The sequence below is a fragment of the Streptomyces cavernae genome, assembly GCF_004023625.1.
Lineage (GTDB): Bacteria > Actinomycetota > Actinomycetes > Streptomycetales > Streptomycetaceae > Streptomyces > Streptomyces cavernae.
The window spans coordinates 56,234-104,882 of record NZ_RPDJ01000041.1 but is presented as its reverse complement, the minus strand read 5'-3'; the positions used below and the strand labels follow the sequence as shown (position 1 = coordinate 104,882).

Here is a 48,649-nt window from a genome sequence, read left to right as displayed (position 1 = left end):
CCGTTACCGGCGACGCACGCGGACCTGGGGACTGACCTTGGACACCGGCCAGAGAGCTGCCCTCTCATATCTCTGCGGAGCAGCCCCACTTAAACGGTGCGACTTCGCGTCGCACCCACACGTACCGGGCATGCGCGCAGTGCAGCAGCATCTGCCGCTCCTGCTCGCTCGTCGGGTACATCCGAAACCGTGCCACGGCGCGAACCTAGACCACACCTTCCCCCGCCGCGCACACCATCGATCACCATCACCCGGGCGAGTGACCACGCCCGGCCGGCACCAGCCACCGACCCAGGCCCCTCAACTCCCCCTCACCACCACCTGCCTGTGGCCACCTCTCGGCATCACGGCGTCCACGCCGAATCGCCCTGACGGCGATTCGGCTTGCCCTGCCCCGCTCCGCGGGAGCGGGCATTCACCCCGGCCCTGAAGGACCGGGCACCCTGCCCGAAAGCAAGGTGGCAGCCGCCGCGGCGTTGGCTCCGGCGCTGGCCGCGGCCCCGGCCGCCTCTCCCGCCGCCTCCGCGGCGATACCGGCCTGCTCGGCCGCCTTGGCCGCCTTCCGCGCGCCCTGAGCGGCTGCGTTCGCGTTCTGCGCGGCGATGCGGGCGTCCTTCGCCCGCTGGGCGTCGGCGGCCGTCGCCGCAGCGGCGGAGCGGGCCGTGGACGCCGCGCTGCCCGCCCGGCCGGCCGCATACGCCGCCTGTGCGGCAGCCGTGGCGGCCACCCGCGCCGCCTTGTTGGCCGCCGCGGCCGACGACACCGCGGTACGAGCCGCCTGAGCCGCCCGGTCGGCGGCGGACGCGGCACGCGACGCGGCAGCCGCAGCCCGGCTGGCCGACGACTTCGCCTCCTCGGCCTCCTTCGCCGCGACCTGCGCCGCCTCCTTGGCCCGTAGTGTCGCCTTCGCCGCCTTGGCCGCCTCCTCCTTGGCCTCCTCGGTCAGCCGGGTCGCCTGCTTCTGCGCCTTGTCGGCGAGCACGGCCAACTGGGCGACGGTCAGGGTCTCCTGGTCCCGCGCGGCGGCGACCTGCCAGCCCTCGTCGAGGAATTCCTGTACGTCCTCAGGCGTGCCGTCCAGGACCTGGTTGGCGACCTTCTTCACATTCGGGCCGCCCGCCGCCATCAGCTGGGCGACCTGAACCCGGTTGTCCTCCTCCCGCGCCTTGTGCTGGCCCTGGTCGATGAACTTCTTCCAGTCGTCGGCGGAACCGTTGAGCGCCTTGTTCGCGGCTTCCTTGACGCCTGGTCCGCCCGCGGCCATGATCTGCGCGACCTGGACCCGCAGGTCGTCGTCGTAGGGCTGGACGATTCCCTCGTCCAGGAACTTCCGAAGCTCCTCGGCCCCACCGTCGAGCGCGGTGTTGGCGGCCTCCCGCACACCGGGGCCGCCGGTGGCCAGGATCTGCGCCACCTGAACGCGCAGATCCTCCTCCAGGAGGTCCGGCAGATCCTCGTTCATGAACGTGTCGACGTCCTGACCAGGGCTGAGCAGGACGGCCTCGGCGGCACGCCGAACACCCGGGCCGCCGTACTGCCATTCCCAGAGGATGTCGGATCTGTCGTACGCGGGCACCTCGTCGTCCGCGGCGGCGGCACTCAGGTCCGCCCCGCGACCAGCACCAGAGCCATCAGCGACGCCACGCCGGCCCGGCGAACCTCTGAATGTCCTCACCGATTCCCTCTTCTTCGGTTTCAACGACACGTCAGTTCTCGACACAGTTGCTGTCCCGCCACGGCACAAACCGCTCCGGCGCATTGGTGATGAGCCCGTCGACGCCCCACGAAGCCGCTGTCTTCCACTGGCTTTCGCTGTCGACCGTCCAGACGAACACATCGACCCCGGCCGCCCTCAACTGGTCCACCACGGCGGGACGGGCGGAGAGGCCGGTGAATTTCACCGCGTACGTGCTGAGCTTGAACGCGCGGGCCGTGGCCACCGGATCGGCGTCGAGTGTGGAGCGCAGCAGCGCGACTTCGGTCTTGTACGGGGAGGCCGCCGCGTCCCGGACGATGTTCTCGTCGAATGACTGCAGCAGCGTGCGCTCGGTCATCCCGGCCTCGGAGACGAGCCGGAGAGCGGTGTCGACGGCCGCGGTCGTCTGCGGGCCCTTGATCTCCAGCAGGAGACGGGAAGGCTTGACCTTCAGCGCGGACAGCGCCTGTTCCAGGGTCGGGACGCGTCCACCGCCGTCCACGGTGAGCTGGGCGATCTGCTCTGCGGTGAGTTCGTCGACGCGGCCCGTGCCGTTGGTCGTCCGGTCGACGGTCGCGTCGTGCATCAGGACCGGCTTGCCGTCCTTGGTGAACTGCACATCGGTCTCGACCCACTCCGCACCGGCGTCCGCCGCCGCCTCCAGCGCCGGGAGGGTGTTCTCCGGGGCGATGGCGGGTGCGCCGCGATGTCCGACCGCGTCCGTGCCCGCGCAGCCCATCACCACGGCCTGGTCCCAGACGCGGACGTTGTCGATGGTTCCGGCGAAGTTCTCCTGGAAGGCTCCCTTGTAGGCGAGCCGGCCGATCTGCAGTCCACCCGCGGCACGCCACGGAGTGGTGAAGGCGGCCGCCGTTTGCGGTGTGCCGTTGACGAACAGCTGGACCGTCTTGGCGGACGCGTCATACACACCTGTCAACTGAGTCCACACGCCGACCTGTGCCAGGCCCGAACTGAGTGACCGTACGATCGCCGTGTCGTCGGTGTCCGTGGTGTGCCGGTTGAAGACCCACTTGTCGTAGGCCTTGGAGTAATACAGCTGGAACCCGCTGTTGCGGTCCCCCGCCTGCGACAGGAACGTGTAGTTCTTGTCCTTGTCGTCGAGCTTCACCCACGCCGAGACCGAGAACGACTTCATGGTGTCCACCACCGGACCGGCCGTCGCCGCGTACGCCGTCGTCCCGTTGAGCTTCAGGCCGGTGCCCGTCTTGCCCGCGGCACCAAGTTGGGCACCGCCGCCGGCCACCGTCGCGACCGGACCAGCGCCCATGCCGCCGCTGACCCGCGCCGCGCCCGCGGCCTCGTCCATCGGGAACGACGCCAGCTCCTGGAGATGCGCGGGCAGCGTGCCACCGCCGATCGCCGTGGCATCGGCCTGCGTCACCGCCGACTGCACGAGCCGCACGTCATCGAGCAGTCCGGCCGTGTACTCGTGGTAGCCGCCCTTGTAGTGGAGCCGGCCGATCTGGAGTCCGCCCGAAGCACGCCATGGGGTGGCGGTGAAGGAGGCGGCCGTCTGTGCCTTGCCGTTGACGAAGAGCTGGACCGTCTTCGCCGTCGCGTCGTACACACCTGTGAGGTGGGTCCACACTCCGGTCTGTGCGGTGTCCGTGCTCAGGGACCGCACCAGCGCCGTGTCGTCGGCGTCCTTGGTGTGCCGGTTGAAAACCCACTTGTCATAGGTTGATGAGTAGTAGAGCTGGAAACCGCTCGCCCGCGTTCCCGCCTGCGACAGGAACGTGTGGTTGACGTTCTTGTTGTCCAGCTTCACCCAGGCCGACACCGAGAACGACTTCGTGGTGTCAACGACCGGGCCGGTCGTGGCCGCGTACGCCGTCGTCCCGTTGAGCTTCAGCGCTGTGCCGGTCCTGCCCGCCGCGCCGAGTTGGGCGCCGCCGACCAGACCCGCCGTGAACTCCTGGGGCGCGCCGCCCAGTACGCGCCGCGAACCGGCACCCTCGTCGAGACCGAAGGCGGCGTCCTCCGTGACGGAGGCTGCCCGGCCAGGTGCGGCCTGTGCCTCGGTCGACGTCAGGAGCAGGGAAGTTGACGCCGCCGCCGACATGATCGTCGCCACTGCGGTAGTACGCAGTAATGACCGCGGAATTCCGCGATGTGCATGCATGTGTGATCCAGGTTCGTCAAACAGATGGGGAGCAAGGGAATATGCATCCCGTGCAGGTGAAATCGGTGCCCGCTGCGGCACGTTGCGCGGATCCCGCCGAACGTGTGCGGGCCCCGATGAAGAAACGGAGTTCAGCGTCGGTCAGCCGACCCGGATCCCGTCGTTGAATATCTCGTCGACTCCCACGGCCCGGTCCCAGACACGGACGTTGTCGACGGTTCCGGCGAAGTTCTCCTGGAATCCGCCCTTGTAACCGAGCCGGCGGCTCTGCAGACCGCCGGCAGCCCGCCACGGAGTGGTGAAGTCGGCCGCCGTCTGCGCCTTGCCGTTGACGAACAACTGGATCTTCTTCGTCGACGCGTTAAAACACACATTGCCGCTGTCACGGCTGTTGATCCGCACCAGCTCACTGCCGCCGGCCGCACACTCGGCCAGTGTGATGTTGCCGTCACCGGAGATGAGCTTCAGGCCCTTCTCGGCCAGCAGCTTGTCCCGGTCCGGGTAAGCGAAATCCTCGACCAGGGAGTCCAGTCCCTCACCGGGAGCCGCCTGCGCGAGACCGAGCATCGGCCCCGTACTCCAGGCTGTCGCCGCCACGAGCGATGCCAGGGCCACGGTTCCCATGCGCCCGGGCATGCTTCGCCGTCTCATATACGAAATTCCCCCTGCGTGAACATCAACGATCAGGCATGCCACGTCGCCTGAGGACTCGGGCATGCTGTGCATCGGTGCGGTTCATGGCTGACTCAGCCGACTCCGGGCACCGGGGTCACGCGCCCCGGTCAAAGGCCCGGCGTGACCAACCCGAGGATCCTTACGCGAAGCTCACGGTTTTCACAGGCGAATCACAGCCAACATCGATCACCACTGGCTCATTCAGATCGTTTGGCATCACGTTCTGGTCACTTATGACCGAAGGTGTCGGCGTTCCGGCGTCCTGATCGTGACCTTCGGCCAACCCGTCCTGGTGCATGTGTCATTGCTCCTGGGACGCGGCGACCGACACCATCACGGCCATTCGCCAACGCAGCGAACTCGCCACCCGCCACGCGAAGTCAGCGCCGTCGCTGTGAGCGCCACACGAGGTAGACCGCCGAGAGCGCCGCCGCGCCGCGGATCACCCACGGCCATGTCTCCGCGATCGCGTCGCCCATGTGCCCCTGCGTGATCGGCTCACCCCACCGCTCGGTGGACCGCCCCCACAGCCATGCCATCCCCGCCGCCAGCGCCAGCCCCGGCAGCACCACCACGGCCCACTTGGACTCCGCTGGAGTCAGCCGGCGCGAGGCCCAGGCGATGATCCAGCCGAGGGCCAGCGGCAGCAGATTGCCCATCACGGCCCCACCGACCAGGAGCGCCGCGGCGAGCAGGAGCAGCGGGTTGCTCCAGCCACCGGCTCCGGAAGGGCCCAGCAGACGACGGCGTTTCTCCGGCGCCGCGGCAACCCCTTCCACCACGGGAACGGGCTCCGCCCCGGCCCCGCCCTTCCCCTTTTTCGTCTTCTCCTTCTTCGTCTTCTCTTTCGCCTTGGCCGTCCCCTTCCCGGCCGCCGCATCCGTCTTCTGCGTACCCGCACCGGCATCCGTCTCCGCCTCCGTGGCGGGCGGTGGCTCGAGGAGCTCGGGAATCTCCACGCCCCCGACGAAGCCGGGCACACCGTCCATGGGGCCGAAGGGTCCGCCCTCCACCCGCCACCAGTCGGGCCGCCCGCCCGACCCCAGTTCCTCGGTGCTCGCCAGATGGGGCGGCGACGGTTCCCTGGGAGCGGGGGGCGCGTCCGCGGCCTCCGCAGTACGGGGCCGCGGGAGCATCCGGCGCAGGCCCTTCGGCGGGTCCACGGGCTCACGCACGCGCGGGGCGGGAACGGAGGCGGGCGCCTCGGCGGGCACATCACCGGAAGCGGCCGGAGCCGGACGGCCCGAATCGGTACCACTCGCCGCCGCACCACCGGTCCCCGCACCACCGGTCTCCGCACCACTCGCCGCGGCACCCCTCGCCGCCGCCCCGGACACCACGTCCTCCGGCGTCCCCAGCCGCGCCAGAATGCGGCGCACCGCGGCCGGGCTGTCGGCCTTGGCGCGCCGCCGGTCGATCTCCCCGCGCAACTCGGTCACGAGCCGCATCCGGGCCCCGGAGGGCAGCTGGCGCTGCTGGGCCAGATCGCCGACCCGGCTCAGATAGTCCAAGACCAGCTTGTCGCTCTCGATGCCCACGAAGTCCCCTCCGCCAACGGCGTTTCGGCGGTCCTCACCGACCGTACCGCGCCGGCGGCGGCCCACCTACCACGCAGAGCCGCCCCGGTGGCGCACATGGTCGGCCCCGGCTCCCCGTAACCACCACCCGCTACCGTGGGGCGGATGAGCACCCAGGAGCCCGGCGTCCGGGAGCCCGGTACGGGCCGCACGGACGGTGAGAGGGATCAGGAGACGGACACGCGGTCCGCCTCCCCGGCGGAACCGCGCTCGCTCGCGGAGGACCTCCGCGGCCGCGACGACGCGTCCCTGTCCGCCCTGCTGCGCAGCCGCCCCGACCTGATCACGCCGGTTCCCACGGATCTGACGCAGCTGGCGACCCGGGCGGGCACCCGCGCCTCCGTCGTACGGGCCCTGGAGCGGCTCGACCGGTTCGCGCTGCAGACGGCCGAGGCGCTGGCGGTGGCCCCGGACCCGGCGTCTTACGGGGCACTGCTCGGGCTGATGGCGGGCGACGCCGGCGACCCGGCCGTCGCCGAGGCACTCCCGCGGGCCCTGGCGACCCTGCGCGAACAGGCTCTGGTGTGGGGCACCCAGGACCGGCTGCGGCTGGTGCGCACCGCACGCGAACTGCTCGCCCCCTCGCCCCAGCACCCCTCGCCGACCGGTCTCGGGCCGACGGTCGCCGAGGCGGCGGCGGGCATGTCGCCCGGACGGATCCAGGAGATCGTGGCGGCGGCGGGGCTGCCCTCCACGCACGACTCGGTCTCCGCGGTCGCGTCGCTGACCGAGCTGTTCACCGACCGGACGCGGATGACGGCCCTGCTCGGCGAGGCTCCCGCGGACTCGCTGGAGATCCTGGCGCGGCTGGTGTGGGGGCCACCGTACGGACAGGTCACACCGAATCCCGCGCCCCGGCTGCGCTGGCTGCTCGACCGCGGACTGCTGCTGCCGACCGCGCCCGGCACGGTGGTGCTGCCGCGCGAAGTGGCGGTGCATCTGCGGGCTGGGCGCGCGCACCACACACCGGAGCCGGTGCCGCCCGCGCTGGAGACGTCCGGTGAACCCCGCCCCCAGATCGTGGACGCGACGGCGGCCGCCCAGGCGTACGGCGCGCTGGCGACCGTCGAGGAGCTACTGAAGGACTGGGACGAGGGCGGGCCGCTGGTACTGCGGGCCGGTGGGCTGAGCGTGCGGGACCTTAAGCGGACGGCCGTGGCACTGGACGTGCCGGAGCCGGTCGCCGCGTTCTGGGTGGAACTCGCCTACGCCGCCGGGCTGCTGGCCTCCGACGGCGAGGAGGACGAGCGGTACGCGGCGACACCGGCGTACGACGAGTGGCTCCAGCTGCCCGCCGCCGAGCGCTGGACCCGGCTCGCCACGGCCTGGCTGGCCGCCACCCGCACACCGGGCCTGGTCGGCGGCCGGGACGCCAAGGACCGGACGCTCTCCGCGCTGGGCCCCGGGCTGGACCGCTCCGCCGCGCCCGAGGTGCGCCACCGCGTCCTCTCCCTCCTGGCCGGTCTGCCCGAAGGGCTGGCCCCGTCCGCCGACTCCGTCCTCGCCCGGCTCCGCTGGGAGCGCCCCCTGCGCGGCCCGCAACAGGCCGACCGCCGGGAGGACCGCAAGGACGACGACCTGCGGACACGCCTCGCCCAATGGACCCTGACCGAGGCGGAGTTGCTGGGGGTCACCGGCCGGGGCGCCCTGTCCGCGCACGGGCGGGCGCTGCTGGGGCTGCCGGCCGCACCGGCCAAGTCCGCCCGGCCCTCCGGCGGGCCCGGCGACAAGCTGCCCGTCCACCACAGGCAGCACCCGCCCACCGCGGCCACCGCGCCAGGGTCCGCCACACCCACCGCGCCGGAATCCACCGCGCCCTCCGTGCCGGAATCCACCGCGCCTTCCGCCAAATCCCCCGCCGAGGAGGCCGTCCGTTCCGCCGCCGCGGCCCGTCTCCTCGCCCCGTTGCTCCCCGAGCCCCTCGACCATGTCCTCCTCCAGGCCGACCTGACCGCCGTGGCCCCCGGCCCTCTGCAACGGCCGCTCGCCGACATGCTGGGCGTGCTCGCGGACGTGGAGTCGAAGGGCGGCGCGACCGTCTACCGCTTCACCCCGGGTTCGGTGCGCCGCGCGCTGGACGCCGGCCGCTCCGCCTCGGACCTGCACGCCTTCCTCGCCGCCCACTCCCGCACCCCGATCCCGCAGCCGCTCGCCTATCTGATCGACGACGTGGCCCGCAAACACGGTCATCTGCGGGTCGGCGCGGCCTCCGCGTACGTACGGTGCGACGACGATGCCCTGCTGAACGAGATCCTCGCCGACCGGCGTGCCGCGGCCCTCGGGCTGCGCCGCCTCGCGCCCACCGTGCTGGCCGCCCGGACGGACCCGGCGACACTCCTCGACGGACTGCGTTCCCTGGGCTTCGCACCCGCGGCGGAGTCCGCGGAGGGCGATGTCGTCATCACCCGCGCCCTGGCCCACCGCACCCCGCCCCGGACCCCTCCCGCCCCCGTGCCGGAGGGTCCGCCGGCCCCCGACACCACCTTGCTGACGGCCGCGCTGCGCGCGATCCGGGCGGGCGACCTGGCCTCCACCGCCCCGCGCAAGCCCGCCCCGCAGCGCAGCGGCACCGACCTGCCCCGCACCAGCTCGGCCGAGACCCTCGCCACCATGCAGGCCGCGGTCCTCAGCGGCGAGGCGCTGTGGATCGGCTACGTCAACGCCGAGGGCTCCGCCAGCCAGCGTGTGATCGCCCCGGTGCGCGTGGAGGGCGGCTTCGTGACGGCGTACGACCACACCGCGGACGAGGTCCGCACCTTTCCGCTGCACCGGATCACCGGCGTCGCGGAACTCGCCGACGACCCGGCCTGACGCCTCCCCCCTTCCCCCGCGTGCCTCACTCCTTCGGGCGTACGCGGGGGTTCATGCACGCCATGCCGGAGGTTTCCCACGCTTGAGGGACCTTGCCGAGCGTCCCGCATCGCATCGCGCGCCCCCGGGCAGCCAACGGGTGTCCTGACCCGGCCCGCCGGCGAAGCCGACAACGGGCTCCGGGTCGAACAAGAGCAACAGAGAGGGTAGTTCCATGCGCGCTGCTCGTCGTATCGCCACCGTACTGACCGCGACCGCCGCGATGGTCGGAGCGTTGGCCACCCAGGCCGCGGCGATCGGCATCGATCTCGGCGGGGGCCTGACGCTCTGACCCCCGCCCGTCCAGGGGCCGGTCTCGGCGTACCGGGGCCGGCCCGCCCCTCCCAGCCGTCAGCGCGAATCCCCGAAAGGTCCGTCGCACCCGATGCGTTCCAGGCACACCAAGTACTCCGGGCGCTCCGAACGTTCCGAGCGTCCCGAGCTCCCCGTCGTCACGGCCGATAAAGCCCCCAGCACCGGCAAGCGCACCGACACCAATGCCGGCAAGCGCACCGACACCAGCACCGGCACCCGCACCCGCTCCGCCGTCATCGCCTCCGCCACCGCCGTCCTCTCGGCCGCCGCCCTCCTCGGTGCGCTCGCTCCCCAGGCCACGGCGGCTCCGGGCGCCCTGCCGCTGCCCCTGCCGGCCGCCGGGTTGCCCGTGGTCGGCGAACCCCTGGTCACCGAGGGCGTCACCGTGGAGGGGCCACTGCTCAACAACGTCACTCTGCCCATGCTGAAGTAGCGCGGCGCGTCCGGTAGCTGTCCCCTTCGAGCCGGACGATCTCGGCGTGGTGCACAAGACGGTCGACCATCGCGGCCGCGGCCGAACCGCCGAAGACGTCGTCCCAGCGGCCGAGCGGACGATCGCTGGTCACGATCAGCGAGCCCCGCTCGTAGCGGTGGGCGACCAGCCGGAAGAAGAGCCGGGCGGTGTCCGCGTCGAAGGAGAGGTAGCCGACCTCGTCGACGATCAGCACCGGATAGTCGTCGAGAGCGGCCAGTTCCTCGCCCAGCCGGCCCTCCGCGCGTGCGGCGGCCAGCCGGTCGGCCCACTCACCGGCGGTCGCGAACAGCACCCTGTGCCCGGCCTGGCAGGCGCGAACGCCGAGGCCGATGGCGAGATGCGTCTTGCCGGTACCGGGGCCGCCGACGAACACCACGTTCCGCCGGGCACCGACGAACTCCAGCTTGCCCAGCCGGGCCAGCGCCTCCCTGTCGAAGGAGCGGGGGTGGTCCTCGTCGAATTCCTCCAGCAGCTTCCGGAAGGGAAACCTCGCGGCGCGCATCCGGGCCTCGGCACCCGTCTCGGGAAGGTCACGGGCAGGCGCCCGGTTTCCCGCGTGCGCGCCATGACCGTCGGCGGGGCGGCTCCGCAGAACGTGGGTCTCGTATGCGGGACCGGCCGCCTCGGACCCGATCCTGTGCGATCCGGGCTCATCCTCGTAACCGCGCCGGCCCGGATCGTCGTCGTAACCGCGCGAGCCCGGATCGTCCTCGTACCGGCGCGAACCCGGATCGTCCTCGCGACCGCGCCGGCCCGGATCGTCCGCGTACTCGCGCGAGGCGGCCGACTGGGTCGGCAGGCCGATCCTGGCCAGCACGGCCGGTGACACCCGGCCCGAAGCGGCGGCCCCGCCGGACGGGCGCACCTCGCGCCCGCCGTACGTGCCGTGCGCCCCGCCCGCGCCGTGCACGCCGCCCCCGCCGTGCACTTCGTGCTCGCCGTCATCCCCGGCGCCCTCGTCCCTGTGCACCCCGTGCACCCCGTCGTCCGGGAGTTCCCTGCGCTCCCGGTGCCCGTGGTCGGTCCGCCCCACCATCGGTCCGGACATGTACGCCAGGATCGCCGCGGACGCGATGAAGGCCATGTGGATCACCGTCCCCCACAGCAGTGCGTGGCGTGCGGTGTGGTGCACGTCCACGAACATCTGCAGCAGGTGCACCGAGGAGATGCCGACGATGGCGGTGGCGAGTTTGACCTTCAGCACGTTGGAGTTGACGTGCGAGAGCCATTCGGGCTGGTCGCGGTGGCCCTGTAGACCGATGCGGGAGACGAACGTCTCGTAACCCCCGACGATCACCATGATCAGCAGATTGGCGATCATGACGACGTCGACCAGCTTGAGCACGGCGAGCATGACGTACGTCTCGGTCGCCTGCCCGGTCACGCACCGCAGGATTAAATTCCACAGCTCGTTGAAGAACTTGTAGACGTAGACGCCCTGCGCGGCCACCAGCCCGAAGTACAGCGGGGCCTGGAGCCAGCGGGTGGCGAACAGGGCGTACCCGAGCGTCGTGGACGGCGGCGACGGGGCGGACCCCAGGGCCGGGCTGTGAGAGGGCATCGGACTCCACTCCAAGGACCGGCGGACCGGATCACGCCCGGCGCGCCACGGACAAGGCACGGCCGCCACTGGCCCCACGAACAGGAACTCACCTGCGGACAGGACCGGAACCGACCCGCACGATCGGCCATTCTGGGGACCCGATGCCGTCCATCTGAAATGCACGCCACTCATTGGAATGAATAGACATCCAGTAGGACGGGACGTCGACACCATCGACCGGCCCCGGTCCGTCCCGGCCCGCCCGGACGATCAGGCACACTGGACGTTTGGCCGCGGACATCGCTCCGCGCGGAAGGGATGGATGCCTACGTGAACGGTCCCCTCATCGTCCAGTCCGACAAAACCCTGCTCCTGGAAGTCGACCACGAACAGGCCGGCGACTGCCGTCGGGCCATCGCGCCCTTCGCCGAGCTGGAGCGCGCGCCCGAGCACATCCACACCTACCGGGTCACCCCGCTCGGGCTGTGGAACGCGCGCGCCGCCGGGCACGACGCCGAGCAGGTCGTGGACGCGCTGGTGCAGTACAGCCGGTATCCGGTGCCGCACGCGCTGCTCGTCGACATCGCCGAGACGATGGACCGCTACGGCAGGCTCTCCCTCACCAAGCACCCCGCGCACGGCCTCGTCCTGACCACCACCGACCGGCCGGTGCTGGAGGAGATCCTGCGTTCCAAGCGGATCGCGCCGCTCGTCGGCGCCCGGATCGACCCGGACACCGTGGCCGTGCATCCCTCGGAGCGCGGGCAGATCAAGCAGGTGCTGCTGAAGCTGGGCTGGCCGGCCGAGGACCTCGCCGGCTACGTGGACGGCGAGGCGCACCCCATCGAGTTGCACGAGGACGGCTGGGCGCTGCGCCCGTACCAGAAGCAGGCGGTGGAGAACTTCTGGCACGGCGGCAGCGGGGTCGTCGTGCTGCCGTGCGGCGCGGGCAAGACACTGGTCGGCGCCGGTTCCATGGCCCAGGCCAAGGCGACCACGCTGATCCTCGTCACCAACACCGTCTCGGCCCGGCAGTGGAAGCACGAGCTGGTGAAGCGGACCTCGCTCACCGAGGACGAGATCGGCGAGTACAGCGGCACGCGCAAGGAGATCCGTCCGGTCACCATCGCCACGTACCAGGTGCTGACGACCAAGCGGAAGGGCATCTACCCGCACCTGGAGCTGTTCGACTCCCGGGACTGGGGGCTGATCGTCTACGACGAGGTGCATCTGCTGCCCGCGCCGGTCTTCAAGTTCACCGCCGACCTGCAGGCCCGCCGCCGCCTGGGGCTCACCGCGACGCTGGTACGGGAGGACGGCCGCGAGTCGGACGTGTTCTCGCTCATCGGCCCGAAGCGGTTCGACGCGCCGTGGAAGGAGATCGAGGCACAGGGTTACATCGCGCCCGCGGACTGCGTCGAGGTTCGGGTGAACCTGACCGACTCCGAACGGCTCGCTTACGCGACGGCCGAGACGGAGGAGAAGTACCGCTTCTGCGCGACGACGGACACCAAGCGGAGGGTGACGGAGGCGCTGGTGCGCAAGCACCAGGGGCAGCAGACCCTCGTCATCGGCCAGTACATCGACCAGCTCGACGAGTTGGGCGAGCACCTGGACGCGCCGGTGATCAAGGGTGAGACGAGCAACGCGCAGCGGGAGAAGCTCTTCGACGCGTTCCGGGAGGGCGAGATCAGCGTCCTCGTGGTGTCCAAGGTCGCGAACTTCTCCATCGACCTGCCGGAGGCGACGGTCGCGATCCAGGTGTCGGGCACGTTCGGGTCACGGCAGGAGGAGGCCCAGCGGCTGGGCCGCGTACTACGCCCGAAGGCGGACGGTCACCAGGCGATCTTCTACTCGGTCGTGGCCCGCGACACCATCGACCAGGACTTCGCGGCCCATCGCCAGCGTTTCCTGGCGGAGCAGGGCTATGCGTACCGGATCGTGGACTCGGACGAACTGCTGGCGGGCGAGGAGGCCTGACCGGCGGGCGACGCGGCCTGACCCGGCGGGCGGGTGGCCGGGGCGGTGGAGCCTGGACGGGTGGAGCCGGGGCGTGCGTTGGCTCACCGACGGCGGACGCCCGCCTCCTCCGCGTACTCGCCGAGGACGACCACTCGGAACAGGGCGTCCGCGAACACCTTCACAGCACGCAGGGCGTTGGCGAGGCGGTGGGGGTGCGGGACTCCGGTCGCGGCGGAGGCGCCGCTCGGGGGGCCGGTATGGGCTGGGGTAAATGTCGCTGCACTCATACCTCCATGATGGGATCCGGTCGTTCCAGATTCATCGGCCCACGGATGTAAGCCGCGCACCGGGCATCTCCCTCTCATGGCGGACGCCGTCCCCTAGGGATCCTCCTGCATGGCTACGGGACCCGGGATGGGACTGGTGGCGCTGCCGGGGGGCGGCTGGGGCGGCCGGACGGCGGGGCAGCCGGGGCAGCCAGGGCAGCCGGGGCGACCGGACGGCGGGGGCTACCGGACAGCAGGACAGCCGCACGGCGGGGGCTACCGGACAGCAGGACAGCCGCACGGCGGGGGCTACCGGACAGCAGGACAGCCGCACGGCGGGGGCTACCGGACAGCAGGACAGCCGCACGGCGGGACAGCCGGAGCGGCAGGGGCGAAAAATCATTTGGCAACCCCACCCCCGCTCCGTAAACTCTCGGCCCTTGCCCGCCTCCCTCGCGGAGTGCCGCCGCCCGGACGGAAACCGGGGGCTCCTCACCGCACACAGCGAACCCACTCCCGGAGGCACCCGTGTCACCCGCGTCCCTCGTGTCCAGCGCGCCCGGAGCGCCCGACGACACCCCTCTCTCCCGCGAACGCGCCCACCTGGGCGCATCCCGCGCCGCCCTGCGCGCCATGCGCGAGGACGTGGAGAACCTCGACATCCGGGACGTCACCGCGAACTGGGTCAACGCCGAAGTCCTCGCCCACCAGATCGACGAGCGCATCAAGGCCCTCGCCGACCTCGCCCACACCCCGCTCTTCTTCGGCCGCCTCGACTACCTCCATTCCCCCGGCGCCGACCAGGCGGAAGGCGCGGAGGGGGAACGCTTCTACATCGGCCGCCGGCACGTGCACGACGCCGACGGCGACCCGATGGTCATCGACTGGCGCGCCCCGGTGTCCCAGCCGTTCTACCGGGCGTCGAAGAACGACCCGATGGACATCTCCCTGCGCCGTCGCTTCGGTTACACCGGCGGCGACCTCACGGCGTACGAGGACGAGCACCTCTCCGACCCGACGGAGGCGGCCGCCACCAGCAAGCTCCTCCAGCAGGAGATCGAACGCCCGCGTGTGGGCCCGATGCGCGACATCGTGGCGACCATCCAGCCGGAGCAGGACGAGATCGTCCGCAGCGACCTGTCCGGCACGCTGTGCGTCCAGGGCGGCCCGGGCACGGGGAAGACGGCCGTGGGCCTGCACCGGGTCGCGTACCTCCTCTACGCCCACCGCGAGCGGCTCGCCCGCACCGGCACCCTGGTCATCGGCCCGAACCGGTCCTTCCTCCACTACATCGAGCAGGTCCTCCCGGCGCTGGGCGAGTTGGAGGTGAAGCAGGCGACGGTCGACGACCTCGTGGCCCATGTAGAGGTACGCGGCACGGACGACGCGGACGCGGCCGTCGTCAAGGGCGACGCCCGCATGGCCGAGATCCTGCGCCGCGCCCTCCGCTCCCATGTCTCCCTCCCCACCGAGCCGGTCGTGGTGGTCCGCGGCTCGCGTCGCTGGCGGGTGCCCGCGTACGAACTCGAGGCGATCGTGCGGGAGTTGCTGGACCGCGACATCCGCTACGGGGCCGCTCGCGATGCCCTGCCGCAGCGCATCGCGCACGCCGTCCTCGTCCAGATGGAGCGTTCCGGCGAGGCCCCGGACGACCGGGTGCAGGACGCGGTGGCCCGCAACGCCGCGGTGAAGGCGGCGGTCAAGGCGATCTGGCCGCCGGTCGACCCCGCGAAGCTTGTGCTGCGGCTGCTCGCCGACGCCGACTTCCTCGCCGAACACGCCGACGGGCTCCTCACCGAGGAGGAACAGAAGAAGATCCTCTGGGCCAGGCCGGCGCGCGCGGTGAAGTCCGCCAAGTGGTCGGCGGCGGACGCGGTGCTGATCGACGAGGCGACGGACCTGGTGCAGCGTACCCACTCCCTCGGGCACGTCGTCCTCGACGAGGCGCAGGACCTGTCGCCGATGCAGTACCGGGCGGTGGGCCGGCGCTGCACGACGGGGTCGGCGACGGTGCTCGGCGACCTGGCCCAGGGCACGACCCCGTGGGCGACGCGCAGTTGGGGCGAGGCTTTGACGCACCTCGGCAAGCCGGAGGCGGCGGTCGAGGAGCTGACGGCCGGTTTCCGTGTCCCGACCGACGTCATCGCCTACGCCTCCCGGCTGCTGCCGCACATCGCGCCGGGCCTGGCGCCGGTGGCGTCGGTCCGTGAGAACCCGGGCGTCTTCGAGGTCCGGGCCACCACCGCCGACTCCGAAGTGGTGGCCGCCTGCGAGGAGTTGCTGCGCAACGAGGGCTCGACCGGGCTCATCGCCGCCGACGCCCGCGTCCCCGCCCTGGCCGAGGCGCTGACGGCGGCCGGGATCGGCTACCTCGGGCCCGGCGAGGAGACCACGCACGACACCCGCCTCACCCTCGTACCGGCCTCACTGGCGAAGGGCCTGGAGTACGACTACGTGGTCCTCGACGAGCCGCAGGCTGTGGTCGACGCGGAACCCGACGAACGCACCGGCCTGCGCCGTCTGTACGTATCCCTCACCCGAGCGGTCTCGGGCCTGATCGTCACCCACAAGTCCCCGCTGCCACCCCAGCTCTCCTGACCGCCCGGAACCTTCCTGACCAGTCCGGAGCGCTCCTGACCGCCCTTGACCAGCTGGAGCGCTCCTGACCGTCCGTCGGTGTCAGACGTCCAGGGCGGTCCGCCACTTCAGGACCGCTTCGGCTGAGACCGGTGAGTTCCAGCCGTCGAGGCGGGCCGCGCCACCGATGTGGAAGGCGTCGATGCCGGCCGCCCGCAGCTGCGGTACCTGTTCGATGCGCAGCCCGCCGCCCACCATCAGCCGTGGCTCGTAGCCGGGCTCGCCGCGCCGGGCGGCCTCGGCGAGCAGGGTCGGCATGCCGTCGTCCACCCCGGCCGCCGACCCGGCCGTGAGATAGGTGTCAAGGCCCGGCAGGTCCGCGAGTTGCTTGCGCAGGGCGTCACGGTCCGCGGCGCGGTCGATGGCACGGTGGAAGGTCCAGCGGCAACCGTCCAGTTCGGCGAGGAGTGCCTCGACGGTCGGCAGATCCGCGTTGCCCGACTCGTCCAGGAATCCCAGGACGAACTCGTCCGCGCCGGCCTGCCGCAACTCCCGCGCGATCCGCGCGAGCGCGGCCACATCCCCGGCGGCACCGGCCGCGAAGCCGTCGGCCAGGCGCAGCATCACGCGCAGCGGGATGTCCACGGCGGCACGGATCCCGGAGAACGTCTCCACCGGAGGGGTGAGTCCGTCGGCCGCCATGTCGGCGACGAGTTCGAGGCGGTCCGCGCCTCCGGCCGCGGCGGCGATCGCGTCCTCCCGATCGAGGGCGATCACCTCCAGGACTGCACGTTTGCTCATGGGACCTCATTCCTGAATTCCGGAGTGACAACGATGCCTGTGTTGCTGGATGTCCAGAGAGGTCTAGTCCACTACAGGTCTAGTCCATTCGCAAGCGCGGGTTTGTGCCGTGCCACGACCGGCCAGGACCTTGGCGAGGAGGGCGGTGGTGGTGTACGCGGCGGTGGAGCGGCTCATGGGCTCATGACGGTCGCGCCGGCCGCGCGGCGCCGACAGCCTCGATTCGGCTTGCGGGGGCGCTGACCCGGGCGAGGCGGCGTCGGCGATTGCGGCAGGTTCCATCAATTGCGGGGAAGTTTCAATTCGGTGGTCCACTCCTCGGCCACCTGCCCCCCAACGCTGCCGAGAACACCCGAGTAAACCCCAGTCAAGGTCAGCGTTTCGCCGGCAGCGGTGGACTGGAGGATGTCGCAGATCTGTGCCATTGATTTCACCGGCTCATCCCTTACGGTCGTAATGACATCCCCTCCCGAGAGTTTGGCCTTGGCTGCAGGAGAGTCCGCCCTCACATAGAGGGCCATCACCCCCTCGATTCCTCGGCTCTGGAAGTCTTTGAACGCCGCCGCGTCCTCAGGGCTGTCGATCTCCTCGAACACACTGGGGAGAATTGGATCCGTCAGATCAAGGAGGAGCCATCCAGGATCATTCTTCTTCTCGCCCGCCGCCAATGCGGCCAGTTTGGGCTCCGCATGATCACTGGCGATTGCGTAGAACTGTCCCTCAGCACCCGCGTAGCCCAATACGTTCAGGCCCACCACTTTCCCCTCGCTATTCAGCAGTGGCCCTCCCGAATTGCCTGGATTCAGCGTGGCGGAATGCTGGATCAACGCGGGATAGCGCGGCAGGGACGGGAAAGGATCCGCGGATACAGCCCGCGACTGCACAGCTCCTGAGGTGAAGGCGGCGTTCTGGGTCGACGAACCTCCCTCCACCGACTCCGGATAACCGAGTGCCGTGACTGCGTCTGCCGTCTCGACCTTACCGCTGTCACCGAATTCCAGTTCCTTCAGATCTTTCTGGGGAGATGCAAACTTGAGTACGGCAAGGTCCTCACAGGGGTCGATTCCAACCACTCGCACAGGAGCCGGCTGCCTGTTTTCCACGACGGCTTTCAGCGCGGCTTCTCCTTGCACGACATGGGCGTTGGTAACGGTGAGTCCCTTTTCGGAGTCGTAGATGAATCCGGTGCCCGAGCCGTTCGACCCAATGACGTGGACAGTGCCAGGCGCGGCTTTTTCATAGATCTCTTTTGGCGATGGATCGTCCGCATGCGCCACCGCTGTTCCCCACACAGCGAGCACCATCGCCGACGTAGCAGCGACAATGCCCCTAGCTGTTGAGCTCATCTCGACGACCCCTTTCGACGGAGGGCCCGGTGCCGCATCCGGACCCAGCCCGGAAAATGCTGCTGTTTTCGCCGTGGCCCTACATCAGGAAAGGCCGAGTGCTGCCGCAGCTCCTGGCCAGTAGCGGATGATGCACCTGGTGGGCTCTCCCGTGTTGTACCCCTCCTCGAAGGCAGCCTGCCGCTCATCGGGGGTACCGTGACTCGCTACTCCCGGGGGGTCACCGATGGCCCGCACGGAGTCGATGGCTTCGTCGTAGTCGCCGGGCTCCACGAACCCTTTGTAGTAGGCGCTGAACGCCCAGGTTCCGGCGAAGCAGTCGGCTATCAGTTCCTTGTTCTTGTCGTTTCTCTTGTAATTAGGCACAGGCACACCACGCTCGTTGTACTGCTTGAGGATCTCATCTTGTATGTGGTGACCGAATTCGTGTACGACCACAAACGCCGCCGCGAAGTCCCCCGTGTTCTTGGGTGCTCGACCGAAGAAGTCTCCCTGCCAAATCCTCGCGAAGGTGTTGACGGGCAGGACAATATCCCCTTCGCCAGTCGAGCAGTAGTACGCGTTTTTGTGATCAGTGTCGATCGTGGCGCCCCCGCACGCCCGCGAGAGGGTGTACGTGGGCTCCTGAGTCGTTCCCACGAGGTGATATGTGACGAACGGTTCCTCCAGGCCGGGTGTTTGAGCGAAATAATCCACCCAGACCCGATCGGCATCCTGGGTCACCTTGGAGAGGAATCTGGGGACATTGATCTCGCCGCCCGACTTGGAGCTTCTCAGAGCTTCCCTGTTCTCCGCCTCGGGCAGCTCTTCCTCCTCCGGGGGAGGCGGGGTCGGCTGGCTGGGCAGACTGCTCATCCGGGCCGGCGAGAAGGCGGCATCTGTGGAAGAGGCTTCCGCTACGGGTGCGACCCCCATCGCTGCGCCGACAATGGCAGCCAACAGCAGTCGGGCTCTGAGTCTGGTTTTCATAGAGATCACCACTAACCGCATTGCGGCCAGGGTCCGTCACCAACCCGTAGGCTCGGCGAAATTCAGACCTGAAGGGTGTCCCCCATGCCCGGCGAGCGTGCGACTTCAGCGGCACCTGGCCTCTCGGAGCATCCGGAGACACCAAGCATGAGGGTGACCCTGGGTTTACGATGCGCCGCATCTGACGTCGCACGGCGATTCACAGGGGACTTATGGGGCGCCGTCGAAAACCTCAGTCGTCCGCTTTCATGCACAGAGCTTGAGTAAGGTGTCAAGCATCCGTAGGTCATTACTCCGCAAAGCAGCGTCTTTGTGGAAAGTCGATTGCGGCACGCAAACTGGTTTTCGGCACTTCACAACAAGTACCCGCGAGTGTCGAGTTATGCGACACAACGACGATACTGCCGGTCCGGCGCGTACGCATCTCGATCGATGAGCACTATGAGCACTACACGTGCTCCTCGGCGCCCTGAGCACCCTCGCCGCCGAGCGGGGTCAGCCGAGCCCCGACCACGCCGCCCGCGCACTCGTGCTGTCGACCGACAGCGCCAGGCAGGGCGGGCAATTCAACGACTGCGCAGTGGTCCTGGCCAGTTCACTCGCCTCACCATTGGCACCGCCACCGCCCCCGCCGTAGTCCGCGTCGCCGTCTCCCTCCGTGTAGCCACCGGCGTATCCGTCCGGGTGCGAACCACCTCCGGACCGGCGCCCCATTTGCCCGGATGTAGAGCGCGCGCCGACGCCGTCTCATACGCGTTTCATACCCAGATGACCTTGAGGACGATTAGGCCGAGGATGATGATCAGCCAGCCGTACCAAGCCATTCTCGACACCTCCAGCCCTATGCCCACGATATGAGCCGATGCGTACCGCGGCATCTGAGCATGCTCTGGTCAGGCTGGCGGGCACCGGCACAAACGCCCGCCTGGATCTCCCCTGGCGAGCGGCGCGCCTGCTCGTCACTCCGTCCTCGGCGTTCAACTGCTGTCCGCGTCCACCGAGCACCTGCGCAGCGCCCGCCGTGAGGCGTTCAACTCCGATGTCGCCCTCGTTCTCGATGGAGTCAATGCGGCGTGACGCACGTCACTCGGTCGTCCACGGGATTGTCGCGAGCGACCGACAACCTCGAGGGGCTTCGGACGTCTGTCGGGGTGGAGGCGCCTCCAGCAGAGGGCCGCCGCAGGGAAGCCATCCCTGACGAGCGGTCAGTCGACTGAACCACTCATGATTCGAGGACCGAAATGTCAGGCCGTCACGCCGCCCCGCGAAGCCCCCGCCGCAACCGGGTCCGCACCGCTCTGGGCACCTCCGCCGTGGGAGCCGCACTGGCCATCGGCGGCACCTTCACCGCCACCGCCCACGCCACGGACGGCGCTCCCGCCACCGCCCACGCCCCCACCGCCACCCCGGACGCCACCGCGGGCACCGGCACTGGCACTGGCAACGCGAGCGCGAACGCCAGCGCGGGTGCGAGTGCGAGCGAGAGCCACGCCGCCGCCACCGCCCAGAAGCATGCCAAGCCCGCCACCGCCAAGGCCCACAAGTCGGCCTCGGCCTCCCCGGCCGCGTCCGCCACCGCCGGCAAGCACGCCACCGCAAGTAAGCACGCCACCCCGAGCAAGCACGCCAAGCTGGCCCACGCCACCGCTCAGCCCAAGGGGAAGCACACCGCCGCGACCAGGCACGCGAAGCCCGTCGCCAAGCCCGCCCACAACACCCCCGGCCCGGCCGAGGGCACCCGCGGTGCGGCCACCGCGACCCCCGCTCCGGCCACCGCAACCCAGGCCCCGGCCACCCCCACCCACAGCCCGGCAACAGGCACCCACGCCCCCGCCACCGCAACCCACGCCCCCGCCACAGCCACCCAGGCACCGGCCAGCGCAACCCGCTGAACGCTCGAGCGCGGGCAGTAAGGCCCGTCCAGCCCGGGGCCCCGGGCTGGACGGGCCCGGTACCACGACGTCCAGGAGACCCGTGAGGACAGCGACGATTCCAGCCGTTCCCCCGCCGGCCGTCCCCCGGTGGGACGACGTGCGCGAGCCGTTACCCACCCTCGTCCGTGCCGCCGCGGACCTGTTGCGTCGAGTGAGCCGGGTACGGGATCGCCTGGCGCTGCGCTCACCGACGGACCGGCAGGGCTCCGCGGCACCACCCTCCGCGGCACCCCCCGCGTCCACGGCACCCCCCGCTTTCGTGTCCCCCGTCGCGGCCACCGTCGGCGACGAGCCCGGCTTCCAGGACCTCTACCGCCACCGCCGCCTCGCGCTGGTCCGTCTCGCCTTGCTCCTGGTGGACGACCTCCCGACCGCGGAGGACGTGGTGCAGGACGCCTTCGCCGCGCTCCTGCGCCGCCACGGCGGTCGGCCGGCGGAACTGGACGACCCCGAGGCCTATCTGCGGACCAGCGTGGTCAACGCCGCCCGCTCGGTCCTGCGCCGCCGTCGGACCGCACGCGCCTACGTCCCCGAGCGTGAGGGCCATGCCCCGTCGGCCGACAAGAACGTGCTGCTCGCCGAGAGCCACCAGGAAGTGATCGACGCGCTGCACCACCTCACCCACCGGCAGCGTGAAGTCCTGGTCCTGCGCTACTGGTCGGAACTCACCGAGGCGCAGATCGCGGAGACCCTCAGAGTTTCCCGGGGGACGGTCAAGTCAACCGCCAGCCGGGCGCTGGACGCTCTCCGAAGACACCTGGAAATACCCCGATGAGCATCCTATGCAGCCTGGAGATGTCCCGATGAGCAGCAGCCCGGCCCACGATCACGAGCCGATCGAACGGAGACTGCGCGAAGCGCTGGAGGCCCGTGCCTACGCGATCGGCCTGGACGACCTGCGGCCCGCCGCGCCTCCCACCGGCTCCCGCCGCCCGTTCCCTCCGGCCCGCCGGACCCTCGTAGTGCTGTTCGGGCTGGCCGCGGCCGTGGCCCTCGTCCTGCTCGTCGTCGCGGAACGGCGCCCGGCGGCGCCGGTCGGACCGGCCGACATCCCATCGCCCGCACAAAGCCCTTCGCCGTCCCCCTCCGCCGCTCACCCGGTCATCCCGTCCCCCTCGGACACGTCCCCGCCCGACGCATCGGCCTCCTCCGCCTCTCCTGCCGGACCCGACCACAGAACCGGTGGACCAGTGGAACAGGCCTCCCCCAACACCGATCCCAACACCGACCCCGCCACGGAGACCGACCCCGACGCCGGCCCCGCCACCGCCACGGAAACCGACAACGCCACCTCGACCGAATCCGACGGCGCCACCGCCACCGCCGACTGACCTCGCCTCGCGGAACAATGGCGGCATGACCGACCTCGACGCGCTGCGCTCCCGCTGGCTGAGGACCCTGCTCGCGGCCCGTGAGGGTGCCCGCCACCCCGACCCGTCCCCCTACGCCGACAACCTCCTGCGGCGCTGGTCGGAGCCGCAGCGGCGGTACCACACCGTGGACCACCTGGCGGCGGTCCTCGACCATGTCGACGTACTGGAGGACCACGCGGCGGACCCGGAAGCGGTGCGTCTGGCCGCCTGGTTCCACGACGCCGTGTACCTCCCGGACCGCGACACCAACGAGGAGCGCTCGGCGCGGCTCGCCGAACGCGCGCTCCCCGAGGCCGGGGTGTCGCAGGCAAGGACGGACGAGGTCGCGCGTCTGGTCCGGCTGACCGTCACCCATGACCCGGAGCCCGGCGACACGAACGGCGCCGTCCTGTGCGACGCCGACCTCGCCGTCCTGGCGAAGCCACCCGCGGAGTACGCCGCCTACGCCGCCGCCGTCCGCGAGGAGTACGGGTTCGTCCCCGACGATGCCTTCCGCGCGGGCCGGGCAGTGGTTCTCAGCCAACTGCTCGACCTGCCGAGGCTGTTCAGGACCCCGTACGGAGCTGAGGTATGGGAGGACGCGGCCCGCCAAAACCTCCGCGCCGAACTGACCCGACTCATCACTTGACCCACCGCCTGCCTCACCCCCAACCCACCGGCCGCCCCACCGCCTGCCTCACCCCCAACCCACAGCGGCCGCCCCACCGCTCTCCAACCCACAGGCCGAAACCCTCCGCACGACGCACCCCGGGGGAATGCCCGCCAACGCCCGCGGGGTTGACGCCCGACATGCCCGCACGCGCTCACCCTCCCAACGACCCCGAAGACCCCGCAGCCCCCACAGCCGCCACAGAACCAGCAGGCCCGGAACCAACAGGCCCGGAACCAACAGGCCCGGAACCAACAGGCCCGGCGGCACCCACAGCCCCCGCAGAACGAGCAATCCCCGTAGCCCCCGGCGGCCTCGCAGAACCAGCCAACCCAGCACGCCCGGCAGCCCCCGCAGGCCTCGCAGGCCTCGCAGGCCTCGCAGACCCAGCAAGCCCACGCCCGGCAGCCCCCAAAGACCCCGCTGCCCGCACCACCGGCACCACTCGTATGCCCCTCGCCGTCTACGTCCTCGGACTCTCCGTCTTCGCACTCGGGACGAGCGAATTCATGCTCTCCGGGCTGCTGCCGCCGATCGCCTCGGACATGGACGTCTCCATCCCCCGGGCCGGTCTGCTGATCTCGGCCTTCGCGATCGGCATGGTCGTCGGCGCCCCGCTGCTCGCCGTGGTGACCCTGCGCCTGCCCCGCCGCACCACCCTCATCACCCTGATCTCCGTCTTCGGCCTGGGCCAGGTGGCCGGTGCCCTCGCCCCGGACTACGCCGTCCTGTTCGCCTCCCGCGTCCTGAGCGCCCTCGCCTGCGCGGGGTTCTGGGCGGTAGGAGCGGCCGTGGCCATCGCGATGGTTCCGGTGAACGCCCGGGCCCGGGCCATGGCGGTGATGATCGGCGGTCTGTCGATCGCCAATGTGCTGGGTGTCCCGGCGGGTGCGTTCCTCGGTGAACACCTGGGCTGGCGCTCGGCGTTCTGGGCCGTGGGGGCGGCCTCCGCGATCGCATTGGTCGGCGTCGTCGCGCTCATCCCCCGCATCGCCCCGCCCGACGAACCGCCTCGCCTCACCCGTGAACTGAGCATCTACCGCGACCGCCAGGTCTGGCTCTCGATCCTGGTCACCGCGCTCTCCGCGGGCGGGGTCTTCTGCGCCTTCAGCTATCTCGCCCCGCTGCTCACGGACGTGGCCGGGCTGTCCGACGGCTGGGTGCCGACGGTCCTCGCGCTGTTCGGCGTCGGCGCCCTGGTGGGCACGGCGATCGGCGGCCGGTTCGCGGACGCGCACCTCTTCGGCGTCATGATCAGCGGTATCGCGGCTTCGACGGTCCTGCTCGGCGCGCTGGCCCTGCTGGCGCAGTACGCGGTGGCCGCCGTCGTGCTCGCCTTCCTGCTGGGTGTCTCCGCCTTCTACACGGCCCCGGCGCTCAACACCCGGATGTTCAATGTCGCGGGCGCCGCCCCCACCCTCGCCGGCGCCACCACCACGGCCACCTTCAACCTCGGCAACACCAGCGGCCCCTGGCTCGGCGGCACGGTCATCGACGCCGGCCTCGGTTTCGAGTCCACGGCCTGGGCGGGCGCCGCGATGACAGCCGCGGCGATCGGCGCGGCAGGGATGTCGCTCAGGCTGCACCGGGCCGGCGAGTCCCGGGCCCGAGTGGTCGCGAGCGGCCGACCGGCGAGAACGGGTGACCGACCGGCGAGAACGGGTGACCGACCGGCGAAAATGGGTGACCGACCGGCGAAAACGAACGGCCGACCGGCGGAAAATAACCCGGCGCGCAGCAGCACCTGACCACCTATCCTCACCCGCATGCTGAGCATGCACGGGCGGGACATGGGCGGGGACCAGGTGACGGAAGCCGTCGCGGGGGCGGTGGCACTGCTGCGGCCGGTGGCCGGACGGGACTGGAGTGTCCCGGCGGGGTCGCTGGAGTGGAGCGTGCGGCAGACGGTCGAACACATCGCGGACGATCTCGTCAAGTACGCGGGGCGACTCGCGGTGTGCGCCAGGGACCGGCGCGCGGGCTTCGAGCTGAAGGTCGAGGACGAGACCGACAACGAGGGCTTGCTGCAGATGGTCGAGATGACCGCCGCCCTGCTGGCCGCCACCGTCCGCAGCGCCCCGCCCCGGGCACGCGCCTTCCACCCCTACCCGTTCGGCAGCGCGGACCGCACGGGCTTCGCCGCGATGGGCGTCGCCGAAGTGCTGCTGCACACGTACGACGCCGCCGCGGGACTGGGCCTCGCCTACGAGCCGCCCGGGGACCTGTGCACGGCGGTCCTCACCCGGCTCTTCCCGCACGTCCGGCCGGGCGCCGACCCCTGGCAGACCCTCCTGTGGGCGACGGGCCGCACCGCTCTCCCGGACCGCCCGCGCCTGACCGAATGGCGCTGGAGCAACAACCTCGTGATCCCCGCCGAACGCCTCACCCTCACCGGCCTCACCCCCGCCTCCGCCGCGGAACTCGCCGCGGGCGGCACCGGCGGCTTCGAGTGGGTGGAGGGCGGCCCGTACGAGGGGACGCGGGAGGCAGCGGGCATGCTCGTCAAGGCCTACGAGGCAGGGGTGCACCGCCCGGAGTGGGGCGTGTTCGTCCTCGTCCGCGAGGAGGACGGCCGAGCGGTCGGCGGCATGGGCTTCCACGGCCCGCCGGGCGAGGAGGACCGCGCCGAGATCGGCTACGACCTGGCGGAAGCGGCCCGCGGCCACGGCTACGCGACGGAGGCGCTGCGCGCGCTGTCGGCGTGGGCGCTGGCACGCGACGACGTCAAGAGCCTCTTCGCGGTCGTCGACCGGACCAACCTCCCCTCCCAAGCGGTCGTCTCCCGCGCCGGGTTCACTCGGGTGAGTGCGGACGGGGAGCGGTTCGCCTACGAGTTGCGGGGCTGAGGATCCTGGGGCTGAGGACCCTGCGCGGGGCGGCCCTTCGGGCGCCGTAGTCCCGCCGCCGTGAGCAGCCGCACCACCTCGCGGCTGCTGACCTCCACCGCCCCCGCCCGCACCACGTCCGCGTACCGGTGCGACGGGATGTCGTAGTGGTCGCGTTCGAAGGCTCGCTCCGGCACGCCCAACCGCCGGGCGAAGGCGTGCAGTTCCTCGAACGAGACGTCGCTGATCAGGTGCGACCACAGCCGGCCGTGGCCCGGCCAGGTGGGCGGGTCGATGTAGACGGCCATCAGGAAGAGGTCATCCCGCCAGTCGCCGGACCCAGCGAGCCCACCGCCGCGACCTTCACCCCGGCCTTGTGGCACACCCAGTGCGGGTCGGGGCCCAGTTCCGGTTCGACCTCCAGGGCGTGCGGGTCGCCGGCGCCGCAGACGGGGCACAGCGGCCAACGGCCGTAGCGGTCCAGCAGCGCGTCCTGGACGTCCTGGGCGATCAGCCCCGCGACGAAGTCCGCGCCGTCCGGCCAGTGCTGGACCCACCAGCGGCGCTGCGCCACGGAGTCCTCGACCAACGAGACGACCTCGGCCTCGGCGACCTCGCCCGAGACGAGATCGGCGAGGACGAGCGCACGAGCGGCGTGCAGCGCCTGCTCCAGGGGACTGACGGGATCCATACGTCCATTGTGCGCCGCGCGCCCCGGCCCGTGCCACGACCGTTCGAGGCCCCTGACCGGCGCACGTGGCCTTGACCACCCTCCGGTGCGAAAATATGTTCCGAAGGTGACCCGTGAAGTGAAGGAAAGTTTCGTCGGCGAGACACCGCCCGCGCCGGCCGCCCTCGCCGCCAAAGTACGCACGCTCGCCCCCTCGATGACCCGCTCCATGCAACGGGTCGCCGAGGCCGTCGCCGGTGACCCGGCCGGCTGCGCGGCCCTCACGGTCACCGGTCTGGCCGAACGCACCGGCACCAGCGAGGCGACGGTGGTCCGCACCGCCCGGCTCCTCGGCTACCCCGGCTACCGCGATCTGCGGCTCGCGCTCGCCGGGCTCGCCGCCCAGCAGCAGTCGGGCCGGGCCCCCGCCGTCACCGCCGACATCGCGGTCGACGATCCGATCTCGGACGTCGTGGCCAAGCTCGCCCGCGACGAACAGCAGACTCTCGCCGACACCGCGGCCGGGCTCGACACCGCCCAACTCGAGGCCGCGGTCGCCGCGCTGTCCGCGGCCCGCCGCATCGACGTCTACGGCGTCGGCGCCTCCGGTCTGGTCGCCCAGGACCTGGTCCAGAAGCTGCTGCGCATCGGCCTGCTCGCCCACGCCCACAGCGACCCGCACCTCGCCGTGACCAACGCGGTCCAACTGCGCGCCGGTGACGTGGCGACAGCCATCACCCACTCGGGCTCGACGGGCGATGTGATCGAGCCGCTCCGGGTCGCCTTCGAGCACGGCGCGACGACGGTCGCCGTCACGGGCCGCCCGGATGGGCCGGTGTCCCAGTACGCGGACCACGTCCTGACCACGTCCACCGCCCGCGAGAGCGAGCTGCGCCCGGCGGCGATGTCGTCCCGCACGAGTCAACTGCTCGTCGTGGACTGCCTGTTCGTAGGGGTCGCGCAACGCACGTACGACGCGGCCGCGCCCGCGCTCGCCGCGTCCTACGAGGCGCTGGCGCACCGGCACCGCCCGCGGGGCGGCGCACGCCGCTGACCGGTGGCCACGGGTTTACAGTCGTGCGGAAAGCGACCAGACCAACGGAACGCACGGGAAAGAGTCGTCCCCCATGACCTCCACCCCTTCCCACGAGGGCCTCCACCACGACCGCGCACCCGGCCGCGGCCCGGAGCCCACCCCCGACCGGCTCCGCGCGGAACTGGACTCGCTGACCACCGAGGCGTTCCGTCCCGAGTTCGCCGAGATCGACCGGCTGCCGACGCTGGAGATCGCGCGGATCATGAACGGCGAGGACGCGACGGTGGCGGGCGCGGTCGCCGCGCGGCTGCCGCAGATCGCCGCCGCGATCGACGCCATCGCGGAGCGCATGGCAGGCGGCGGCCGGCTGGTCTACGCGGGCGCGGGCACGGCAGGGCGACTGGGCATTCTGGACGCCTCCGAGTGCCCGCCCACCTTCAACACCGACCCGTCCCAGGTGGTGGGCCTGATCGCGGGCGGCCCGGAGGCGATCGCGAGTTCCATCGAGGGCGCGGAGGACTCGCGCGAGCTGGCGGTCGAGGACCTCGCGCGACTCACCCTGACGTCCGACGACACGGTGGTCGGCGTCTCTGCGTCGGGCCGCACCCCGTACGCTATCGGCGCGGTCGAACACGCCCGGGCGGCCGGGGCCCTGACGGTCGGTGTGTCCTGCAACGCGGGCAGCGCGCTGGCCGGCGCCGCGGAGCACGGCATCGAGGTCGTCGTGGGCCCCGAACTGCTCACCGGGTCCACCCGGCTGAAGGCGGGCACGGCCCAGAAGCTGGTCCTCAACATGCTCTCTACGATCACGATGATCCGCCTGGGCAAGACCTACGGGAACCTGATGGTCGACGTCCGCGCCTCCAACGACAAGCTCCGCGCCCGCTCCCACCGGATCGTGGCCCTCGCCACGGGTGCGACGGACAAGGAGATCGAGGCGGCGCTGGCGGAGACGGACGGCGAGGTGAAGAACGCGATCCTCACCATCCTCGGCGGGGTGGACGGCCCCACGGCCGCCCGCCTCCTGGCGGAGGGGGACGGCCGACTGCGGACAGCGCTGGCGGCAGCCACTTCCTGACGTCGGTCCTGCGAAGAGGTTGTTCTCGGGGGAAGCGAGGAAAGCGGGCGGGATCGGGTAGCCCGTGGCCCGCTCAAGCGTGGAACCCGCTGTCGGCGTTCGCCCTTCGGACGCGGGCCCGCAGCACCTCCCGCGACGGAGCGGGCCCCAGGGACTCCGGCGGACAGTCCCACTCCCGCCCGCCGGCGACGGGCCGCAGCTGCACGACCCCACCCACATGCCCCATGACCTCGCCGACCCGCCCGTCGCGTTCGTCCACGGCAAACGTGCCCACAGCCGGCCGCTCACCCCGCACCACCGACGCCAGCCGCTCGGCCGTACGCACGTTGCAGCGCCCCAACGCCACCAGGGCGAACGGCTCCTCACTCGCCCCGGTCACCGGATCGACCCGCAGCGAGGGCAGTACGACACCCACGCCCGCGAGTGCCTCCCGCAGCGATTCCACGACTTCCTCGGTCGAGCGCACCTGCTCCTCCATCTCCGACATCTCCACGCAGGGTTCACGGTTCGCAACACAGCGTGTCCGACGGAGCCCTAGCCTGGCCAGGTACGACGTCCAACAACACGGACTGTTGGACGGGGAGCGAAGCAGCGAGGGAACCGCACGCCCGGGCCCAAGGACCTCGACCCATCCTCTTCTCCTCGCGCGCTACTGGGCGCCGAACTCCGCCACGCCCGCGAGAAGGCGGGCCTCAGCCAGGACGAGCTGGGCCAACGCCTGTTCGTGAGCGGCTCGTTCATCGGGCAACTGGAGGCGGGGACGCGGCGGATGCAGCAGGAGTACGCGCGAATGCTGGACGAGGCGCTGGGAACGGAGGACTTCTTCTTACGGAACTGCGGTGCGGCGGCGCGGTCGAAGTATCCGGAGCACTTCGCGGAGGCGGCGGAGGCGGAGGCCGCGGCGACGGAGATCAGGGAGTATGCACCGCTGCTGGTTCCGGGGCTTCTTCAGACTCCTGCCTACGCACGGGCGGTGTGCCGCGCGTATCAGCCGACGGCTCCGGACGAGGTGATCGAGGAGTTGGTGACGGCCCGGATCGAGCGGGCTCGCCTTCTCGACGATCCAACAGATCCTTTGTTGTATACGGTGGTTGACGAAGCGGCGTTGCGCAGAGTGACGGGTGGACCAGAGGTGATGGCGGAGGCGCTGCGCCACATCGTCGGCCTGGTCCGCCGGAACCGGGTCATCGTGCAGGTACTGCCTTTCGAAGCGGGGGCGCACGCGGCGATGGAAGGCGCCCTCAAACTGATGGACTTCGAGGACGCGCCTCCGCTGGTCTATTTCGAAGGCATCGGCACCGGACGGATCGATGATGAACCGACCACGGTGAAGTGCCAGCGGCACACCTACGAACTCCTCACCGCCTGCGCGCTCTCACCCGAGAACTCCCTGGCCCTGATCGAGGCGATGGCGGACGATTACGCCCATGAGGAGCATCCCTGAGTACGACCTGACCGCGGCGACCTGGCATAAATCCAGCTACAGCGGCGGCAGCGGCGGCAACTGCCTCGAAGTGGCCCGCTGGCGCAAGTCGACGTACAGCGGCGGTGACGGAGGCAACTGCCTCGAAGTGGCCGACGGCCACCCCGAGGTGGTCCCCGTCCGCGACTCCAAGAACCCGCACGGCCCGAAGCTCGTGTTCCGGGCGGAGGCGTGGTCGGCGTTCGTCGAAAACCTCAAGCTCGGCTGACCGGAACCGGGCCCGAAGCTCAAGCGGCGAGCTCCGAGCCCTCTTTGCTTGGATTGGGAGTGGGTCTCAACCCACCCACCCACCCCGCGAGTTGACTCGGAGCAGTCGACTTGCCACGCACAGTGACAAGGCTCTAACGTGCGCTGAAAGACGACAGCCCCCGCTAGGTGCGGCAACACCTGCGGGGGCTTAACCAAGCGAGATCGGAAACATCGATCCCATGGCTGAAGCCAAGCTTAGTGCTACCGCCCTCCCCGCGCACGCGACCGCCCATCCAATGGCCAATCCGGGCTATGGAAAGCTCGCCGCGCCGGACCAACTCCCGCGTACGAACCACGACTTCGCACACCTGCCCAACCGCGAAGCGTCGATCGCCTCGTACATCGACCGCCTGCCCAACGGCGCCGACATCTCGGTGAAAACGCTGGCCAAGCAGCTCCCGTACGGGCAATGCGCACTCCGCACGGCCCTCAACAACCTCCACCGGGAAGGCCACTTGCGCCGGGGCCGCGAACAGGTGAGCGCAAGCGACGGCGGCGCACGATGGATCACCCGATCGTGGTGGTCTCGTACGGCGCGTGACGACGGCTGGTGGGCGGCGTTCACACGGGGCGAGGTGCCGAAGGAGCCCGCGGAGCCGCCGGATACTCCAGACATTCCAGATACCCCGGACCGCCCGCGTCAGACCCGTTCCCGCGCTCATATCCTGCTCGCGGCACTCAGCCGCACGGCCCCGGTCCTGACGCTGTCCCACACGGAGTGCATGGAGCTGGCCCCGCTGCTGGCGGAGTGGTTCACGCGGGGCGTTACGGACGAGGCGGTCATCCAGACACTGACGGCCGGCCTCCCGACCCCGGTGCACCACCCGGCCGCCCTGCTCCGCAACCGCCTGACGAACAAACTCCCACCCGTACGAGAACCACGAGAGGCCCCGCCCCCGCCCCGCCGCCTCCTGGAGTGCGCGGAATGCGGCGTCCCGGGCCGCCCGGAGGCCCTGCCGGGCGGCTTCTGCAGAGCGTGCCGGGGCGACCGCGCCCCCGGGCACGAGGGCCCGCCCCTCCCCGACGTCCGGTCCCACGCGGCCGGGATCCGCACCGCGCTGCTGGAGCGGAGACGAGAAAGGCCACCCGTATGACGCCCGAGGACTACGCCGACTGACCCCGTTGTCAGTGGCGCGTGCGAGGCTGGGAGCCGACGCCGAGGTACCGACAGGGGAGGGGCACCACCACCATGAACCACGCACAACTCACCGCCCTCGGCCGAGCCCTGCGCGTCCTCGGTGAGCACGGGGAGGCCTTGACGGCGACCACGCCCGACGCACAGCTGTACGAGGTGAAGGCGGACCTGCGGCGGGCCCTGGACCTGTTGGAGGAGAGCGTCTCCAGCGAGGTGCCCAGCACCCGGTGCCCCGAGCATCCGAACGGGCCGGTGGACAAGGACGCGCCGGACAAGTGCCTGCTGTGCGAGACACGCCGCCGGACCGCCCGCCGCTCACAGCTGAACGGAACCTTTCCGCGCGGCCGTTCGGCGGCCCCGGAGGAGCCCCTGGTGCGCACCCCGTCCCGTTACGGCGTACGCGCGGACCGCCCGCAGCCGCAGCAGCGCTGGCTCCCGGAGATGTGGACGGGCCAGGCTTGGCAACTGTGCGGCACCCCGCGCCGCGACCGCCAGGAGGCGGAGCAGTACCTCGCCGCCCAGCGCCGCGGCTCCCGCCCCGCGATGGCGTACCGCCTCGTCCACGAGTTCACCGACTACGAGGTCCTGCGCATCTGGGGCGAACCGGTCCGGGTGGACATCGAACCGATGGGGAACGTGTGAGCCTCCGCGAGCCGACTCCGCTCTGAAGGCGTCATCGCCGGGTGAACCAGGTGACGGTCACGTCGTTGTCGAACGAGGTGCGGTCGGTGACCCGGAAGAGGGTCGGGTCGAACTCTCCGCTGAACACCGGAATTCCGGACCCGGCGACCACGGGGTAGCTCTTGATGATCAGTTCGTCGATCTCGGGCAGCAGCTGACCGGCGAGGACGCCGCCGCCGCACAGCCAGATGTCCTTGCCCTCCTCCTGTTTGAGTTCGCGGACCAGGGCGAGCGGGTCCTTGGCGACCACGGTGACGGCCGGGTCGATGTCGGGCGCGAGCGTGCTGGACACGACGTACTGGCGCAGGTGGGCGTACGGGCTGGTGAAGCCCGCCTCCAGGCCGGGGCGGTAGGTACCGAGCCCCATCAGCACGGTGTCGAAGCGCTGGTTGGGCGTGTCGGCCAGACCCTGGGCAGCGCGCGCGAAGGTGGGCACTGTCTCGGGTAAGCGGGCATTCATCCACGCCGAGTAGGCAGCGGCCTGCTCCTCGTCGCCGAGCGGGTAGAAGTCGTACTCCCCGCCGGGGCCGGCGATGTAGCCGTCGATGGAGACCGCGATGTAGTAGACGAGCTTTCGCATGCGAACACCTTGATCCGTAGTACTCTGACTGAAGTGGTTTGACCGTAGTACTACAAACGGAGTGGTGTCAATGGTGCGCAGGAACGACGAGCGCAGGGCTGCCCTCATCGATGCCGCGATCGAGGTGCTGGCCAGGGAAGGCGCGCGGGGCCTGACCTTCCGGGCGGTGGACACGGAAGCCGCCGTGCCCGTCGGCACGGCCTCCAACTACTTCGCCAACCGCGACGACCTGCTCATCCAGGCAGGCACCCGCGTCTACGAACGGCTCCAGCCCGACGAGGCGACGGCCGCACGGATGATGGCGAGCACAGTGGACCGGGAAAGCTACGCGAAGCTGATGCGCGAGCTGATCGGCCGGGTCAGCGCGTTCCGCAGCGGCTATCTGGCACTTCTCGAACTGCGCCTCGAGGCCACCCGGCGCCCCGAGCTGCGCACACTGCTGACCGAACGCGTCCGCGCCGACGTCGACGCCATCGTGGCAGGCCACGAGGACTCCGGCCTGCCCGGCGGAGCGACCGCCGCCCGGCTGCTGTACCTGGCCTTCAACTGGCTCGTCGTCGAACAGCTCACCCTGCCCGAGGTGTTCTCGGAGGCCGAGCGCGAACAGCTCGTGCAGGCCGCGGTCGAACGCATCGTGACACCGTGAGCGGTGAGCGGTGAGCGGTGAGCACTGAGCCGGGGACCGTGAGCGGGCAAGAGGCCGGCAGCAGGCCGCAATGACGAGGGCGGCACCCCTGGTATCCGTCTCCGGTACCGGGATGCCGCCCCATCAGCGGAGTGCGGCCGATCAGCTCAGCGTGGTCAGCGACGCCGCGTCGTACGCCGACAGCTCGTCGAAGCGGCCCTGAAGGACCTTCGCCGCCCACTCCGGGTCGGCGAGCAGGGCGCGGCCGATCGCCACGAGGTCGAACTCCTCGGACTCCAGGCGGTCCAGCAGGTCGTCGATGCCCTTGGTGGGGGCACCCTCGCCCACGAAGGCCTTGAGGAAGTCGCCGTCCAGGCCGACCGAGCCGACGGTGATGGCGGGCTTGCCCGTGAGTTTCTTCGTCCAGCCCGCGAGGTTGAGGTCGGAGCCGTCGAACTCGGGCAACCAGTAGCGGCGTGTGGAGGCGTGGAAGGCGTCCACGCCGGCGGCGGCGAGCGGGGTCAGGACGGACTCCAGCTCCTCCGGGGTTTCGGCGATCCGGGCGTCGTAGGCGTCCTGCTTCCACTGGGAGTAACGGAAGAGGACCGGGAAGGACGGGGAGACCGCCGCGCGCACCGCGGCCACGATCTCCGCGGCGAACTTCGTCCGCGCGACCGGGTCGCCGCCGTAGGCGTCGGCACGGCGGTTGGTGCCGGCCCACAGGAACTGGTCGATCAGATAGCCGTGCGCGCCGTGCAGTTCGACGCCGTCGAACCCGATCCGCTCGGCCGCGGCGGCCGACTCGGCGAACGCGGCGATCACATCGTCGAGGTCCTGCTGGGTCATCGCCTTGCCGGTGCCCTCGGTGCCGTCGAGGCGAAGACCGGACGGGCCCATCGCGGGCGCGTCCGCGAACGGCGGCTCGCCCGCGTTGCGCACCATGCCGATGTGCCACAGCTGCGGCACGATCCTGCCGCCCGCCTCGTGCACGGCGTCCGCGACCTTCGCCCACCCCGCGAGCTGCTCCGCACCGTGGAACCGCGGGACCCGGTCGCTCTGCCCGGCCGACTCGTGCCCGACGTAGGTGCCCTCGGTGACGATCAGTCCCACCCCGGCGGCGGCGCGGCGGGCGTAGTACGACACCACGTCCTCGCCGGGGATGCCGCCCGGGGAGAACATGCGGGTCATGGGGGCCATGACGATCCGGTTCGGCACGGTCAGCCCGTTGATGGAGACGGGCCGGGAGAGGATCTCAGCGGCGCGGGAAGAGGTGGCAGTCACAGAGGGACTCCTCGGAGAAGTCGTTCGACGTCGAGCGGCAGTGGGTTCCGTGCGGTATGTGCGTGCGCATCGATCACCCACGGGGGTCAACCGGTCGGCGCGATGCGCCCATTCCGCCACCCCGCCCGCGGCATGTGTGATCCGGACCACGGTCCGGGCCAACCGCGCTGCCGGACCGGGCCGCGCGCGCTGCCCGGCCCGAGCCGGCCGCACCGCCAGTGCGACGAGGCGCGGTCCGGACCGATGCGTGGTCCGCCTTCGTCGACGGCGGGGAAGCGCGGTAGCGTCTGCCACATCAACCGTCTCGCTAGGTCACATGAGTTGACACGCAACCGACATTTCGTCGCATACCTGAGGGGTCGCCGTGATCGGGACACGTGTGGGGGACTACGTGATCGAGCGCGAGTTGGGCACCGGAGGCATGGGCTCGGTCTATCTGGCGCGCTCGCCCTCCGGCCGGGCGGTCGCCGTGAAGGTGATCCACGCCGGGTTGGCTGACCAGCCCCAGTTCAGGGAACGGTTCCGTCACGAGGTGGAGGCGGCCCGCAAGGTCGGCGGCTTCCACACGGCCGCGGTGGTGGCCGCCGATCCCTACGCGGAGTTTCCGTGGATGGCCAGCGCGTACGTCAAGGGTCCGACGCTGTCCGAAGAGGTCTCCGAGAACGGCCCGTTGAACGAGAAGCGGCTCTGGACGCTCGCCGCCGAGCTGGCCGAGGCGCTGGAGGCGATCCACTCCTGCGGGCTGGTGCACCGCGACTTCAAACCGAGCAACATCGTCCTGACCGACGACGGCGCCCGGGTACTGGACTTCGGGATCGCCCGGGCCGCGGAGGGCATACAGCTGACCGCCACCGGCGTGGCACTCGGAACCCCGGGGTTCCTGGCCCCGGAGCAGGCGCTGGGCGAGCCGGTCACCGGAGCGAGTGACGTATTCGCCCTGGGTGCCGTACTGGTCTCGGCGGCGGGCGGCGAGGCGTTCGGGGGCGAGACCCCCTCGCTCGGAGCGATATTCCGCGCGGTGTACGGGGAGCCCGACCTGTCGGCGGTGCCCGAGGCACTGCGTGAGCTGGTCCTGGCCTGTCTCCACAAGGAGCCCGCCATGCGGCCCACACCGCGGCAGGTGTTGCACTGGTGCGCGAACCGCCCCGGCCTCACGCCCGACGACCCGCGTACCCCGTGGCCTTCGGTGGCCGACCACACCCCCGCCACTCCCGCCTCGGACGTGGCCTTCGCCGCACCACCGGCCACCCCCGCCCCGCACGCGGCCTTCCCGGCACCGCACGCGGCCTTCCCCGCACCGCCCTCCACCCCCGCCCCGCACGCGGCCTCAGCCACCCCGCACCCGGCCTCCGCCACCCCGCACCCGGCCTCCGCCACCCCGCACCCGGCTTTCGCCGCACCGCCCGCCGCCTCCACCCCCGCACCCCACGCGGCCTCCGCCGCACCACCGGACGCCCTCTACCAGCACAGCCGAAGAGACTGGGCGCGCTTTATCGGCCGGCAGATGCTCATCGCGTTCGGGCTCGTGGTGGCGTCGGCGGTGAACTTCTACTCGCAGCTGTCCCTTCCGCTGATGGTGTTGACCGTTGTTGCCACGTTCGTCGTGACCGGTCGGCTCATCGGCCTGCTCGTCAGCGGCCATCACGGTGTCGTACTCAACGATGCGGGAATCGGGGTGGGCTCCCCGAAGTGGCCGATCGTGCTGCGCTGGGCCGACACCAAGTCGCTGGAACTGGACACCAATGCCAAGGGGATCCGGCTCACCGTGCGGCTCCGCGGGGGACACCTTCCGCACGGCTTCCTGCGCCCGGCATGGCTGCGCACCAGCCGGAAAAAGGGAATCGCCCGCGTCCGCACGGAACTGCTCACCCCGGTCGGCGACGCTCCCGCTCTCCCCGATGCCGTCCGCGCCTTCGCCGCCCGCCACGGTGTCCCCCTGACGGAGAACCGCCTCAACTGAGCCCCGAAACCCCCGAAAACCGAGCCCCGAAAACTGAGCCCTGAGAACTGAGCCCTGAAGCTCGATGCCGAGATCGCCCCTGCCGATCCACAACGTTCAACAGGCGGCTACGACCTGACGGCGGGGCGCAGCAGCAAGCGCGGGAACACCGCGTGGACCAGGGCCAGGGTGCTGAGGGCGAACATCACCACGCCCAGGGGGACATGGAACGAGGGCACGTGGGCGACGCCCAGCGCGACCTGCGCCGACGCGAGGAGCAGGAAGCCGGTGGCGTACACGACGGGGCGGGGTGATCCGCCGCCTGGGCGCCAGGCCAGGATCGCGGCAACCACGTACAGCATGGCGGCTGCGTACATCACCTTCGATCCGACGTCGTGCATCCGATAGCCGTGGGACGAGGTCAGCAGCATTCCGGCGGTGACCGCCTGGAAGAAGAGCATCAGGGTCTGCAGGGCTATCGCGGTCTTGAGGAAGGTCAGGCCGCCCTGTGCGGCAGTCGTTCGTCTGGTCACGGTGTGGTCCCCCTCTTGTGGTGTGCGGCAGTGGACAGGTGCTGTCCGGGGACGGCAGCGAGCCGCTGCGCGCTGTCCGCATGTGGTTGGTGGCGCCCGAAAGTCCCGGAGCGGTTCATCGCGGCGCGGGACTGCGCCTGACGGCCAGGCGCGGAGCCGCGCCTGGCCGCGGTCGGCGTCGGGTCACCACTGGGCGATGAGCGGCGTGTCCGGTTCGTGCTGCCGCCAGGCTTCGGTGAGGCGGACGAGGCGGGCGGGGGCGGCGATGCCGCGCACGGTTGCGATCCTGCCGTTGGTGATGTCGAACGTCACGGAGCCGACGACCTGGTCGCCGAGCACGGAGAGGATGGCGGGGGTACCGTTGACGACCGCGTAGTGGAAGGCGGGCGTGCCTCCGACGAGTCGCCGTTTCGCGGGTGTGGGTTTGAAGCCGGCCCGTGCGACGGCGGCGACGCGCTGCGGAGTGTCGTACCGCAGCAGCTTCTCGCTCAGGCCGGCGCCGTCGGAGATCGCGGTCGCGTCGTCGGTGAGCAGCGCCACCAGCCGTTCGGTTCGGCCCGAGGAAGCAGCGGCGAGGAATTCCTCGACGATCCTGCGGGCGGATGCCGGGTCGACTTCGCCGCCGCGGCGGGTGGCGGTGATGCGGCGCCGGGCCCGGTGGAGGTGCTGCTGGCTCGCGGACTCGGTGATGTCGAGGATCTCGGCGATCTCGGCGTGGCTGTAGGAGAACGCTTCGCGCAGGACGTAGACGGCCCGCTCGTGGGGTGACAGGCGCTCCATGAGAGTCAGCACGGCCAGGGAGACCGATTCGCGCTGCTCGAACGTGTCGGCCGGGCCGAGCATCGGGTCGCCGTCGAGGAGCGGTTCGGGCAGCCAGGCGCCGACGGTGCGTTCGCGGCGGACCTGTGCCGAACGGAGCCGGTCGAGGCACAGGTTGGTGACGACCTTGGTCAGCCATGCGTCCGGCACCTTGATCCGCTGCCGGTCGGCGGCCTGCCAGTGCAGGAACGCATCCTGCACCGCGTCTTCGGCGTCGGCGGCGGAGCCCAGCAGCCGGTACGCCAGCGAGGCCAGCCTGTTCCGGCCGGCCTCGAACCGGCTGGTGTCCGAGCGATCGGTCGCTGCGCTGTCCACGTTGATCACCCTAGGCGGGTCCCGGTCGGCTGCGCGACCACCTTTTCGGCGGACGCGTCCGGCGCGGCGGCCAGGCGGCGCTTGCGCTTGGGCAGGCCGAAGGTCGGGTGCGAGGTGCCCCACAGCGCCCCCTTTTCGATGGCCGCCTTGATCCGCGCGGCCTTCCGCCCGCCCATGTACTTCGGCTTTGCCTGCCCTTCGTCGTCAACCGACTGCCAGAGCCCGTCCCGCCGCCCGAGGCTGATGGCGTTGTACAGGTAGACCAGCTTGACGTTCGCGATCTTGCGGCCGGTCAGGCGTCCCACGATCGCCTCGATGGCCTGTCGGCCGGTGTAGCCGGCCGAGCCGCAGGACATCGGCAGCGGACGGCCGTTGTCGCCGAGGGCATGGACACTGTCGCCGATGGCGTAGACGTTCGGGTGCGAGACCGACCGCATGGTGCGGTCGACGACGATCCGGCCGTTCTCGGTGACCTCCAGCCCGCTGGCGGCGGCGATGGGGCTGACCGCGAACCCGGCCGTCCAGACGGTTGCGTCGGATGCCAGGGCGGTGCCGTCGGCGCACAGCACCCGTGTCGCTTCGACGGCTTCGACGCTGGTGTGCTCCAGGACGGTGATGCCCAGCCGGTCGCAGGCCTGGCGCAGGTGGCTGCGGGCTCCGGCGGAGAGCCGGCTGCCCAGCTCGCCACGGGCGATCAGCGCCACCGACAGGCTGTGCCGGGCTTCGGCGATCTCGGTGGCGGTCTCGATGCCGGTCAGCCCGTCGCCGACGACCACCACACTCCCGCCTCCGCCCCGCCCGCCCAGGCCGCCCAGGCCGCCCAGGCCGTCCAGGCCGTCCAGGCGCTCACGCAGACGCAGCGCCGAGGGCCTGGCGGCGACGTCGAAGGCGTGCTCGGCCACGCCGGGGACGGCGTGGTCGTCGCCGTGGCTGCCGAGCGCGTACACAAGCGTGTCGTAGCCGAGGTCGCCGCCACCGTCGGCGTCGGCCACCGCAACGACCCGGCGCTCGGGGTCGACAGCGGTCACCAGGGCCACGCGCAGCCGGATCCCCGTGCCGGCGAAGACATCGGCGAGCTGCGGAGCCTCGATGTCCCGGCCGGCCGCCAGCTGGTTCAGCCGCAGCCGCTGGACGAAGTCCGGCACGGCGTTGACCACGGTGATCTCGGTGTCCGCCGAGGACAGCCGACGGGCCAGGTTCCCGGCCACGTAGGCCCCGGCATAGCCGGCGCCGAGGACGACGATGCGGTGCTTCATGTGTCGCTCCTGTCGGTTGGCTTGCTCTCGGTGACTTGAGCGGAACAGCGCCCCGATTCCTGACAGGAACTGCATGTGACATGGGTCACAGAACGGCGGGAGCGCGGGAGCGCGGAAGCGGCAGGAGCGACGGCCGACAATGCCCGCGGCGCGGAGGCGGAGCAACGCCGACCGGCCTCCGGGAACGCCCGAGGGCGGTACCTCCTGCCGCAGCAGGAGGTACCGCCCTCGGTCCTTTACGGACAGTCGATCGACCAGAAGCCGATCAGAAGTCCATGTCACCGCCCGGCATACCGCCACCGGCGGGCGCGGCGGCCTTCTCCGGCTTGTCGGCGATGACGGCCTCGGTGGTGAGGAACAGCGCGGCGATGGAGGCCGCGTTCTGCAGCGCGGAGCGGGTCACCTTGGCGGGGTCGATGATGCCCTCGGCGATCATGTCGACGTACTCACCCGTCGCGGCGTTCAGGCCGTGGCCGACCTGGAGGTTGCGGACCTTCTCCACGACGACGCCACCCTCGAGACCACCGTTGACGGCGATCTGCTTGAGCGGGGCCTCCAGGGCGAGCTTCACGGCGTTGGCGCCGGTCGCCTCGTCACCCTCGAGCTCCAGCTTCTCGAACACCTGGGAGGCCTGCAGCAGGGCCACGCCACCACCGGCGACGATGCCCTCCTCGACGGCCGCCTTCGCGTTGCGGACGGCGTCCTCGATGCGGTGCTTGCGCTCCTTGAGCTCCACCTCGGTGGCGGCACCGGCCTTGATGACCGCGACACCGCCGGCGAGCTTCGCCAGGCGCTCCTGCAGCTTCTCGCGGTCGTAGTCGGAGTCGCTGTTCTCGATCTCGGCGCGGATCTGGTTCACGCGGCCGTTGACCTGCTCGGAGGCACCGGCACCGTCGACGATGGTGGTCTCGTCCTTGGTGATGACCACCTTGCGGGCCTTGCCCAGCAGGTCGATGGTGGCGTTCTCCAGCTTGAGGCCGACCTCCTCGGAGATGACCTCGCCGCCCGTCAGGATGGCGATGTCGACGAGCATGGCCTTGCGGCGGTCACCGAAGCCGGGGGCCTTGACCGCGACCGACTTGAAGGTGCCGCGGATCTTGTTGACGACCAGGGTCGACAGGGCCTCGCCCTCGACGTCCTCGGCGATGATCAGCAGCGGCTTGCCGGACTGCATGACCTTCTCCAGCAGCGGGAGCAGGTCCTTGACGCTCGAGATCTTGGAGTTGGCGATCAGGATGTACGGGTCGTCGAGGACGGCCTCCATACGCTCCATGTCAGTGGCGAAGTACGCCGAGATGTACCCCTTGTCGAAGCGCATACCCTCGGTGAGCTCCAGCTCCAGACCGAAGGTCTGGGACTCCTCGACGGTGATGACGCCTTCCTTGCCGACCTTGTCCATGGCCTCGGCGATCAGCTCGCCGATCTGGGTGTCGGCGGCGGAGATGGAGGCGGTGGAGGCGATCTGCTCCTTGGTCTCCACGTCCTTGGCCTGCTCGAGCAGGGCGCCGGAGACGGCCTCGACGGCCTTCTCGATACCCCGCTTCAGGGCCATCGGGTTGGCGCCGGCGGCTACGTTGCGCAGACCCTCGCGAACCAGGGCCTGGGCGAGGACGGTCGCGGTCGTCGTGCCGTCACCGGCGACGTCGTCCGTCTTCTTCGCGACCTCCTTGACCAGCTCGGCGCCGATCTTCTCGTACGGGTCCTCGAGCTCGATCTCCTTGGCGATGGACACACCATCGTTGGTGATCGTGGGGGCGCCCCACTTCTTCTCGAGGACGACGTTGCGGCCCTTGGGGCCGAGCGTCACCTTGACGGCGTCCGCGAGCTGGTTCATGCCGCGCTCGAGGCCGCGCCGCGCCTCCTCGTCGAACGCGATGATCTTGGCCATGTGAAGTGGTCCTCCCGGACTGGGGTGGATTGCTCCGGACCGCGCTGGCGCCCGCGACGGACGGCCTGCCTGCCTCGTGGTTCCTTGCCCCACCCGGCCTGCGGACCTCACCGACCCGGTCCTCGTTGTCACTCTCACCTTCAGAGTGCTAACGCCAATGATTAGCACTCGGGGTGGTCGAGTGCAAGGCGCGCCCGCGAAGCGGGCTCGTTGGGGGGTGATGGCCGGGAGACGGGCGGGCGCATGAGTGACGGCCCCCGGGCAGACCGAAGGGCTCACGCCCCCTCGGGGGGCGCGAGCCCTTCGTCACGTCAACAAGCAGTCGGCGCGTTACTTCAGCCTGCGAGGCGAACCATGTCCGCCTGCGGACCCTTCTGGCCCTGCGAAATCTCGAACTCGACCCGCTGGCCCTCTTCCAGGGTGCGGTAACCGTCCATCTGGATCGCGCTGTAGTGGACGAAAACATCCGCACCACCGTCGACCGCGATGAAGCCGTACCCCTTCTCCGCGTTGAACCACTTGACGGTGCCCTGAGCCATGCCTAACTCCCCTATTACTGGCCCTTGCACAGATCCACACTTCGCGGACCCGGGTCAGACCTCACCCCCCAACGGTTGGGGGTGTGCGCCGGAACGCGTCGACCGCGGCTGTATGTATCTGTCCAACTGCCGTCTGCAACAGGTCAATCGGACGAGAAATCTGGGCGCGACCGATCCGGAATATATGGAGAATTCGCGAAGTTTCGGGGCAAGTCGGGCCCCATAAATGCCTTATAAGGCTCAAAAGGAAGAGACACTTTGGCTACTTCTTGCCGGAGATCAGGCGGGAACTCATACACGTCCGACACGTGGAAGCGAGGCAGTTCCCCAACTGTACCGCGCTCAACCATACAGAATTGCCCCCTCCGCTTCTCTCACGGAGGGGGCAATTCGATGAACTCTCGGTAATCGGCGTTACCGTGGGTAATGATCAAGCATCAGCCGCCGGCGACCGCCGGGATGATCGACACGCCCGCACCGTCCGGCGTCGCGGTCTCGAGCCCCTGCTCGAAGCGCACGTCGTCGTCGTTCACGTACACGTTGACGAACCGGCGCAGCTTGCCCTGGTCGTCCAGGACCCGGGCCGCGATACCCGTGTGGTTCTTCTCCAGGTCCGCGATGACCTCGGCGAGGGTCGCTCCCTCCGCGGTCACCTCCGCCTGGCCACCGGTGTAGGTACGGAGGATCGTCGGAATGCGAACGTTCACGCTCATGATGCGAGGCCAGCCTCTCGGAAGGAGTCAAGGTTCGGGCGGATGGTGGCGGTGAGCCCGGTGCCGGCCACCGCGTCGAGGGTCTTGAGGCCGTCGCCGGTGTTCAGTACGACCGTGGTGAGGGACGGGTCCAGCACACCGTTCTCGAGCAGCTTCTTCGTCACGCCGACGGTCACCCCGCCCGCGGTCTCCGCGAAGATACCCTCCGTCCGCGCCAGCAGCTTGATCGCCTCGACGATCTGCGGGTCGGTCACGTCCTCCACAGCACCCCCGGTACGCCGCGCGATGTCCAGCACGTACGGACCGTCGGCCGGGTTGCCGATGGCGAGCGACTTGGCGATGGTGTCAGGCTTCTGCGGCCGGACGACGTCGTGGCCGGCCTTGAAGGCCACCGACACCGGCGAGCAGCCCTCGGCCTGCGCGCCGAAGATCTTGTAGGGCTTGTCCTCGACCAGCCCGAGCTTGATCAGCTCCTGGAGCCCCTTGTCGATCTTGGTGAGCTGGGAGCCGGAGGCGATCGGCACGACCAGCTGGTCCGGCAGCTGCCAGCCGAGCTGCTCGCAGATCTCGTACGCCAGCGTCTTGGAGCCCTCGGCGTAGTACGGCCGCAGGTTGACGTTGACGAAGCCCCAGCCCTCGCCGGCCGGGTCGCCGATCAGCTCGGAGCAGAAGCGGTTCACGTCGTCGTAGTTGCCCTCGATGCCGACGAGTTCGCCGCCGTAGACAGCGGCCATGACGACCTTGCCCTGCTCCAGGTCGTGCGGGATGAAGACGCAGGAGCGGAAGCCGGCCCGGGCGGCGGCGGCACCGACGGCCCCGGCCAGGTTGCCCGTCGAGGAGCAGGACAGGGTGGTGAAACCGAAGGCGCGGGCGGCCTCGATCGCCTGGGCGACGACACGGTCCTTGAAGGAGTGCGTCGGGTTGCCGGAGTCGTCCTTCACATACAGGCCGCCGGTCACGCCGAGCTCGCGCGCCAGGTTGTCGGCCTTGACGAGCTGGGTCCAGCCGGGATTGATGTTCGGTTTGTCGGCCACGTCGGCGGGGACGGGCAGCAGCGGGGCGTAACGCCAGATGCTCGAAGGCCCCGCCTCGATCTGCTTGCGGAGCTCTTCGGTTTCGTACGAGGAGAAGTCGTAGGCGATTTCGAGGGGGCCGAAACACTCTTCACAGGCAAACACCGGTCCCAGTGGCACCTGGTGGCCGCATTCGCGGCAGGAGAGCGCGGCGGCGGCGCCGAGGTCTACGGAGTTCGTGGTGCTTGCATCACTGTGCACAGCCATGGAGGCGAGGCCCTTTCTCCTCATCTTCCTCACGGCGCATCTCGCCGCGAGACGGAATTGGCACCTTCCCTAGCCACGAGCCTCGCCGGAATACGACCGTGACGCTGTGCGTTCCGACGCGTGCGGCTGGAGGGTTGCCGGGGCTTCAACGGGCCGTGTCCCTCTGCCCCTCTGGATGAGCGGTATGCGGTTGTTTTCGAGCGTGTGACACCGGGCGGCCACCGACATGCGATGGTCACCGGCGTTGTTCAAGACTGTAACCGAAGGCCAGGACAGTTGAGATAGTCGTCCGAACCGCGAGATGGATCACAGGATGACCGAGTCGTCCGTCGAGCCTCGCTTCGGGCATGATCCCCCCGCCCATCGCGCAACGTAAGGAGCCGCAGACTGTGCTGGAAGAAGTCGAGCGCTGGCTGAAGACCCGCTCCTGGTCTGTGACCGATCGCCCGCTCCACAGGATCCTGGCCGCGAAACGCGCCTCCGGCTCGTCGGTCAGCGTCGTGCTGCCCGCACTGAACGAGGAGGAGACGGTCGGCGAGATCGTCGCCGCCATCCGTCACGACCTGATGCACCAGGCCCCCCTCGTCGACGAGATCGTCGTCGTCGACTCCGGGTCGACCGACCGGACCTCCGCGGTGGCCGCCGCGGCGGGCGCCCGTGTGGTGCACCGGGACGAGATACTGCCGCGCATCCCCACCGTTCCCGGCAAGGGCGAGGTGCTGTGGCGTTCGCTGCTGGCCACCAGCGGCGACATCGTCTGTTTCATCGACGCCGACCTGAAGGAGTTCTCCTCCGACTTCGTCTCCGGGACCGTCGGACCGCTGCTCACCGATCCGGACGTGGACCTGGTCAAGGGGATGTACGACCGCCCGCTGGCCCTGTCCGACGGGCCCGCCTCCGGTAGGACCGCCGCCGGCCAGGGCGGCCGGGTCACGGAGCTGATGGCGCGTCCGCTGCTGAACATGCACTGGCCGCAGCTGGCCGGGTTCGTCCAGCCGCTCGGCGGCGAGTACGCGGCCCGCCGCTCGCTGCTGGAGCGGCTGCCGTTCCCCGTCGGCTACGGCGTCGAGCTCGGCATGCTGGTGGACGCCCTGCACCTGGTCGGCCTGGACGCCCTCGCCCAGGTCGACGTCGGTGTCCGCAAGCACCGTCACCAGGACGGGCAGGCGCTCGGCCGGATGGCCGCGGCGATCTACCGCACGGCCCAGCTACGGCTGGCCCGTGGGCATCTGATCCGTCCCGTCCTCACCCAGTTCGAACGTGGCGCCGAGGGTTTCGAGCCACGGACGTTCTCGGTGGACACCGAGGAGCGGCCGCCGATGGCGGAGATCGAGGAGTACGCGGCACGCCGAGCGGCCTGAACCCTGGGTCGAGCGCGCGGCCCCGTGCCGGAGCCGGGTGTCAACGCGTGCGCCCGTCGCGTGAGCCCATGCGTCGGCGGAACATCGCCGGAACGTGTGTGCTCCCGTGCGCGGGTGCGCGCGTGAGCGTGTGCGCCCCCGTGAACACGTGCGCCGTCCGGCGTAGTCCTGTGACGTGTGTGCGCCTCGTATACGGAGGCGTCGTACGTTTGAGCGTTTCGGCGGCGGGCTAGGTTGTGGCGTATGGCTTCCAAAGGTGCCCGGATCCTGGTCGCGTCCAACCGCGGACCGGTCTCGTTCGCCCTGGACGAGACCGGTGCGCTCACCGCCAAGCGCGGCGGCGGCGGGCTGGTGTCCGGGCTTTCGGCGATCGGCCCCGAGGCGGACGCGGTGTGGGTGTGCTCCGCGCTGAGCGACGCGGACCGCGAGGCGGTGCGCCGCTCCTTGGACGGGCGGCTGCCCTCGGACACGACCGGCGGTCAGCGGGTGCGGATGCTCGACATCGACGCCCGGGTGCACTCCGACGCGTACAACGGCATCGCGAACTCCGTGCTGTGGTTCGTCCACCACATGCTGTACCAGACCCCGCTGGAGCCCGTCTTCGACGCGGAGTTCCGGCGCCAGTGGGCGTCGTACGAGGCCTACAACCGGGCCTTCGCCGAGGCCCTGGCGGAGGAGGCGGCCGACGGCGCCGCCGTGCTCGTCCAGGACTACCACCTCACCCTGGTCCCCCGGATGCTCCGGGAACTCCGCCCCGATCTGCGCATCGGGCACTTCTCGCACACTCCGTGGGCGCCGCCGGAGTACTTCCGGATGCTCCCGGACGACATCCGCGCCCGGTTGGTGTGGGGCATGCTCGGCGCCGACCGGCTGGGGTTCCTGACCTGGCGGTGGGCGCACGCATTCATGCAGTGCGCGGGTGAGATCGACGGGGACCGGATCGCCGTCGGCGTCCCGGGCCGCCCGGGCGAGCCCGGGAGCATCGAGCACACGGACACCGGCCGCCCGCCCCTGAGCACGACATGGATCGGTGTGCACGGCCTCGGCGCCGACGCCGACTTCCTGCGCAAGCGCGCGCACCAGCCGGACGTCGCCGAGCGGATGAACGCGCTGCGCGCGGAGATCGGCGAGGGCCGCAAGACGATCGTGCGCGTGGACCGCACCGAACTCTCCAAGAACATCGTGCGGGGGCTGCTGGCCTACCGGGAACTGCTGGAAACCTGGCCGGAGTGGCGGGAGCGCGTCGTGCACGTCGCCTTCGCCTACCCCTCCCGGCAGGACCTCGCGGTGTACCGCGAGTACACGGCCGAGGTGCAGCGGGTCGCCGAGGAGATCAACGCCACGTACGGCACTCCGGGCTGGACCCCGGTCGTGCTGCACGTCAAGGACGACTTCGCGCGCTCCCTGGCCGCGTACCGGCTCGCCGACGTGGCCCTGGTCAACCCCATCCGCGACGGGATGAACCTGGTCGCCAAGGAGGTCCCCGTCGTCTCCGACGAGGGATGCGTACTGGTCCTCTCCCGCGAGGCGGGGGCGTACGAGGAACTGGCCGAGGACGCGATCGCGGTGAACCCGTACGACGTCCAGGGCACCGCCGCGGCGCTGCACACGGCGCTGACCATGCCGTCCGGGGACCGCGCGGAAGGCACCAAGCGCCTGGCCGACGCGGCGACGGCACTACCGCCGACGCGCTGGTTCCTGGATCAGCTGGAAGCACTGGAGACGAGCGGATAGCCCCTGCCCCGGACGCCCCCGTCCGGGGCGATGGCCGGGCGGGCGGGCCCGACGACCCATGACCGGGCGGGCGGGCCCGACGACCCATGGCCGGGCGGGCGGGCCCGACGACCCATGGCCGGGCGGGCGGGCCCGACGACCCATGACCGGGCGGGCGGGCCCGACGACCCATGACCGGGCGGGCGGGCCCGACGACCCATGACCAGGCGGGCGGGCCCGACGACCCATGACCAGGCGGGCGGGCACGACGACCCATGGCTCGATCGGCCGAGCGGCCGAATGGCCGAATGGCCCGGACGGCTCAGGCGCCCCTCGGCCTAGCGGTTCATCCCGCTCGCCAGTGCTGCCAGCAGGCGTACGACCCCCTCGGCTCCGGCCACGACCAGGTCGGCCCGCTCGGCCAGGTCCGTGACCTCCGTGCTGCCGCTGCACACCAGCACGCCCGGTACGCCGTCGGAGCGGAGCTTCTCGACGGCGGCGAAGGCCGGGAGATCGCCCAGGTCGTCGCCGGCGTAGAGGACCGCCTCGGCGGAGACCTCGCGTACGTGGTCCAGCAGGGCCACGCCCTTGTCCATGCCTGGGGGACGCAGTTCCAGGACCATACGGCCCGGTTCGACGATGAGCCCATGGCGGGCGGCGAGGCCGGCGAGTGGTTCGCGGAGGGCCTCGAAGGCTGCCCACGGATCGTCGGCGCGGCGGGTGTGGACGGCGACCGCGCGCCCCTTCTCCTCGATCCAGATGCCCGGTCCGGCCCCGCTCCGCTCGAGCAACGCGGGGAGTTCGGCGCGGACGGCGGCCACGCCCGGGTGCGGGGGCGGGGCCGTCACGGTGTCCGTCGCCGCGTCCCAGCGCTCGGCGCCGTAGTGGCCGAGGACGACGAGGTGCTCCAGGCCGGGGACGCCGGCGAAGCCGCCGTTGCGGACGGCGACGGCTGCGGGGCGGCCGGTGACGACCGCGACGGACGCCACGTGGGGGGCGAGCGCCGCGAGTGCGGGGATCGCGTCCGGGTGGGCCCGGGCCTGCTCCGGGTCGGCGACGATCGGGGCGAGAGTGCCGTCGAAGTCGAGTGCGATCACGCTCCGCTCGGGTCGGCGCAGCACGGCGTCAAGTCCTGCCCGTCCCGCGGGGGTCCCGGGCGTCGGCAGTTCGTGGCTCCCCATGGTGGTGAACCTATCCGGGGAGCGCGGGCGGTACTCCTGCGAGCCTTCGACCCGACCGAGAAGAGGACAGCGAGAAGAGGACAGAATCTGACCGCTTCCCCTGCCAATGTCGTCCCTGCCACCAGACACGGCGACCAGAAGGACGCGATCACTGTGAAGGTTCTCGACACCAGGGCGCTGGGCCGTGCGACGCTCGCCCGGCAGTTGCTGCTCGATCGCGCCGACATGCCGGTGCTCGACGCCGTGGCGCACCTCGGCGGTCTGCAGGCGCAGGAACCGCAGGAGCCGTTCGTCGGGCTCTGGTCCCGGCTGCGCGCG

The 48,649-nt window shown here is 70.7% G+C and carries 44 protein-coding genes and 1 riboswitch (1 of these 45 only partly in view); of the genes, 21 read left to right on the top strand and 23 right to left on the bottom strand.

What is annotated here, in order from left to right:
- Positions 1–64: 64 nt before the first annotated feature.
- From EF387_RS48820 to EF387_RS37940, 5 genes are all read right to left on the bottom strand, one after another.
- Complete coding sequence (locus EF387_RS48820; protein WP_238431930.1) at positions 65–181, bottom strand: helix-turn-helix domain-containing protein; 117 nt, start codon at positions 179–181, stop codon at positions 65–67.
- 234 nt (positions 182–415) lie between these two features.
- Entirely contained in the window at positions 416–1,675 is a 1,260-nt protein-coding gene (locus EF387_RS49510; RefSeq protein WP_274388977.1) for an ALF repeat-containing protein, read from the bottom strand.
- Between the two features lie 31 nt (positions 1,676–1,706).
- Positions 1,707–3,791 carry a LamG-like jellyroll fold domain-containing protein gene (locus tag EF387_RS37950; RefSeq protein ID WP_162467275.1) on the bottom strand — a complete coding sequence of 695 codons (2,085 nt, stop codon included), beginning with the start codon at positions 3,789–3,791 and terminating at the stop codon, positions 1,707–1,709.
- 189 nt (positions 3,792–3,980) lie between these two features.
- Complete coding sequence (locus EF387_RS37945; RefSeq protein ID WP_128381147.1) at positions 3,981–4,463, bottom strand: LamG-like jellyroll fold domain-containing protein; 483 nt, start codon at positions 4,461–4,463, stop codon at positions 3,981–3,983.
- 431 nt (positions 4,464–4,894) lie between these two features.
- Positions 4,895–6,052 (bottom strand): HAAS signaling domain-containing protein, encoded by a 1,158-nt coding sequence (locus EF387_RS37940; protein WP_128381146.1) that lies wholly within the window; start codon positions 6,050–6,052, stop codon positions 4,895–4,897.
- Positions 6,053–6,196: 144 nt separating this feature from the next.
- Between EF387_RS37940 and EF387_RS37935 the strand changes: the two genes are divergently transcribed.
- A complete protein-coding gene (locus EF387_RS37935) occupies positions 6,197–8,902 on the top strand; it encodes a helicase-associated domain-containing protein (protein WP_128381145.1) in 2,706 nt (901 codons plus the stop codon).
- A gap of 424 nt (positions 8,903–9,326) precedes the next feature.
- Complete coding sequence (locus tag EF387_RS49795) at positions 9,327–9,689, top strand: hypothetical protein (RefSeq protein WP_338058148.1); 363 nt, start codon at positions 9,327–9,329, stop codon at positions 9,687–9,689.
- Here EF387_RS49795 and istB read toward each other — a convergent pair.
- Complete coding sequence (gene istB, locus EF387_RS48810; RefSeq protein ID WP_238431924.1) at positions 9,667–11,292, bottom strand: IS21-like element helper ATPase IstB; 1,626 nt, start codon at positions 11,290–11,292, stop codon at positions 9,667–9,669. The genes EF387_RS49795 and istB overlap by 23 nt on opposite strands.
- Before the next feature lie 312 nt (positions 11,293–11,604).
- On the opposite strand from istB, the gene EF387_RS37915 reads away from it, so the two are divergent.
- On the top strand, positions 11,605–13,254 hold the full coding sequence (locus EF387_RS37915) for a DNA repair helicase XPB (protein WP_128381144.1): 1,650 nt from the start codon (positions 11,605–11,607) through the stop codon (positions 13,252–13,254).
- An 83-nt stretch (positions 13,255–13,337) separates the two neighbouring features.
- Here the strand turns inward: EF387_RS37915 and EF387_RS37910 are convergent, their stop codons facing one another.
- Entirely contained in the window at positions 13,338–13,523 is a 186-nt protein-coding gene (locus EF387_RS37910; RefSeq protein ID WP_128381143.1) for a hypothetical protein, read from the bottom strand.
- A 612-nt stretch (positions 13,524–14,135) separates the two neighbouring features.
- On the opposite strand from EF387_RS37910, the gene EF387_RS37905 reads away from it, so the two are divergent.
- Positions 14,136–16,100 carry a HelD family protein gene (locus tag EF387_RS37905; protein ID WP_238431929.1) on the top strand — a complete coding sequence of 655 codons (1,965 nt, stop codon included), beginning with the start codon at positions 14,136–14,138 and terminating at the stop codon, positions 16,098–16,100.
- Positions 16,101–16,181: 81 nt separating this feature from the next.
- On the opposite strand, the gene EF387_RS37900 is transcribed toward EF387_RS37905, so the two are convergent.
- The 3 genes from EF387_RS37900 to EF387_RS37890 all read right to left on the bottom strand — a co-directional run bounded on the left by EF387_RS37900 (position 16,182) and on the right by EF387_RS37890 (position 19,195).
- A complete protein-coding gene (locus tag EF387_RS37900; protein ID WP_128381142.1) occupies positions 16,182–16,880 on the bottom strand; it encodes a copper homeostasis protein CutC in 699 nt (232 codons plus the stop codon).
- A gap of 281 nt (positions 16,881–17,161) precedes the next feature.
- On the bottom strand, positions 17,162–18,226 hold the full coding sequence (locus tag EF387_RS37895) for a S1C family serine protease (protein ID WP_128381141.1): 1,065 nt from the start codon (positions 18,224–18,226) through the stop codon (positions 17,162–17,164).
- 84 nt (positions 18,227–18,310) lie between these two features.
- Positions 18,311–19,195, bottom strand: coding sequence for a neutral zinc metallopeptidase (locus EF387_RS37890; protein WP_162467274.1), 885 nt, complete (start codon positions 19,193–19,195; stop codon positions 18,311–18,313).
- Positions 19,196–20,436: 1,241 nt separating this feature from the next.
- Between EF387_RS37890 and EF387_RS46850 the strand changes: the two genes are divergently transcribed.
- The 6 genes from EF387_RS46850 to EF387_RS37855 all read left to right on the top strand — a co-directional run bounded on the left by EF387_RS46850 (position 20,437) and on the right by EF387_RS37855 (position 25,997).
- Positions 20,437–21,087 carry a hypothetical protein gene (locus tag EF387_RS46850; RefSeq protein ID WP_155589806.1) on the top strand — a complete coding sequence of 217 codons (651 nt, stop codon included), beginning with the start codon at positions 20,437–20,439 and terminating at the stop codon, positions 21,085–21,087.
- Between the two features lie 139 nt (positions 21,088–21,226).
- Positions 21,227–21,904, top strand: a complete 678-nt coding sequence (locus EF387_RS37875; protein ID WP_202918493.1) for an RNA polymerase sigma factor — start codon at positions 21,227–21,229, stop codon at positions 21,902–21,904.
- Positions 21,905–21,932: 28 nt separating this feature from the next.
- Positions 21,933–22,460, top strand: coding sequence for a hypothetical protein (locus EF387_RS47650; RefSeq protein ID WP_202918492.1), 528 nt, complete (start codon positions 21,933–21,935; stop codon positions 22,458–22,460).
- A gap of 25 nt (positions 22,461–22,485) precedes the next feature.
- Positions 22,486–23,130 (top strand): HD domain-containing protein, encoded by a 645-nt coding sequence (locus EF387_RS37865; protein WP_128381138.1) that lies wholly within the window; start codon positions 22,486–22,488, stop codon positions 23,128–23,130.
- Positions 23,131–23,600: 470 nt separating this feature from the next.
- Positions 23,601–24,899, top strand: a complete 1,299-nt coding sequence (locus tag EF387_RS37860) for a Cmx/CmrA family chloramphenicol efflux MFS transporter (protein ID WP_128381137.1) — start codon at positions 23,601–23,603, stop codon at positions 24,897–24,899.
- An 18-nt stretch (positions 24,900–24,917) separates the two neighbouring features.
- A complete protein-coding gene (locus EF387_RS37855; RefSeq protein WP_128381136.1) occupies positions 24,918–25,997 on the top strand; it encodes a GNAT family N-acetyltransferase in 1,080 nt (359 codons plus the stop codon).
- Here the strand turns inward: EF387_RS37855 and EF387_RS37850 are convergent.
- A complete protein-coding gene (locus EF387_RS37850) occupies positions 25,979–26,284 on the bottom strand; it encodes a DUF4031 domain-containing protein (RefSeq protein ID WP_128381135.1) in 306 nt (101 codons plus the stop codon). The two genes, EF387_RS37855 and EF387_RS37850, sit on opposite strands and share 19 nt — an antisense overlap.
- Complete coding sequence (locus EF387_RS37845) at positions 26,284–26,667, bottom strand: hypothetical protein (protein WP_128381134.1); 384 nt, start codon at positions 26,665–26,667, stop codon at positions 26,284–26,286. Before EF387_RS37845 ends, EF387_RS37850 begins: the two co-directional genes overlap by 1 nt.
- Positions 26,668–26,773: 106 nt before the next feature.
- On the opposite strand from EF387_RS37845, the gene EF387_RS37840 reads away from it, so the two are divergent.
- Positions 26,774–27,700 carry a MurR/RpiR family transcriptional regulator gene (locus EF387_RS37840; RefSeq protein ID WP_202918491.1) on the top strand — a complete coding sequence of 309 codons (927 nt, stop codon included), beginning with the start codon at positions 26,774–26,776 and terminating at the stop codon, positions 27,698–27,700.
- A 73-nt stretch (positions 27,701–27,773) separates the two neighbouring features.
- Entirely contained in the window at positions 27,774–28,760 is a 987-nt protein-coding gene (gene murQ, locus EF387_RS37835) for an N-acetylmuramic acid 6-phosphate etherase (RefSeq protein ID WP_128381133.1), read from the top strand.
- Between the two features lie 73 nt (positions 28,761–28,833).
- Here murQ and EF387_RS37830 read toward each other — a convergent pair whose 3' ends face one another.
- On the bottom strand, positions 28,834–29,238 hold the full coding sequence (locus EF387_RS37830) for a hypothetical protein (protein ID WP_162467278.1): 405 nt from the start codon (positions 29,236–29,238) through the stop codon (positions 28,834–28,836).
- A 174-nt stretch (positions 29,239–29,412) separates the two neighbouring features.
- Between EF387_RS37830 and EF387_RS37825 the strand changes: the two genes are divergently transcribed.
- From EF387_RS37825 to EF387_RS37810, 4 genes are all read left to right on the top strand, one after another.
- Positions 29,413–30,204 carry a helix-turn-helix domain-containing protein gene (locus tag EF387_RS37825; protein ID WP_128381132.1) on the top strand — a complete coding sequence of 264 codons (792 nt, stop codon included), beginning with the start codon at positions 29,413–29,415 and terminating at the stop codon, positions 30,202–30,204.
- Positions 30,188–30,451 (top strand): DUF397 domain-containing protein, encoded by a 264-nt coding sequence (locus EF387_RS37820; RefSeq protein ID WP_128381131.1) that lies wholly within the window; start codon positions 30,188–30,190, stop codon positions 30,449–30,451. The genes EF387_RS37825 and EF387_RS37820 overlap by 17 nt, the downstream gene beginning before the upstream one ends.
- 220 nt (positions 30,452–30,671) lie before the next feature.
- Entirely contained in the window at positions 30,672–31,586 is a 915-nt protein-coding gene (locus EF387_RS37815; protein WP_238431923.1) for a hypothetical protein, read from the top strand.
- Between the two features lie 95 nt (positions 31,587–31,681).
- Positions 31,682–32,269: a hypothetical protein gene (locus EF387_RS37810; protein WP_128381130.1), complete on the top strand. Its 588-nt coding sequence runs from the start codon at positions 31,682–31,684 to the stop codon at positions 32,267–32,269.
- Positions 32,270–32,300: 31 nt separating this feature from the next.
- Here the strand turns inward: EF387_RS37810 and EF387_RS37805 are convergent, their stop codons facing one another.
- A complete protein-coding gene (locus EF387_RS37805) occupies positions 32,301–32,888 on the bottom strand; it encodes a dihydrofolate reductase family protein (protein WP_128381129.1) in 588 nt (195 codons plus the stop codon).
- Between the two features lie 70 nt (positions 32,889–32,958).
- Here EF387_RS37805 and EF387_RS37800 point away from each other — a divergent pair, with 70 nt between their 5' ends.
- Complete coding sequence (locus tag EF387_RS37800; RefSeq protein ID WP_128381128.1) at positions 32,959–33,534, top strand: TetR/AcrR family transcriptional regulator; 576 nt, start codon at positions 32,959–32,961, stop codon at positions 33,532–33,534.
- A 141-nt stretch (positions 33,535–33,675) separates the two neighbouring features.
- Here EF387_RS37800 and EF387_RS37795 read toward each other — a convergent pair whose 3' ends face one another.
- A complete protein-coding gene (locus tag EF387_RS37795; protein ID WP_128381127.1) occupies positions 33,676–34,794 on the bottom strand; it encodes an NADH:flavin oxidoreductase in 1,119 nt (372 codons plus the stop codon).
- 364 nt (positions 34,795–35,158) lie between these two features.
- On the opposite strand from EF387_RS37795, the gene EF387_RS37790 reads away from it, so the two are divergent.
- On the top strand, positions 35,159–36,754 hold the full coding sequence (locus tag EF387_RS37790) for a serine/threonine-protein kinase (protein ID WP_238431922.1): 1,596 nt from the start codon (positions 35,159–35,161) through the stop codon (positions 36,752–36,754).
- A 107-nt stretch (positions 36,755–36,861) separates the two neighbouring features.
- On the opposite strand, the gene EF387_RS37785 is transcribed toward EF387_RS37790, so the two are convergent.
- The 7 genes from EF387_RS37785 to thrC all read right to left on the bottom strand — a co-directional run bounded on the left by EF387_RS37785 (position 36,862) and on the right by thrC (position 44,076).
- Positions 36,862–37,266: a hypothetical protein gene (locus tag EF387_RS37785; protein WP_128381126.1), complete on the bottom strand. Its 405-nt coding sequence runs from the start codon at positions 37,264–37,266 to the stop codon at positions 36,862–36,864.
- Between the two features lie 183 nt (positions 37,267–37,449).
- Positions 37,450–38,400, bottom strand: a complete 951-nt coding sequence (locus EF387_RS37780; RefSeq protein WP_202918490.1) for a sigma-70 family RNA polymerase sigma factor — start codon at positions 38,398–38,400, stop codon at positions 37,450–37,452.
- 5 nt (positions 38,401–38,405) lie between these two features.
- Positions 38,406–39,656 (bottom strand): NAD(P)/FAD-dependent oxidoreductase, encoded by a 1,251-nt coding sequence (locus EF387_RS37775; RefSeq protein ID WP_128381124.1) that lies wholly within the window; start codon positions 39,654–39,656, stop codon positions 38,406–38,408.
- Positions 39,657–39,921: 265 nt separating this feature from the next.
- Positions 39,922–41,544, bottom strand: a complete 1,623-nt coding sequence (gene groL, locus EF387_RS37770) for a chaperonin GroEL (protein ID WP_128381123.1) — start codon at positions 41,542–41,544, stop codon at positions 39,922–39,924.
- A gap of 335 nt (positions 41,545–41,879) precedes the next feature.
- Positions 41,880–42,083 (bottom strand): cold-shock protein, encoded by a 204-nt coding sequence (locus EF387_RS37765; protein WP_009339379.1) that lies wholly within the window; start codon positions 42,081–42,083, stop codon positions 41,880–41,882.
- A 437-nt stretch (positions 42,084–42,520) separates the two neighbouring features.
- A complete protein-coding gene (locus tag EF387_RS37760; protein WP_128381122.1) occupies positions 42,521–42,796 on the bottom strand; it encodes a MoaD/ThiS family protein in 276 nt (91 codons plus the stop codon).
- Positions 42,793–44,076 (bottom strand): threonine synthase, encoded by a 1,284-nt coding sequence (thrC, locus tag EF387_RS37755; protein ID WP_128381121.1) that lies wholly within the window; start codon positions 44,074–44,076, stop codon positions 42,793–42,795. The genes EF387_RS37760 and thrC overlap by 4 nt, the downstream gene beginning before the upstream one ends.
- A 17-nt stretch (positions 44,077–44,093) precedes the next feature.
- Positions 44,094–44,258, bottom strand: a riboswitch (SAM riboswitch).
- 207 nt (positions 44,259–44,465) lie between these two features.
- Between thrC and EF387_RS37750 the strand changes: the two genes are divergently transcribed.
- Positions 44,466–45,437 carry a glucosyl-3-phosphoglycerate synthase gene (locus EF387_RS37750; RefSeq protein ID WP_128381120.1) on the top strand — a complete coding sequence of 324 codons (972 nt, stop codon included), beginning with the start codon at positions 44,466–44,468 and terminating at the stop codon, positions 45,435–45,437.
- A 243-nt stretch (positions 45,438–45,680) separates the two neighbouring features.
- Positions 45,681–47,171 (top strand): alpha,alpha-trehalose-phosphate synthase (UDP-forming), encoded by a 1,491-nt coding sequence (locus EF387_RS37745; RefSeq protein ID WP_202918489.1) that lies wholly within the window; start codon positions 45,681–45,683, stop codon positions 47,169–47,171.
- 317 nt (positions 47,172–47,488) lie between these two features.
- Here the strand turns inward: EF387_RS37745 and otsB are convergent, their stop codons facing one another.
- Positions 47,489–48,331, bottom strand: a complete 843-nt coding sequence (otsB, locus tag EF387_RS37740) for a trehalose-phosphatase (RefSeq protein ID WP_128381119.1) — start codon at positions 48,329–48,331, stop codon at positions 47,489–47,491.
- Positions 48,332–48,484: 153 nt separating this feature from the next.
- Between otsB and EF387_RS37735 the strand changes: the two genes are divergently transcribed.
- Positions 48,485–48,649, top strand: partial view of a winged helix DNA-binding domain-containing protein gene (locus tag EF387_RS37735; RefSeq protein WP_128381118.1) — the 5' end (the start) only. 936 nt of this gene lie beyond the right edge of the window; the window shows 165 of its 1,101 coding nt (coding positions 1–165); the start codon lies at positions 48,485–48,487; its stop codon lies beyond the right edge, outside the window.

What these genes read in the sequence shown, in the direction of transcription:
- EF387_RS37850 (WP_128381135.1), bottom strand. Translation starts at nt 26,284, where the DNA reads ATGGCCGTCTACATCGACCCGCCCACCTGGCCGGGCCACGGCCGGCTG.
- EF387_RS37895 (WP_128381141.1), bottom strand. Translation starts at nt 18,226, where the DNA reads ATGAGCTCAACAGCTAGGGGCATTGTCGCTGCTACGTCGGCGATGGTG.
- EF387_RS37810 (WP_128381130.1), top strand. Translation starts at nt 31,682, where the DNA reads ATGAACCACGCACAACTCACCGCCCTCGGCCGAGCCCTGCGCGTCCTC.
- EF387_RS37820 (WP_128381131.1), top strand. Translation starts at nt 30,188, where the DNA reads ATGAGGAGCATCCCTGAGTACGACCTGACCGCGGCGACCTGGCATAAA.
- EF387_RS37815 (WP_238431923.1), top strand. Translation starts at nt 30,672, where the DNA reads ATGGCTGAAGCCAAGCTTAGTGCTACCGCCCTCCCCGCGCACGCGACC.
- EF387_RS37830 (WP_162467278.1), bottom strand. Translation starts at nt 29,238, where the DNA reads ATGGAGGAGCAGGTGCGCTCGACCGAGGAAGTCGTGGAATCGCTGCGG.
- EF387_RS37775 (WP_128381124.1), bottom strand. Translation starts at nt 39,656, where the DNA reads ATGAAGCACCGCATCGTCGTCCTCGGCGCCGGCTATGCCGGGGCCTAC.
- EF387_RS48820 (WP_238431930.1), bottom strand. Translation starts at nt 181, where the DNA reads ATGTACCCGACGAGCGAGCAGGAGCGGCAGATGCTGCTGCACTGCGCG.
- EF387_RS37765 (WP_009339379.1), bottom strand. Translation starts at nt 42,083, where the DNA reads ATGGCTCAGGGCACCGTCAAGTGGTTCAACGCGGAGAAGGGGTACGGC.
- EF387_RS49795 (WP_338058148.1), top strand. Translation starts at nt 9,327, where the DNA reads ATGCGTTCCAGGCACACCAAGTACTCCGGGCGCTCCGAACGTTCCGAG.
- EF387_RS37805 (WP_128381129.1), bottom strand. Translation starts at nt 32,888, where the DNA reads ATGCGAAAGCTCGTCTACTACATCGCGGTCTCCATCGACGGCTACATC.
- EF387_RS37745 (WP_202918489.1), top strand. Translation starts at nt 45,681, where the DNA reads ATGGCTTCCAAAGGTGCCCGGATCCTGGTCGCGTCCAACCGCGGACCG.
- murQ (WP_128381133.1), top strand. Translation starts at nt 27,774, where the DNA reads ATGACCTCCACCCCTTCCCACGAGGGCCTCCACCACGACCGCGCACCC.
- EF387_RS37935 (WP_128381145.1), top strand. Translation starts at nt 6,197, where the DNA reads ATGAGCACCCAGGAGCCCGGCGTCCGGGAGCCCGGTACGGGCCGCACG.
- EF387_RS37855 (WP_128381136.1), top strand. Translation starts at nt 24,918, where the DNA reads ATGCTGAGCATGCACGGGCGGGACATGGGCGGGGACCAGGTGACGGAA.
- otsB (WP_128381119.1), bottom strand. Translation starts at nt 48,331, where the DNA reads ATGGGGAGCCACGAACTGCCGACGCCCGGGACCCCCGCGGGACGGGCA.
- EF387_RS37865 (WP_128381138.1), top strand. Translation starts at nt 22,486, where the DNA reads ATGACCGACCTCGACGCGCTGCGCTCCCGCTGGCTGAGGACCCTGCTC.
- EF387_RS37900 (WP_128381142.1), bottom strand. Translation starts at nt 16,880, where the DNA reads ATGAGCAAACGTGCAGTCCTGGAGGTGATCGCCCTCGATCGGGAGGAC.
- EF387_RS37845 (WP_128381134.1), bottom strand. Translation starts at nt 26,667, where the DNA reads ATGGATCCCGTCAGTCCCCTGGAGCAGGCGCTGCACGCCGCTCGTGCG.
- EF387_RS37800 (WP_128381128.1), top strand. Translation starts at nt 32,959, where the DNA reads ATGGTGCGCAGGAACGACGAGCGCAGGGCTGCCCTCATCGATGCCGCG.
- thrC (WP_128381121.1), bottom strand. Translation starts at nt 44,076, where the DNA reads ATGGCTGTGCACAGTGATGCAAGCACCACGAACTCCGTAGACCTCGGC.
- EF387_RS37945 (WP_128381147.1), bottom strand. Translation starts at nt 4,463, where the DNA reads ATGGGAACCGTGGCCCTGGCATCGCTCGTGGCGGCGACAGCCTGGAGT.
- EF387_RS37905 (WP_238431929.1), top strand. Translation starts at nt 14,136, where the DNA reads ATGCGCGAGGACGTGGAGAACCTCGACATCCGGGACGTCACCGCGAAC.
- EF387_RS37860 (WP_128381137.1), top strand. Translation starts at nt 23,601, where the DNA reads ATGCCCCTCGCCGTCTACGTCCTCGGACTCTCCGTCTTCGCACTCGGG.
- istB (WP_238431924.1), bottom strand. Translation starts at nt 11,292, where the DNA reads ATGCCCTCTCACAGCCCGGCCCTGGGGTCCGCCCCGTCGCCGCCGTCC.
- groL (WP_128381123.1), bottom strand. Translation starts at nt 41,544, where the DNA reads ATGGCCAAGATCATCGCGTTCGACGAGGAGGCGCGGCGCGGCCTCGAG.
- EF387_RS37910 (WP_128381143.1), bottom strand. Translation starts at nt 13,523, where the DNA reads ATGAGTGCAGCGACATTTACCCCAGCCCATACCGGCCCCCCGAGCGGC.
- EF387_RS47650 (WP_202918492.1), top strand. Translation starts at nt 21,933, where the DNA reads ATGAGCAGCAGCCCGGCCCACGATCACGAGCCGATCGAACGGAGACTG.
- EF387_RS46850 (WP_155589806.1), top strand. Translation starts at nt 20,437, where the DNA reads ATGTCAGGCCGTCACGCCGCCCCGCGAAGCCCCCGCCGCAACCGGGTC.
- EF387_RS37890 (WP_162467274.1), bottom strand. Translation starts at nt 19,195, where the DNA reads ATGAAAACCAGACTCAGAGCCCGACTGCTGTTGGCTGCCATTGTCGGC.
- EF387_RS37760 (WP_128381122.1), bottom strand. Translation starts at nt 42,796, where the DNA reads ATGAGCGTGAACGTTCGCATTCCGACGATCCTCCGTACCTACACCGGT.